Origin of the sequence: Klebsiella sp. AqSCr (genome assembly GCF_008452795.1) — a bacterium.
GTDB lineage: Bacteria > Pseudomonadota > Gammaproteobacteria > Enterobacterales > Enterobacteriaceae > Klebsiella > Klebsiella pneumoniae.
In genome coordinates this window covers 1,756,965-1,814,028 of the sequence record NZ_MJDM01000005.1, presented here as the reverse complement: position 1 = coordinate 1,814,028, position 57,064 = coordinate 1,756,965, and the positions used below count along the sequence as shown (strand labels likewise).

At 58.4% G+C, this 57,064-nt stretch carries 52 protein-coding genes (1 of these 52 running past the window's edge); 41 read left to right on the top strand and 11 right to left on the bottom strand.

From position 1 onward, the window contains the following. Positions 1–403: the 3' portion of a tRNA(1)(Val) (adenine(37)-N(6))-methyltransferase TrmN gene (gene trmN, locus BHE81_RS12775; protein WP_002914079.1), read on the top strand. It extends 335 nt beyond the left edge of the window; only the last 403 of its 738 coding nucleotides appear in the window; the start codon falls outside the window, past its left edge; its stop codon occupies positions 401–403. On the opposite strand, the gene nadB is transcribed toward trmN, so the two are convergent. Beyond that, the gene (gene nadB, locus BHE81_RS12770; protein ID WP_004144357.1) at positions 388–2,007 is read right to left on the bottom strand and encodes an L-aspartate oxidase; all 1,620 of its coding nucleotides are present in this window, start codon (positions 2,005–2,007) and stop codon (positions 388–390) included. The genes trmN and nadB overlap by 16 nt on opposite strands. Positions 2,008–2,335: 328 nt before the next feature. Between nadB and rseD the strand changes: the two genes are divergently transcribed. The 12 genes from rseD to acpS all read left to right on the top strand — a co-directional run bounded on the left by rseD (position 2,336) and on the right by acpS (position 11,797). Next, on the top strand, positions 2,336–2,431 hold the full coding sequence (gene rseD / locus BHE81_RS29135; RefSeq protein ID WP_121980491.1) for a rpoE leader peptide RseD: 96 nt from the start codon (positions 2,336–2,338) through the stop codon (positions 2,429–2,431). Continuing rightward, complete coding sequence (rpoE, locus tag BHE81_RS12760) at positions 2,428–3,003, top strand: RNA polymerase sigma factor RpoE (RefSeq protein WP_002914074.1); 576 nt, start codon at positions 2,428–2,430, stop codon at positions 3,001–3,003. Before rseD ends, rpoE begins: the two co-directional genes overlap by 4 nt. A gap of 32 nt (positions 3,004–3,035) precedes the next feature. Then, positions 3,036–3,686 (top strand): anti-sigma-E factor RseA, encoded by a 651-nt coding sequence (gene rseA, locus BHE81_RS12755; RefSeq protein WP_002914072.1) that lies wholly within the window; start codon positions 3,036–3,038, stop codon positions 3,684–3,686. Further along, positions 3,686–4,642, top strand: coding sequence for a sigma-E factor regulatory protein RseB (gene rseB, locus BHE81_RS12750; RefSeq protein ID WP_002914070.1), 957 nt, complete (start codon positions 3,686–3,688; stop codon positions 4,640–4,642). Before rseA ends, rseB begins: the two co-directional genes overlap by 1 nt. Next, positions 4,639–5,118 carry a SoxR-reducing system protein RseC gene (rseC, locus tag BHE81_RS12745; RefSeq protein ID WP_004144354.1) on the top strand — a complete coding sequence of 160 codons (480 nt, stop codon included), beginning with the start codon at positions 4,639–4,641 and terminating at the stop codon, positions 5,116–5,118. The genes rseB and rseC overlap by 4 nt, the downstream gene beginning before the upstream one ends. 185 nt (positions 5,119–5,303) lie before the next feature. Then, positions 5,304–7,103, top strand: coding sequence for a translation elongation factor 4 (gene lepA / locus BHE81_RS12740; protein WP_002914069.1), 1,800 nt, complete (start codon positions 5,304–5,306; stop codon positions 7,101–7,103). A gap of 15 nt (positions 7,104–7,118) precedes the next feature. Next, entirely contained in the window at positions 7,119–8,093 is a 975-nt protein-coding gene (gene lepB, locus BHE81_RS12735) for a signal peptidase I (RefSeq protein WP_002914067.1), read from the top strand. Between the two features lie 249 nt (positions 8,094–8,342). Further along, positions 8,343–9,023: a ribonuclease III gene (gene rnc / locus BHE81_RS12730; protein ID WP_002914065.1), complete on the top strand. Its 681-nt coding sequence runs from the start codon at positions 8,343–8,345 to the stop codon at positions 9,021–9,023. After that, entirely contained in the window at positions 9,020–9,925 is a 906-nt protein-coding gene (era, locus tag BHE81_RS12725) for a GTPase Era (protein ID WP_002914063.1), read from the top strand. The genes rnc and era overlap by 4 nt, the downstream gene beginning before the upstream one ends. A gap of 11 nt (positions 9,926–9,936) precedes the next feature. Further along, positions 9,937–10,674: a DNA repair protein RecO gene (gene recO / locus BHE81_RS12720; RefSeq protein WP_002914062.1), complete on the top strand. Its 738-nt coding sequence runs from the start codon at positions 9,937–9,939 to the stop codon at positions 10,672–10,674. 11 nt (positions 10,675–10,685) lie between these two features. Continuing rightward, on the top strand, positions 10,686–11,417 hold the full coding sequence (gene pdxJ, locus BHE81_RS12715) for a pyridoxine 5'-phosphate synthase (RefSeq protein ID WP_004144352.1): 732 nt from the start codon (positions 10,686–10,688) through the stop codon (positions 11,415–11,417). After that, on the top strand, positions 11,417–11,797 hold the full coding sequence (acpS, locus tag BHE81_RS12710) for a holo-ACP synthase (protein WP_004144351.1): 381 nt from the start codon (positions 11,417–11,419) through the stop codon (positions 11,795–11,797). Before pdxJ ends, acpS begins: the two co-directional genes overlap by 1 nt. 12 nt (positions 11,798–11,809) lie before the next feature. Here acpS and BHE81_RS12705 read toward each other — a convergent pair whose 3' ends face one another. Both BHE81_RS12705 and BHE81_RS12700 read right to left on the bottom strand, forming a co-directional pair. Beyond that, positions 11,810–12,070: a YfhL family 4Fe-4S dicluster ferredoxin gene (locus BHE81_RS12705; RefSeq protein WP_004144350.1), complete on the bottom strand. Its 261-nt coding sequence runs from the start codon at positions 12,068–12,070 to the stop codon at positions 11,810–11,812. Positions 12,071–12,126: 56 nt separating this feature from the next. Then, a complete protein-coding gene (locus tag BHE81_RS12700; RefSeq protein WP_004144349.1) occupies positions 12,127–12,975 on the bottom strand; it encodes a MurR/RpiR family transcriptional regulator in 849 nt (282 codons plus the stop codon). Between the two features lie 213 nt (positions 12,976–13,188). Between BHE81_RS12700 and yfhb the strand changes: the two genes are divergently transcribed. Both yfhb and tadA read left to right on the top strand, forming a co-directional pair. After that, the gene (gene yfhb, locus BHE81_RS12695; protein WP_002914050.1) at positions 13,189–13,824 is read left to right on the top strand and encodes a phosphatidylglycerophosphatase C; all 636 of its coding nucleotides are present in this window, start codon (positions 13,189–13,191) and stop codon (positions 13,822–13,824) included. A gap of 62 nt (positions 13,825–13,886) precedes the next feature. Next, positions 13,887–14,396: a tRNA adenosine(34) deaminase TadA gene (tadA, locus tag BHE81_RS12690; protein ID WP_023342648.1), complete on the top strand. Its 510-nt coding sequence runs from the start codon at positions 13,887–13,889 to the stop codon at positions 14,394–14,396. Here the strand turns inward: tadA and mltF are convergent. Next, positions 14,393–16,009, bottom strand: coding sequence for a membrane-bound lytic murein transglycosylase MltF (gene mltF, locus BHE81_RS12685; protein ID WP_004144346.1), 1,617 nt, complete (start codon positions 16,007–16,009; stop codon positions 14,393–14,395). The genes tadA and mltF overlap by 4 nt on opposite strands. Before the next feature lie 175 nt (positions 16,010–16,184). On the opposite strand from mltF, the gene purL reads away from it, so the two are divergent. The 5 genes from purL (at position 16,185) to glnB (ending at position 24,528) form a co-directional block, all read left to right on the top strand. Next, positions 16,185–20,072 carry a phosphoribosylformylglycinamidine synthase gene (gene purL / locus BHE81_RS12680; protein WP_023301576.1) on the top strand — a complete coding sequence of 1,296 codons (3,888 nt, stop codon included), beginning with the start codon at positions 16,185–16,187 and terminating at the stop codon, positions 20,070–20,072. Positions 20,073–20,662: 590 nt separating this feature from the next. Then, positions 20,663–22,084, top strand: coding sequence for a sensor histidine kinase (locus BHE81_RS12670; RefSeq protein WP_004174816.1), 1,422 nt, complete (start codon positions 20,663–20,665; stop codon positions 22,082–22,084). Positions 22,085–22,113: 29 nt separating this feature from the next. After that, positions 22,114–22,800 carry a two-component system QseEF-associated lipoprotein QseG gene (gene qseG, locus BHE81_RS12665; RefSeq protein ID WP_002914033.1) on the top strand — a complete coding sequence of 229 codons (687 nt, stop codon included), beginning with the start codon at positions 22,114–22,116 and terminating at the stop codon, positions 22,798–22,800. Next, the gene (gene glrR / locus BHE81_RS12660; protein WP_014907106.1) at positions 22,787–24,124 is read left to right on the top strand and encodes a two-component system response regulator GlrR; all 1,338 of its coding nucleotides are present in this window, start codon (positions 22,787–22,789) and stop codon (positions 24,122–24,124) included. Before qseG ends, glrR begins: the two co-directional genes overlap by 14 nt. A gap of 65 nt (positions 24,125–24,189) precedes the next feature. Further along, positions 24,190–24,528 carry a nitrogen regulatory protein P-II gene (gene glnB, locus BHE81_RS12655; protein WP_002914032.1) on the top strand — a complete coding sequence of 113 codons (339 nt, stop codon included), beginning with the start codon at positions 24,190–24,192 and terminating at the stop codon, positions 24,526–24,528. 74 nt (positions 24,529–24,602) lie between these two features. On the opposite strand, the gene hmpA is transcribed toward glnB, so the two are convergent. After that, positions 24,603–25,793 carry an NO-inducible flavohemoprotein gene (gene hmpA / locus BHE81_RS12650; protein ID WP_004185137.1) on the bottom strand — a complete coding sequence of 397 codons (1,191 nt, stop codon included), beginning with the start codon at positions 25,791–25,793 and terminating at the stop codon, positions 24,603–24,605. 325 nt (positions 25,794–26,118) lie between these two features. Between hmpA and glyA the strand changes: the two genes are divergently transcribed. Continuing rightward, entirely contained in the window at positions 26,119–27,372 is a 1,254-nt protein-coding gene (gene glyA, locus BHE81_RS12645; RefSeq protein WP_002914027.1) for a serine hydroxymethyltransferase, read from the top strand. A 55-nt stretch (positions 27,373–27,427) separates the two neighbouring features. Here glyA and BHE81_RS12640 read toward each other — a convergent pair whose 3' ends face one another. Next, positions 27,428–27,850, bottom strand: a complete 423-nt coding sequence (locus BHE81_RS12640) for a DoxX family protein (protein WP_020801883.1) — start codon at positions 27,848–27,850, stop codon at positions 27,428–27,430. Positions 27,851–27,923: 73 nt separating this feature from the next. Continuing rightward, entirely contained in the window at positions 27,924–29,120 is a 1,197-nt protein-coding gene (locus BHE81_RS12635) for an ROK family transcriptional regulator (protein WP_004174823.1), read from the bottom strand. Between the two features lie 112 nt (positions 29,121–29,232). On the opposite strand from BHE81_RS12635, the gene BHE81_RS12630 reads away from it, so the two are divergent. The 4 genes from BHE81_RS12630 to BHE81_RS12615 all read left to right on the top strand — a co-directional run bounded on the left by BHE81_RS12630 (position 29,233) and on the right by BHE81_RS12615 (position 36,066). After that, on the top strand, positions 29,233–32,508 hold the full coding sequence (locus tag BHE81_RS12630; RefSeq protein ID WP_110246591.1) for a DUF5107 domain-containing protein: 3,276 nt from the start codon (positions 29,233–29,235) through the stop codon (positions 32,506–32,508). 69 nt (positions 32,509–32,577) lie between these two features. After that, positions 32,578–34,014 carry a sugar porter family MFS transporter gene (locus tag BHE81_RS12625; protein ID WP_002914018.1) on the top strand — a complete coding sequence of 479 codons (1,437 nt, stop codon included), beginning with the start codon at positions 32,578–32,580 and terminating at the stop codon, positions 34,012–34,014. Further along, positions 34,014–34,847 carry an aldose 1-epimerase gene (locus tag BHE81_RS12620; RefSeq protein ID WP_023301578.1) on the top strand — a complete coding sequence of 278 codons (834 nt, stop codon included), beginning with the start codon at positions 34,014–34,016 and terminating at the stop codon, positions 34,845–34,847. Before BHE81_RS12625 ends, BHE81_RS12620 begins: the two co-directional genes overlap by 1 nt. An 82-nt stretch (positions 34,848–34,929) precedes the next feature. Then, positions 34,930–36,066, top strand: a complete 1,137-nt coding sequence (locus BHE81_RS12615; protein ID WP_023301579.1) for a 3-phenylpropionate MFS transporter — start codon at positions 34,930–34,932, stop codon at positions 36,064–36,066. Here the strand turns inward: BHE81_RS12615 and csiE are convergent. Further along, entirely contained in the window at positions 36,063–37,340 is a 1,278-nt protein-coding gene (gene csiE, locus BHE81_RS12610) for a stationary phase inducible protein CsiE (RefSeq protein WP_002914002.1), read from the bottom strand. The two genes, BHE81_RS12615 and csiE, sit on opposite strands and share 4 nt — an antisense overlap. 124 nt (positions 37,341–37,464) lie before the next feature. Between csiE and BHE81_RS12605 the strand changes: the two genes are divergently transcribed. From BHE81_RS12605 to BHE81_RS12595, 3 genes are all read left to right on the top strand, one after another. Next, positions 37,465–38,103: a DUF1007 family protein gene (locus BHE81_RS12605; protein WP_023301580.1), complete on the top strand. Its 639-nt coding sequence runs from the start codon at positions 37,465–37,467 to the stop codon at positions 38,101–38,103. Next, positions 38,094–39,074, top strand: a complete 981-nt coding sequence (locus tag BHE81_RS12600) for a nickel/cobalt transporter (RefSeq protein WP_021440565.1) — start codon at positions 38,094–38,096, stop codon at positions 39,072–39,074. The genes BHE81_RS12605 and BHE81_RS12600 overlap by 10 nt, the downstream gene beginning before the upstream one ends. Positions 39,075–39,173: 99 nt before the next feature. Further along, positions 39,174–40,010 carry a hypothetical protein gene (locus BHE81_RS12595; protein WP_021440564.1) on the top strand — a complete coding sequence of 279 codons (837 nt, stop codon included), beginning with the start codon at positions 39,174–39,176 and terminating at the stop codon, positions 40,008–40,010. Positions 40,011–40,056: 46 nt separating this feature from the next. Here BHE81_RS12595 and suhB read toward each other — a convergent pair whose 3' ends face one another. Continuing rightward, the gene (suhB, locus tag BHE81_RS12590; RefSeq protein WP_002913995.1) at positions 40,057–40,860 is read right to left on the bottom strand and encodes an inositol-1-monophosphatase; all 804 of its coding nucleotides are present in this window, start codon (positions 40,858–40,860) and stop codon (positions 40,057–40,059) included. 120 nt (positions 40,861–40,980) lie between these two features. Here suhB and trmJ point away from each other — a divergent pair, with 120 nt between their 5' ends. The 11 genes from trmJ to sseB all read left to right on the top strand — a co-directional run bounded on the left by trmJ (position 40,981) and on the right by sseB (position 49,816). After that, on the top strand, positions 40,981–41,715 hold the full coding sequence (trmJ, locus tag BHE81_RS12585; RefSeq protein ID WP_004185116.1) for a tRNA (cytosine(32)/uridine(32)-2'-O)-methyltransferase TrmJ: 735 nt from the start codon (positions 40,981–40,983) through the stop codon (positions 41,713–41,715). 234 nt (positions 41,716–41,949) lie between these two features. Beyond that, positions 41,950–42,441: a Fe-S cluster assembly transcriptional regulator IscR gene (gene iscR, locus BHE81_RS12580; protein WP_002913993.1), complete on the top strand. Its 492-nt coding sequence runs from the start codon at positions 41,950–41,952 to the stop codon at positions 42,439–42,441. Positions 42,442–42,619: 178 nt separating this feature from the next. Continuing rightward, positions 42,620–43,834 (top strand): cysteine desulfurase, encoded by a 1,215-nt coding sequence (iscS, locus tag BHE81_RS12575; RefSeq protein WP_002913992.1) that lies wholly within the window; start codon positions 42,620–42,622, stop codon positions 43,832–43,834. Positions 43,835–43,860: 26 nt separating this feature from the next. Next, a complete protein-coding gene (iscU, locus tag BHE81_RS12570) occupies positions 43,861–44,247 on the top strand; it encodes a Fe-S cluster assembly scaffold IscU (RefSeq protein WP_002913991.1) in 387 nt (128 codons plus the stop codon). 17 nt (positions 44,248–44,264) lie between these two features. After that, positions 44,265–44,588 (top strand): iron-sulfur cluster assembly protein IscA, encoded by a 324-nt coding sequence (iscA, locus tag BHE81_RS12565; protein WP_002913979.1) that lies wholly within the window; start codon positions 44,265–44,267, stop codon positions 44,586–44,588. Between the two features lie 74 nt (positions 44,589–44,662). Then, positions 44,663–45,178, top strand: a complete 516-nt coding sequence (gene hscB, locus BHE81_RS12560; protein ID WP_023342652.1) for a co-chaperone HscB — start codon at positions 44,663–44,665, stop codon at positions 45,176–45,178. A gap of 15 nt (positions 45,179–45,193) precedes the next feature. Then, positions 45,194–47,044, top strand: coding sequence for a Fe-S protein assembly chaperone HscA (gene hscA, locus BHE81_RS12555; RefSeq protein ID WP_023342653.1), 1,851 nt, complete (start codon positions 45,194–45,196; stop codon positions 47,042–47,044). A 1-nt stretch (position 47,045) separates the two neighbouring features. Next, a complete protein-coding gene (gene fdx, locus BHE81_RS12550; RefSeq protein WP_002913956.1) occupies positions 47,046–47,381 on the top strand; it encodes an ISC system 2Fe-2S type ferredoxin in 336 nt (111 codons plus the stop codon). Position 47,382: 1 nt separating this feature from the next. Next, positions 47,383–47,583 carry a Fe-S cluster assembly protein IscX gene (iscX, locus tag BHE81_RS12545; protein WP_002913954.1) on the top strand — a complete coding sequence of 67 codons (201 nt, stop codon included), beginning with the start codon at positions 47,383–47,385 and terminating at the stop codon, positions 47,581–47,583. A 70-nt stretch (positions 47,584–47,653) separates the two neighbouring features. Further along, a complete protein-coding gene (pepB, locus tag BHE81_RS12540) occupies positions 47,654–48,940 on the top strand; it encodes an aminopeptidase PepB (RefSeq protein ID WP_004185110.1) in 1,287 nt (428 codons plus the stop codon). Positions 48,941–49,039: 99 nt separating this feature from the next. Beyond that, the gene (gene sseB / locus BHE81_RS12535; RefSeq protein ID WP_002913952.1) at positions 49,040–49,816 is read left to right on the top strand and encodes an enhanced serine sensitivity protein SseB; all 777 of its coding nucleotides are present in this window, start codon (positions 49,040–49,042) and stop codon (positions 49,814–49,816) included. Between the two features lie 70 nt (positions 49,817–49,886). On the opposite strand, the gene BHE81_RS12530 is transcribed toward sseB, so the two are convergent. Further along, positions 49,887–50,729 carry a hypothetical protein gene (locus BHE81_RS12530; RefSeq protein WP_004174837.1) on the bottom strand — a complete coding sequence of 281 codons (843 nt, stop codon included), beginning with the start codon at positions 50,727–50,729 and terminating at the stop codon, positions 49,887–49,889. A 226-nt stretch (positions 50,730–50,955) separates the two neighbouring features. After that, positions 50,956–51,813, bottom strand: coding sequence for a 3-mercaptopyruvate sulfurtransferase (gene sseA, locus BHE81_RS12525; RefSeq protein WP_002913950.1), 858 nt, complete (start codon positions 51,811–51,813; stop codon positions 50,956–50,958). A 205-nt stretch (positions 51,814–52,018) separates the two neighbouring features. On the opposite strand from sseA, the gene BHE81_RS12520 reads away from it, so the two are divergent. Both BHE81_RS12520 and BHE81_RS28740 read left to right on the top strand, forming a co-directional pair. Beyond that, a complete protein-coding gene (locus BHE81_RS12520) occupies positions 52,019–56,968 on the top strand; it encodes an alpha-2-macroglobulin family protein (protein ID WP_023342654.1) in 4,950 nt (1,649 codons plus the stop codon). Beyond that, positions 56,969–57,064 (top strand): hypothetical protein (locus BHE81_RS28740; protein ID WP_228268727.1); only part of this gene is annotated, 96 nt, incomplete at its 3' end.

Here is a 57,064-nt window from a genome sequence, read left to right as displayed (position 1 = left end):
AACTCGACGCTATGAACTGATAATCAGTAATCCGCCCTTTTTTGCCGAAGGCGTGCCATGCGCGACCTCGCAGCGAGAGCAGGCGCGGTACACCACGACGCTCGATCACGCCTCCCTGCTGACCTGTGCCGCAGAGCATATTACCGAAGAAGGTTTTTTTTGCGTGGTGTTGCCGGTGGATATTGGTAATGCGTTCATCGAACGGGCAAGGGCGATGGGCTGGCATCTGCGACTGCGTACTGACGTGGCGGAGACCGAGCTGCGACCGCCGCATCGGGTGCTGCTGGCTTTCTCCCCGACGGCAGGGGAGTGTTTCAGCGACAGGCTGGCGATCCGCGGGCCAGAGCAGCAATATTCGGAAGGCTTTACCGCTCTGACCGAGGACTTTTATCTCTTTATGTGAGCCAGGGGCGAGAGTATCGACGGGCCGCTGTCAGGCAGCGGCTGCGGATAGTCGAGGGTATAATGCAGACCGCGGCTCTCCTTACGCAACATCGCGCAGCGTACGATAAGCTCCGCCACCTGCACCAGATTGCGCAGTTCCAGCAAATTATTCGAGACGCGGAAGCGGGCGTAATACTCATCCAGCTCCTGTTGGAGCATGGTAATGCGCCGCAGGGCGCGCTCCAGCCTGCGGGTGGTGCGCACAATCCCCACGTAATCCCACATCAGCAGGCGCAGTTCGTGCCAGTTGTGCTGGATAACCACCAGTTCATCCGGGATCTCCACCTGACTTTCATCCCATGCTGGCAGCGTGGCGACCTTCTGGGCGAGCGGCAGGCGCCGGGTAATATCCTCCGCGGCGGACCAGCCATAGACCAGGCACTCCAGCAACGAGTTCGACGCCATACGATTCGCGCCGTGCAGCCCGGTGTAGCTAACTTCGCCGATGGCGTATAAACCATCGACGTCGGTGCGGCCATTATCATCCACCATCACGCCGCCGCAGGTGTAATGCGCGGCGGGGACGACCGGCACCGGATCTTTGGTTAAATCAATTCCCAGGCCGAGCAGCTTTTCATAAATCATCGGGAAATGCTGGCGAACAAACGCCTCGGGTTTATGGCTGATATCAAGGAACATGCAGTCCACGCCCAGGCGCTTCATTTCATGGTCGATGGCGCGGGCGACGATATCGCGCGGGGCCAGCTCGCCGCGCTCGTCAAAGTCCGGCATAAAGCGGGTGCCATCCGGGCGTTTAAGGTGGGCGCCTTCGCCGCGCAGCGCTTCAGTAAGCAGGAAATTACGCGCCTGGGGGTGATATAGCGCGGTGGGGTGGAACTGGTTAAACTCCAGATTCGCCACCCGACATCCCGCCCGCCAGGCCATTGCAATCCCGTCTCCGGAAGAAACGTCGGGGTTAGTGGTATATTGATAAACCTTCGCGGCCCCGCCGGTAGCGAGTACTACGGCTTTCGCGCTGCAGGTTTCCACCCGCTCTTTATTACGATTCCAGATCCATGCCCCGACCACCCGGCGGGTGCCCGGCAGGCCAATCTTATCCGATACGATCAAATCGACGGCATTGCTGCGCTCAAGGATGCGGATATTAGGATGGGCAAGCGCTTTATCGACCAGCGTCGTCTCTACCGCTTTGCCGGTGGCGTCGGCGGCGTGAAGAATGCGCCGATGGCTGTGCCCCCCTTCGCGCGTGAGATGATAGCTCTCTTCGCCATTGGCCTGGACCTGGGTGTCAAACAGCACTCCCTGATCGATAAGCCACTGGACGCATGATCGGGCATTGCTGGCGACGAAAGTGACCGCATGACGATCGCAGAGTCCCGCGCCGGCGATGAGGGTATCTTCGACATGGGATTCAATACTGTCCGTCTCATCGAAGACGGCGGCAATCCCACCCTGGGCGTAGAACGTCGAACCTTCGCTGATCGGCCCTTTACTCAGCACGGTCACCGAACTGTGCTCAGCCAGGCGCAGGGCAAGGGAAAGACCGGCAGCGCCGCTGCCGATAATCAACACATCACAAGAGAAGTCAGGAGTGGTATTCATTGTCTTTGTTTAATTTACTAAACACATTTAGCTCACAATAGCACCGGTCCGTGAGGAATCGTACAATTTTTTTGTCTGCTGTTGTGACGGCTAAACAAAAGGCGAACGGAAACGGCGTCTTGCGCGCTGAAAATGAGACGCGGGGCAGGTTGATGGCATTGGATTTTATAGTGAAATAAACGGCGTGTTACGATACCCTTCAGACGGGCCTGCGCTTTTTCTTATTGACTTACCTATCGTTTAGCAACCTGGGCATATAATGATTGATAACGATCTGCCGCCGTTGCCAGACAAAAAACAAAAAGCGTAACGGAACTTTATTGTTTTCATGCACTCCAACAGTCAGCTTGCTCATAATGCAGATTTTGGGTGGTGTTTTGAAGACGCATGGGAATTGGGTTTGGGGAGACATTACCTCGGATGAGCGAGCAGTTAACGGATCAGGTCCTTGTTGAACGGGTCCAGAAAGGAGATCAGAAAGCGTTTAATTTGCTGGTAGTGCGCTATCAGCATAAGGTCGCGAGCCTGGTTTCCCGCTATGTACCGCCGGGCGATATCGCTGACGTTGTTCAGGAATCGTTCGTTAAGGCATGGCGTGCGCTGGACTCTTTCCGGGGAGATAGCGCTTTTTACACCTGGTTATACCGTATCGCCGTCAACACGGCGAAGAATTATCTGGTTGCTCAGGGGCGCCGTCCGCCGTCCAGCGATGTTGACGCCAACGAGGCGGAAAACTTCGAAAGCGGCGGGGCGTTGAAAGAAATTTCGAACCCTGAGAACTTAATGTTGTCAGAAGAACTGAGACAAATAGTTTTTCGTACCATTGAATCGCTCCCGGAAGATTTACGCATGGCAATTACGTTACGGGAGCTGGATGGCCTGAGCTATGAAGAGATAGCCGCTATCATGGATTGTCCGGTTGGGACGGTGCGTTCGCGTATCTTCCGGGCGCGAGAAGCTATTGATAATAAAGTTCAACCGCTTATCAGGCGTTGACGATAGCGGAATACTGGAAAAGGGTATCGGGCATGCAGAAAGAAAAACTTTCGGCTTTAATGGATGGTGAAACGCTGGATAACGAACTGCTCAACGAGCTGAGTCGTTCTTCTGAGATGCAAAAAACCTGGGAGAGTTATCACCTTATCCGCGATACGCTGCGTGGCGATACCGCTGAGGTGCTGCAATTTGATATCTCCGCCCGGGTGATGGCCGCCATTGAAAATGAGCCCGTTCGTCAGACGGCGCCGCTTATTCCTGAATCTCAGCCCGCACCGCATCAGTGGCGGCAGATGCCGTTCTGGAACAAGGTGCGTCCGTGGGCCAGTTCCCTGACTCAAATGGGCGTTGCCGCCTGCGTATCGCTTGCGGTTATCGTCGGCGTCCAGCACTATAATGGTCAGTCTGATTCCGCTCAGCAGCCCGAAGCGCCGGTGTTCAATACGCTGCCCATGATGGGTAAAGCAAGCCCGGTAAGTCTTGGCGTGCCGGCTGACGCGTCAGCGGGAAGCGGCCAGCAGGCGCAGGTCCAGGAACAGCGCCGCCGAATTAACGCCATGCTGCAGGACTACGAACTGCAGCGCCGCCTGCACGCTGAGCAGCTTCAGTTTGGCCAGGCCCAGACTCAGCAGGCCGCAGTCCAGGTACCGGGCTATCAAACTTTAGGAACACAATCGCAGTAATGAAGCAACTTTGGTGTGCCATGTCGCTCATGGCAGGCAGCCTGTTGTTCTCTGTCAACGCCTCGGCTGATACATCGTCCGGGGCGTTGTTGCAGCAGATGAACCTGGCCAGCCAGTCTCTCAATTATGAGCTGTCTTTTGTTAGCATCAGCAAACAAGGCGTTGAGTCGCTGCGCTATCGTCACGCGCGACTGAACAACCAACCGCTGGCGCAGTTGCTGCAGCTGGACGGTCCGCGCCGGGAAGTGGTCCTGCGCGGCACGGAAATCAGCTATTTTGAACCCGGTCTCGATCCGTTCACCCTGAACGGCGACTATATCGTCGATTCGCTGCCATCGCTGGTATATAGCGATTTCAAACGCCTCTCCGCGGCGTATGATTTTATTTCCGTGGGCCGTACCCGTATCGCTGACCGCCTCTGCGACGTGATCCGCGTCGTGGCTCGCGACGGCACGCGCTACAGCTTTATCGCCTGGCTGGATGCTGAAACTAAGCTGCCGCTGCGCGTCGATTTGCTCGACCGCGACGGGGAAACGCTGGAGCAGTTCCGGGTTGTCTCCTTCAACGTTGGCGATAACGTCAGCGCCAGCATGGAGACGCTGGCAAAAGCGAATTTGCCGCCGCAGCTGTCGGTGCCTGAAGGAGGCGACAAAGCCAACTTCAACTGGGCGCCGACGTGGCTCCCGCAGGGCGTGACTGAGGTTTCCAGCAGTCAGCGCCGTCTTCCCACCTTTGACGGTCCGGTAGAATCACGTCTCTATTCCGACGGCTTGTTCAGCTTCTCGATCAATATCAACCGCGCCACGGCGGCCAGCAGCGACCAGCTGTTGCGCACCGGCCGACGCACCGTCAGCACGACGGTGCGCGATAACGCGGAGATAACCGTAGTGGGCGAGCTGCCGCCGCAGACGGCGAAGCGTATCTCTGACAGTATTAAATTCAAGGCAGTACAATGATTAAAGAGTGGGCTACCGTGGTTTCCTGGCATAACGGCGTGGCGCAGGTGCACTGCGACGTTAAAGCCTCCTGCAGCAGCTGCGCCTCCCGTGCCGGCTGTGGTAGCCGGGTGCTAAACAAGCTGGGGCCGCAGACCAGCCATACCATTAGCGTGCCCTGCGAGCAGCCGTTGGCCGCGGGGCAAAAAGTGGAGCTGGGGATCGCTGAAAGCAGCCTGCTGGGCTCAGCGATGCTGGTGTATATGGCGCCGCTGGCGGGGCTGTTTGTAATGGCGTCTATTTTTCAGGTGCTGTTTGCCAGTGATATTGCGTCACTTTGCGGCGCGCTGCTGGGCGGCGTCGGCGGCTTCCTGGTGGCGCGCGGTCTGTCGCCGCGACTGGCGGCACGTCAGTCCTGGCAGCCGGTGATTTTGAACGTCGCACTGCCGCCGGATCTGCTGCGTGTTGATACGCCTTCCTCCGACATGGGCCAGTGATTTCACTGGCCCTTATCTTTATTTACCTTTCCTGTTACAACGCCACAATTTCTGCGGGTATGCTGGATCTAACAGCATTTCCTGGTTTCGCGGATGTAGTGTAGAATGCGGCGTTTTCGGATTAAAAAACGTCAGGCACAGTACAGCGGCCTCATGATACTCGTAAGGCATAATTAACTCTAAATATGAAGAATATACGTAACTTTTCGATCATCGCTCACATCGACCACGGTAAGTCGACGCTGTCTGACCGTATCATCCAGATTTGCGGTGGCCTTTCTGATCGTGAAATGGAAGCCCAGGTTCTGGACTCCATGGATCTTGAGCGCGAACGCGGGATCACCATCAAGGCGCAGAGCGTCACCCTGGACTATAAGGCCAGCGACGGTGAGACCTACCAGCTGAACTTTATCGACACCCCGGGCCACGTGGACTTCTCTTATGAAGTTTCCCGTTCTCTTGCCGCGTGCGAAGGCGCGCTGCTGGTGGTAGACGCCGGGCAGGGGGTAGAAGCCCAGACCCTGGCCAACTGCTACACCGCCATGGAGATGGATCTCGAAGTGGTTCCGGTACTCAACAAGATCGACCTGCCTGCGGCCGACCCTGAGCGCGTAGCGGACGAGATTGAAGATATCGTCGGGATCGACGCCCACGACGCGGTGCGCTGCTCAGCGAAAACCGGCGTCGGCGTGACCGACGTGCTGGAGCGTCTGGTGCGCGATATCCCACCGCCGGAAGGCGATCCGGACGCGCCGCTGCAGGCGCTGATTATCGACTCCTGGTTCGATAACTACCTCGGCGTGGTGTCGCTGGTGCGGATTAAAAACGGCACCATGCGCAAGGGCGACAAGATCAAGGTCATGAGCACCGGCCAGGTGTATAACGCTGATCGTCTGGGCATCTTCACCCCGAAACAGGTTGACCGTACCGAGCTGAAATGCGGCGAGGTAGGCTGGCTGGTCTGCGCGATCAAAGACATCCTCGGCGCGCCGGTGGGCGATACCCTGACCGCCGCCCGCAACCCGGCAGACAAAGCGCTGCCTGGCTTTAAGAAGGTGAAACCGCAGGTGTATGCCGGCCTGTTCCCGGTGAGCTCCGATGATTATGAAGCCTTCCGCGACGCGCTGGGCAAACTGAGCCTTAACGATGCCTCTCTGTTCTACGAGCCGGAAAGCTCTACCGCGCTGGGCTTCGGCTTCCGCTGCGGCTTCCTCGGCCTGCTGCACATGGAGATCATTCAGGAGCGTCTGGAGCGTGAATACGATCTCGACCTGATCACCACCGCGCCGACGGTAGTCTACGAAGTAGAGACCACCTCCAAAGAAGTTATCTACGTCGACAGCCCGTCCAAGCTGCCGCCGCTGAATAATATTCAGGAGCTGCGCGAGCCGATCGCCGAGTGTCACATGCTGCTGCCGCAGGAGTTCCTCGGCAACGTGATTACCTTGTGTGTCGAGAAGCGTGGGGTGCAGACCAACATGGTTTACCACGGTAAACAGGTGGCGCTGACCTATGAAATTCCGATGGCGGAAGTGGTTCTCGACTTCTTTGACCGCCTGAAGTCCACCTCCCGCGGCTATGCGTCGCTGGACTACAACTTCAAACGCTTCCAGGCGTCGAACATGGTACGCGTCGATGTGCTGATCAACGGTGAGCGCGTCGATGCGCTGGCGCTGATCACCCACAACGATAACGCGCCGTATCGCGGCCGCGAGCTGGTGGAAAAAATGAAAGATCTGATTCCGCGTCAGCAGTTCGATATCGCGATTCAGGCGGCCATCGGTAACCACATTATCGCGCGCTCTACGGTGAAACAGCTGCGTAAAAACGTCCTGGCGAAATGCTACGGCGGCGACGTCAGCCGTAAGAAAAAGCTGCTGCAGAAGCAGAAAGAAGGTAAGAAGCGTATGAAGCAGGTCGGTAACGTTGAGCTGCCGCAGGAAGCGTTCCTCGCCATTCTGCACGTTGGTAAAGACGGCAAATAACCCTAAGGAGTTGGCATGGCGAACATGTTTGCCCTGATCCTGGTGATTGCAACCCTGGTGACGGGCGTTTTATGGTGCCTGGACAAGTTCATTTTTGCACCGAAACGTCGTGAACGTCAGGCCGCTGCTCAGGCAGCGACCGGCGAGCAACTGGACAAGAAGACGCTGAAGAAAGTCGGCCCGAAACCGGGCTGGCTGGAAACCGGCGCATCGGTTTTCCCGGTGCTGGCGATCGTTCTGGTGGTACGTTCATTTATTTATGAGCCTTTCCAGATCCCTTCAGGTTCGATGATGCCAACGCTGCTCATCGGCGATTTTATTCTGGTGGAGAAATTTGCCTACGGCATTAAAGATCCTATCTACCAGAAAACGCTGATCGAGACCGGCCATCCGAAGCGCGGCGACATCGTGGTGTTTAAATATCCGGAAGACCCGCGTCTGGACTACATTAAGCGCGCGGTGGGGTTACCGGGTGATAAGGTCACCTACGATCCGGTTGCCAAACAGGTCACTATTCAGCCGGGCTGCAGTTCCGGACAGGCCTGCGGCAACGCGCTGCCGGTGACCTATTCCAACGTGGAGCCGAGCGATTTTGTTCAGACCTTCTCCCGCAGCAACGGCGGCGAAGCGAGCAGCGGTTTCTGGCAGTTGCCGAAGGGCGAAACCAAAGCCGACGGCATTCGTCTTACCGAGCGTCAGGAGACATTGGGCGACGTGACGCACCGAATTCTGATGGTGCCGATTGCCCAGGATCAGGTTGGGATGTACTACCATCAGTCCGGTCTGCCGCTGGCCACCTGGATTGTGCCGCCCGGTCAGTACTTCATGATGGGCGACAACCGGGATAACAGCGCCGACAGCCGGTACTGGGGCTTTGTGCCGGAAGCCAACCTGGTCGGAAAAGCAACCGCTATCTGGATGAGTTTTGAAAAGCAGGAAGGTGAATGGCCGACCGGCGTGCGGTTATCGCGCATTGGTGGAATTCATTAATTTCCTCTGCTGAATTCACGTCGCTGCTGTTATCGCAGCGGCGTGAATTATTTAGTATTTAAATCCATTCAAACTAACGACATCCCGTGTCGTTGCGTATAGAATATCCCCCCGAAGTTTTTGGTTGTCGCTCTGCCGGGTGACACTGCACACGAAAGCGTATTGGTCTGTTTCAAATTACTGTTTGAAGCGAATGCTCAGGTCGGTTTCGTGTGCTGCATCTTTGACGCATTCATTTATTGGTAACGCATGAACCCCATCGTAATTAATCGGCTTCAACGAAAGCTGGGCTACACTTTTCATCATCAGGAGCTGTTGCAACAGGCATTAACTCACCGCAGTGCCAGCAGCAAACATAATGAGCGCCTGGAATTTTTAGGTGACTCCATTTTAAGTTTCGTGATCGCGAATGCGCTGTATCATCGCTTTCCTCGTGTCGATGAAGGCGATATGAGCCGTATGCGCGCGACGCTGGTGCGTGGCAACACGCTGGCGGAGATCGCCCGCGAGTTTGAGCTGGGCGAGTGTCTGCGCCTCGGGCCGGGAGAGCTGAAAAGCGGCGGTTTCCGTCGCGAATCGATTCTCGCGGATACCGTTGAAGCGTTAATTGGCGGGGTTTTCCTCGACAGTGATATTCAGAACGTTGAACGCTTAATCCTCTCCTGGTACCAGACCCGTCTGGACGAAATCAGTCCGGGCGATAAGCAAAAGGATCCGAAGACGCGTCTGCAGGAGTATCTGCAGGGACGTCATCTGCCGCTGCCGTCTTACCTGGTGGTCCAGGTTCGCGGCGAAGCGCACGATCAGGAATTTACTATCCACTGCCAGGTCAGTGGCCTGAGTGAACCGGTGGTTGGCACAGGTTCCAGCCGTCGTAAGGCGGAGCAGGCTGCCGCCGAACAGGCGCTGAAAAAGCTGGAGCTGGAATGAGCGAAGAAAAAAGTTATTGTGGGTTTGTCGCCATCGTGGGTCGTCCAAACGTTGGTAAATCCACGCTGTTGAATAAGCTGCTTGGGCAGAAGATCTCGATCACCTCCCGTAAAGCGCAGACCACCCGTCACCGCATCGTCGGTATCCATACCGAAGGGCCGTATCAGGCGATTTACGTTGATACTCCGGGCCTGCATATGGAAGAGAAGCGTGCCATTAACCGCTTAATGAACAAAGCGGCCAGCAGTTCGATTGGCGACGTGGAACTGGTCATCTTCGTGGTGGAAGGCACTCGCTGGACGCAGGACGACGAGATGGTGCTCAACAAGCTGCGCGACGCGAAAGCGCCGGTGATCCTCGCGGTCAACAAGGTGGATAACGTGCAGGAAAAAGCGGATCTGTTACCGCACCTGCAGTTCCTCGCCAGCCAGATGAATTTCCTCGATATCGTACCGATCTCAGCGGAAACCGGCACCAACGTTGATACCATCGCGGCGATCGTGCGTAAGCATCTGCCGGAAGCGATCCATCACTTCCCGGAAGATTATATTACCGATCGCTCACAACGCTTTATGGCCTCCGAAATCATCCGTGAAAAACTGATGCGTTTCCTCGGCGCTGAGCTGCCGTACTCCGTCACCGTGGAAATCGAACGTTTCGTCAGCAACGAGCGCGGCGGTTACGATATCAACGGCCTGATCCTCGTCGAGCGCGAAGGGCAGAAAAAGATGGTGATTGGCAACAAAGGCGCCAAAATTAAAACCATCGGTATCGAAGCGCGTAAGGACATGCAGGAGATGTTTGAAGCGCCGGTGCACCTCGAGCTGTGGGTGAAAGTGAAATCCGGCTGGGCCGATGACGAGCGCGCCCTGCGCAGTCTCGGTTACGTTGACGACCTCTGAGTTAACGCAACGTGGATGGATGGCAGCGCGCCTTTGTCCTGCATAGCCGTCCGTGGAGCGAAACCAGCCTGATGCTGGACGTCTTCACGGAAGAATCCGGTCGTGTGCGCCTGGTTGCCAAGGGCGCACGCTCCAAACGCTCTAATCTCAAAGGCGCTTTACAGCCCTTTACCCCCTTGCTGGTTCGCTTCGGCGGTCGCGGCGAAGTCAAAACCCTGCGCAGCGCGGAAGCCGTTTCGCTGGCGCTGCCGCTCAGCGGCATCACCCTCTACAGCGGTCTCTACGTTAACGAGCTTATCTCCCGCGTGCTGGAGCACGAAACACGCTTCTCCGAACTCTTTTTCGACTACCTGCACTGCATTCAGGCGCTCGCCGGGGCCAGCGGCTCGCCGGAGCCCGCGCTGCGGCGTTTTGAGCTGGCGCTGCTCGGGCACCTGGGCTATGGCGTGGATTTTCTCCACTGCGCCGGGAGCGGCGAGCCGGTAGACGACACCATGACCTACCGCTATCGTGAAGAAAAAGGCTTTATTGCCAGCCTGGTGATTGATAACAACACGTTTACCGGGCACCATTTGAAAGCATTGGCGAGTCGCGAGTTTCCTGATGTTGATACGCTGCGCGCCGCGAAGCGCTTTACCCGTATCGCCCTGAAGCCCTATCTCGGCGGCAAACCGCTCAAGAGCCGGGAGTTGTTTCGCCAGTTTATGCCCGCGCGAAAGGCGCGAGCCGATAATACGAATAATGATTAACGAGGATTGTCATGGCTGAATTATTGTTAGGGGTCAATATTGACCATATCGCGACCTTGCGTAACGCCCGCGGCACTGCTTACCCGGATCCGGTTCAGGCGGCTTTCATTGCCGAACAGGCCGGCGCCGACGGCATTACCGTGCATCTGCGCGAAGACCGTCGCCATATTACCGATCGCGATGTGCGTATCCTGCGCCAGACGCTGCACACCCGCATGAATCTTGAAATGGCGGTCACTGAAGAGATGCTGACGATCGCCTGCGAAACCAAACCGCACTTCTGCTGCCTGGTGCCGGAGAAGCGTCAGGAAGTGACCACCGAAGGCGGGCTGGACGTCGCCGGCCAGCGCGACAAGATGCGCGATGCCTGTCAACGCCTGGCGGATGCCGGCATCCTGGTCTCCCTGTTTATCGATGCGGATCAAGCGCAGATCAAAGCGGCGGCAGACGTTGGCGCGCCCTATATCGAAATCCACACCGGCTGCTATGCCGATGCCAAAACCGACGCCGAGCAGGCCAGGGAGCTGGAACGTATTGCCAAAGCGGCCACCTACGCCGCCAGCCTCGGCCTGAAGGTGAATGCCGGCCACGGTCTGACCTACCACAACGTGAAAGCGATTGCTGCGCTGCCGGAAATGCATGAGCTGAATATCGGTCACGCGATTATTGGCCGTGCGGTGATGAGCGGCCTGAAGGAGGCGGTGGCGGAAATGAAGCGTCTGATGCTGGAAGCGCGCGGCTAATGGCCATTCTCGGGTTGGGTACCGACATCGTCGAGATCGCCCGCATCGAAGCGGTGATCGCCCGCAGCGGCGATCGCCTTGCCCGCCGGGTGCTGAGCGACCATGAATGGAGCATCTGGGAGCAGCACCAGCAGCCGGTGCGTTTCCTGGCGAAACGCTTTGCGGTCAAGGAAGCGGCGGCGAAAGCGCTGGGAACTGGGATCCGTAACGGGCTGGCGTTTAACCAGTTCGAGGTTTACAACGACGAGCTGGGCAAGCCGAAGCTGCGGCTATGGGGTGAAGCAAACCTTTTAGCTGAACGCATGGGAGTAAGCGCTATTCACGTTACTCTCGCTGATGAACGCCACTACGCCTGCGCCACGGTGATTGTCGAAAGCTAGCCAGGAGGGCGGTTAAATTTTATCCGCGTGGTGCATCAGCACGAATTTATCCCACAGCTGTTCTTCACTCTCGACGTGTGCCGGATCTTTCAGGATCGTATTCGGGATCGGGCACACTTTCTGGCAGGTTGGCGTGTCGTAATGACCCACGCACTCGGTGCAGCGGTCGCTGTTAATCTCATAAATGCTGTCACCCATCGAAATGGCCTCATTCGGGCACTCCGGCTCGCACATATCGCAGTTGATGCATTTTTTGGTAATTAACAGCGCCATCAGGAAAGTCTCAGAAACAACACAAACAGGGCGGGCATTATACGCCCATTTTCTGCTCAGACCAGCTTTTTCACCAGCGCTTCGCTATGGCGAATGCGCTCCGGCGCCCGCTCCAGATCCTGCTGCACCAGCCCCATAAACAGCAGATCGGTGAGCATCATTTGCGCGCTGGTGGAGGAGATGGCGGCGCTGCGCGTCGCCTGCTCTTCGGCGATAGTATACAGGCAGTGGGTCGCCTGCTGTTGCAGGGCGTTCGGGCTAAACCCGGTGATCGCCAGGATCTTACAGCCGACGCGCAGCGCTTCACCGGCCGCCATATTGATCTCCCGGCGCTCGCCGGAGTAAGAGATCGCCAGCAGAAGATCGTCGCTGGACATGGCCTGCACCGTCGCCAGCAGGGCATGCATATCCTGCTCAGAAACAGCGTTGATGCCGATCTTCATCAGCTTCCAGCTAAAGTTACGCGCCACCAGGCCGGAGGCGCCAATCCCGGTGACGATCACTCGCCGGGCGTTGCGCAGCAGCGTGACGGCTTCCCGTAGCGTCTCTTCAGTGTTGACGTCCAGCGAGGCATGCATGGCGGCGACATTGTCTTTAATGAGTTTCTCGCCGACCAGACGCAGCGGATCGTCACCGCGAATGTGGTTATGCACCGGGACGGAGTGCGGATCCGGGCTACTCGCCAGCGCTTCACTAAGGGCCAGCTTCAGCGCCGGAAAGCCTTTGAATCCCAGCTTCTGGGCAAACTTAACCACGCTGGACTGACTCACACCGGCTTCCGCTGCCAGCTGCTGCGAGCTGAGGTGCCGGGTCTCATCGGGCTGGCTCAGAATATAATCGGCCAACTTTTTGTCGCTCGCCGCCAGGGTGGGATAGCGCTGACGAATACGCGTTAAACAGTTCATTGGAGCTCCGCTGGAGCCGTCCGGCTCGTGACTGACAGAATTTTTATTCGATTATAAGGGGTATACCATGAATTAAAAATTCTTAAGCCACAATTTTTCCTTCGCCTGCTACTTTAATTCTTTCTTAACGGCAGGGGATGTTTTCCCTCGACATGGCGTCAGGCTGTTAAGCTTACCCTAACGAGAAGCGAGTTCTGAGATAAAGGAGGCAGTTTGCAGCACACTGAACGGAGAGTGGTGTTTTTCGATCTGGACGGAACCTTACACCAACAGGATATGTTCGGCAGTTTTCTGCGCTATCTGCTGCGCCATTTGCCGCTGAACCTGTTGCTGGTGGTGCCGATGGGGCCGGTGATCCTTGCCGGACTGGCAGTGAGCGGACGGGCGGCGCGCTGGCCGATGAGCCTCCTGCTGTGGGCGACAACCTTTGGCCGCCGCGAGGCGGTGCTGAAGCGGCTGGAAGCGGAGTTTGTCGGCTGGTTTCGCCATCATGTGACGGCGTTTCCGGTAGTTCATGCGCGGCTTACCGCCTACCTGACCAGCACCGATGCCGACGTCTGGTTGATCACCGGCTCGCCGCAGTCGCTGGTGGAGCAGGTCTATCGCGATACCCTCTGGTTGCCGCGGGTGAATCTGATAGCCAGCCGCACCGCGCGCCGCTGGGGCGGCTGGGTATTGACCCTGCGCTGCCTGGGGCATGAAAAGGTGGTACAGCTGGAGAAAAAGATTGGCGCCCCGCTGCGGCTGTATAGCGGCTATAGCGATAGTGAGCAGGATAATCCATTGCTCGGCTTTTGCCAGCATCGCTGGCGGGTAACCCCTCAGGGAGAGCTTCAGCAGTTGGAGTAATAGTGTGTAATTGATAGCGCCCATGTATAATGCGCCCCGCTTTTTCTGCTGGAGTGGCCGCTGTGTCTGACCTCGAACTCAATGATGAATACTGGATGCGTCATGCCCTGACGCTGGCGAAACGCGCCTGGGAAGAGGGCGAGGTGCCGGTGGGCGCGGTGCTGGTGCATAACAATCAGGTCATTGGCGAGGGCTGGAACCGGCCGATAGGCCGTCACGACCCCACCGCCCATGCGGAGATCATGGCCTTACGCCAGGGCGGACTGGTGCTGCAAAACTACCGCCTGATCGACGCCACGCTGTACGTGACCCTCGAGCCCTGCGTCATGTGCGCGGGCGCGATGGTGCACAGCCGTATCGCCCGCCTGGTGTTTGGCGCCAGGGATGCCAAGACCGGCGCCGCCGGCTCGCTGATGGATGTTCTGCACCACCCGGGAATGAACCATCGGGTTGAGATTAGCGAAGGCGTGCTGGCAGAGTCCTGCTCTGCCATGCTGAGCGACTTCTTCCGCTGGCGGCGGGAAGAGAAAAAAGCGCAGAAGAAAGCCCGGGAGCAGACCGGGGAAAGTTAATACAGGTGGCCGGGGAGTTTCATCCGGGCATTATCCATCTGCTTATCGGCGCGAAACTTGAAAAAAGGCAGTGTGGTCTCCTGCGGCTGTTCGAGCTCATTGGGGAGCACGGCCGGGTAATCCTCCGCCAGGGCCAGCGTTTGCTGCTGCTGGCGCTCCTTCTCTGACAAATAGCCGACAAGGCTTATCTGATATTTGCGGATGTTTTCCACATAGGCGTAGGCCTCATGGCCGCGGGCATAGCCGTATTTTAGTTTGCTGTAATAGGGTTTCTGGCTCAGCAACGGTAAACGCAGCTTAACGTCCGCCCAGCTGTTAGGATTGCCTTTCTGTTTGCGGGTGAGCGCCATGGCGTCCAGCATATGGGCATAGCCCATATTATAAGCGGCCAGCGCAAACCAGATGCGTTCATCTTTCGGGATCGAATCCGGCACTTTATCCATCATATCCTGCAGGTAGCGCATGCCGCCGTCGATACTCTGCGCCGCATCGGTGCGGTCGGTTAGACCCAGGCTTTGCGCCGTATTGCGTGTGAGCATCATCATACCGCGCACGCCGGTGGGGGAGGTGGCCTGCGGATCCCAGTGGGATTCCTGCCAGGCGATGGCGGCCAGCAGGCGCCAGTCAATCTCGCGGGCGTATTTTTCAAACAGCGGCTGCACCTCCGGAAGAATATTTTCCACCGCGCGCAGGAAGGTGCGGGTATCGACATAATCGAAATCGTTGCCGTGGCCGAGGTATTTCTCCTCGAGGCGCGCCAGCGTCCCGTCTTCATTGATGTTGTTGAAGAAATCAAGCATTGCCGCCGACAGCGAATTATCGTCGTCCCGGGCGCTAAACCAGGTGACCGGCTGTTCGTCGGTGATATCGAGGGCCACCGCCAGCTCCGGATGGACGCGCTGAAACAGGCTGACGGCCACCGAGTCAGCGATGGTGTAATCAAGTTTACCGTCAATCACCGCCTGCATCAGCGCCGTGGTACCGCGTTTTTCGTCCACGCGCCAGGCAAGATCCGGGTATTTCTCGGCTTTTAAGGTCTGCAGGTCGTTGATCGCCACGTGGCCCGGAGCGATAGTGAGCTGCTCGGCGGTCAGCGCCGCGAGGGTGCGCGGCCGGGTATTGCCGACGCGGTAGACCAGCTGTTGCGAAACAGAATAGTAGGTGGGGCCGGCCTGATAGTTTTTCACTCGCTCCTGGTTATAGACCAGTCCGGCGGCCAGCATATCGGCCTGACCGTCGTCGAGGTCGTCAAACAGCTGGCTGATGTTTTGCCGGACGGTTATCTTAAGCGTTACGCCAAGGTAGTCGGCAAACTGCTTCGCCAGTTCATAATCCAGACCGAACGCTTTATTGTTCATGGTGGCGAAGGTCATTGGCGAGTTGATAGTGCTGATGCGCAGCTCGCCGCGAGCGATAATGCCCGCCACCCGGTTCTCGGGTTTACCAGACCAGGGGATCGACGGCCACAGGGCCGCCGCCAGCAAAAGGGTGACAATGCCGATCAGCAGATAATTAATCTTTAATTTTTTCAGAGAGTTAATCTTCTGCAGCTTCAGGTTCCTCAGCAGGCGATGTCCGGAAAAAACGCAAGGTTGTCGTCGAATGTGCGGCATTCTGCTTAATAATGCGCCAGTTGGCAACTTATTCGCGATGGTCGTCACATTTATTGATAAACAGCATCAATGATTTTATTTCTACGCAAACGGTTTCGTCGGGGCGCAGGATTCACTATAATGACGCCCGTTTCCCCCCCTGGCTCACCCTGAAAGCTTCGAAGACGAGAGACTTATGATGGAAATTTTGCGTGGTTCACCTGCACTGTCGGCATTCCGTATTAATAAACTGCTGGCACGATTTCAGGCGGCCAACCTTCCGGTAAGCGCCATATATGCCGAATATATTCATTTTGCCGATCTGAATGCCCCGCTGAGCGCTGACGATCGCGAGCGCCTGGCGCGACTGCTTCAGTATGGCCCGAGCTTAAGCAGCCATACCCCGACCGGTAAATTACTGCTCGTGACCCCTCGCCCTGGCACCATCTCTCCCTGGTCTTCTAAAGCTACCGATATCGCTCACAACTGCGGTCTGGCGCAGGTTGTGCGTCTTGAGCGCGGCGTGGCGTATTACGTTGAAGCCTCAACCCTGACCGAAGCGCAGTGGGCCGCGGTGGCGGCGGAGCTGCACGACCGCATGATGGAGAGCGTCTTCGACGCGCTGGAAGCGGGCGAAAAGCTGTTCGCTCACCATCAGCCGACGCCGGTGACCAGCGTTGACCTGCTGGGCGAAGGGCGTCAGGCGCTGATTGACGCCAACCTCCGTCTGGGTCTGGCGCTGGCCGACGACGAAATTGACTACCTGCAGGACGCGTTTACCCGCCTGGGACGCAACCCGAACGATATCGAGCTGTATATGTTCGCCCAGGCGAACTCAGAGCACTGTCGCCACAAGATTTTCAACGCCGACTGGATCATCGACGGCGAACAGCAGCCGAAGTCGCTGTTCAAAATGATCAAAAACACCTTTGAAAAAACGCCGGACTACGTGCTGTCGGCCTATAAAGATAATGCCGCGGTGATGGAAGGGTCTGAAGTCGGGCGCTATTTCGCCGACCATCAGACCGGGCGCTACGACTTCCATCAGGAGCCGGCGCACATTCTGATGAAGGTGGAAACCCATAACCACCCGACGGCCATCTCTCCATGGCCGGGCGCGGCAACCGGCTCCGGCGGCGAAATCCGCGATGAAGGCGCCACCGGCCGCGGCGCGAAGCCGAAAGCGGGCCTGGTGGGCTTCTCGGTTTCCAACCTGCGTATCCCGGGCTTCGAACAGCCGTGGGAAGAAGATTTCGGTAAACCGGATCGCATTGTCACCGCCCTGGACATCATGACCGAAGGCCCGCTGGGCGGCGCGGCGTTTAACAACGAATTTGGTCGTCCGGCGCTGAACGGCTACTTCCGCACCTATGAAGAGAAAGTCACCAGCCACAATGGCGAAGAGCTGCGTGGCTACCACAAACCGATCATGCTGGCCGGCGGTATCGGCAACATCCGCGGTGAGCACGTGCAGAAGGGCGAGATTACCGTTGGCGCGAAGCTGATCGTGCTGGGCGGCCCGGCGATGAACATCGGCCTCGGCGGCGGCGCAGCGTCTTCTATGGCCTCCGGCCAGTCCGATGCCGATCTCGATTTCGCCTCCGTACAGCGTGACAACCCGGAAATGGAGCGCCGCTGTCAGGAAGTGATCGACCGCTGCTGGCAGTTGGGCGACGCCAACCCGATCCTCTTTATCCACGACGTTGGCGCCGGCGGTCTCTCCAACGCTATGCCGGAGCTGGTGAGCGACGGCGGCCGCGGCGGTAAATTCCAGCTGCGCGATATTCTCAGCGATGAGCCAGGGATGAGTCCGCTGGAGATCTGGTGTAACGAATCGCAGGAACGTTATGTTCTGGCGGTCGCCCCGGAGCAGCTGCCGCTGTTCGACGAACTGTGCCGCCGCGAGCGCGCGCCTTATGCCGTTATCGGCGAAGCTACCGCTGAGCAGCATCTGAGCCTGAGCGACAGCCACTTTAACGATCAGCCGATCGACCTGCCGCTGGACGTCCTGCTCGGCAAAACGCCGAAAATGACCCGCGACGTGCAGACTCTGAAAGCTCAGGGTAGCGCGCTGGATCGCCAACCGATTATCCTTGCCGATGCGGTTAACCGCGTTCTGCATCTGCCGACGGTGGCCGAGAAAACCTTCCTCGTCACCATCGGCGACCGCACCGTGACCGGTATGGTCGCCCGCGACCAGATGGTTGGCCCGTGGCAGATCCCGGTGGCCAACTGTGCGGTGACCACCGCCAGCCTCGACAGCTACTATGGCGAAGCGATGGCGATGGGCGAGCGCGCCCCGGTCGCCCTGCTGGACTTCGCGGCCTCTGGCCGTCTGGCGGTCGGTGAAGCGCTGACCAACATCGCCGCCACGCAGATTGGCGAGCTGAACCGCGTGAAGCTGTCGGCTAACTGGATGGCCGCCGCCGGCCACCCGGGTGAAGACGCTGGCCTGTATGAGGCGGTGAAAGCGGTAGGCGAAGAGCTGTGCCCGGCGCTGGGCCTGACCATTCCGGTCGGTAAAGACTCGATGTCGATGAAAACCCGCTGGCAGGAAGGCAGCGAGCAGCGCGAGATGACCTCCCCGCTGTCGCTGGTCATCTCTGCCTTCGCCCGTGTCGAAGATGTCCGTCATACCGTCACGCCGCAGCTTTCGACGGAAGATAACGCCCTGCTGCTGATCGACCTCGGTAAAGGGCACAACGCGCTGGGCGCGACGGCGCTGGCGCAGGTCTATCGCCAGCTCGGCGACAAGCCGGCTGACGTGCGCGATGTCGCGCAACTGAAAGGCTTCTGGAATGCGATGCAGGCCCTGGTGGCGCAGCGTAAACTGCTGGCCTACCACGACCGCTCCGACGGCGGTCTGCTGGTCACGCTGGCGGAAATGGCCTTTACCGGCCACTGCGGCGTGGAAGCGGATATCGCCGCGCTGGGCGACGACCATCTGGCCGCGCTGTTCAACGAAGAGCTGGGGGCGGTGATTCAGGTCCGCGCCGCAGACCGTGAGGCGGTGGAAGCCATTCTGGCGGTTAACGGCCTGGCGGACTGCGTGCATTACCTCGGTAAAGCGGTTGAGGGCGATCGCTTCGTGCTGACCGCCGGCGGTCAGACGGTGTTCAGCGAAAGCCGCACCACGCTGCGCATGTGGTGGGCGGAAACCACCTGGCAGATGCAGCGTCTGCGCGACAACCCGGCCTGCGCCGATCAGGAGCATGAGGCGAAAGCCAATGATGCCGACCCGGGCCTCAATGTGAAGCTCTCGTTTGATATTAACGACGACGTCGCCGCCCCGTACATTGCCACCGGCGCGCGGCCGAAAGTGGCCGTCCTGCGCGAGCAGGGGGTGAACTCCCACGTTGAAATGGCGGCCGCCTTCCATCGTGCCGGCTTTGACGCCATCGACGTGCATATGAGCGACCTGCTGGCCGGCCGGACCGGTCTGGGCGATTTCCATGCCCTGGTAGCCTGCGGCGGCTTCTCCTACGGCGACGTGTTGGGCGCGGGCGAGGGCTGGGCGAAGTCGATTCTGTTCAACGAGCGCGTGCGCGATGAGTTCGCGACCTTCTTCCATCGTCCGCAGACGCTGGCGCTCGGCGTGTGCAACGGCTGTCAGATGATGTCCAACCTGCGCGAGCTGATCCCGGGCAGCGACCTGTGGCCGCGCTTTGTGCGCAACCAGTCTGACCGCTTTGAAGCGCGCTTTAGCCTGGTGGAAGTGACGCAAAGCCCATCCCTGCTGCTGGAAGGCATGGTTGGCTCACGGATGCCGATTGCGGTCTCCCACGGCGAAGGTCAGGTGGAAGTGCGCGACAGCGCGCATCTGGCCCAGCTGGAGAGCAAAGGTCTGGTGGCGCTGCGCTTCGTGGATAACTTCGGCAAAGTGACCGAAACCTATCCGGCGAACCCGAACGGTTCCCCGAACGGTATCACCGCGGTGACCAGCGAAAGCGGGCGCGCGACCATCATGATGCCTCACCCGGAACGCGTCTTCCGCACCGTAAGCAACTCCTGGCACCCGGAGAACTGGGGCGAGGATAGCCCGTGGATGCGTATCTTCCGTAACGCGCGTAAACAGCTGGGTTAATCTTCCCGCCGCGCTTCACGCGAACGTATCAGCCCCCTGCCTGACAGGGGGCTTTTTTTTATCTGTGATGGTCGGCACGCCGGGGTGTCGGGAATTGCCGACAACTGCGATATTGCAGTGTCGCCAATAGGCGACACTTAAGTTATTGATTTAAATGATGAGTAATCGGTAGCCTATTTGGTGTCGCTAAATAGCGACAATGCGGGTGAAAAATAAACAGTGGTAGTACGACTGTTCCTGCGGTTAAAGCCATATATATCAATATGTTAATAAAATGTTTTGAGGGCTGGCATAGTTCATGCATAATATTAACCAGTGGCTCATTCACCTTCTTATGTCAGCCCCTTCGGGACGCGCTACATAAACTTCGAATGACGCACAAACAGGTGCCTGCCGTCCAACTCCTGATAACAGCCTGGCTTTATCAGACATCGGGCGAAACGTCGAGTAAGGCACCGCCTCATTCCTGAACAAAGCCAGGCCTTGCGCCTGGCTTTGTTGTTTCTGCGGCGCAGTAACCAGCGGTAGCGCTTTTCTCCGGCGCGCTCCTCAGTTAGCATCGACCAGAGCTAATGATTGAGACAACATCCTTGAAGCGACTCTCTCTTTTCCCCCGTTCGCTGCGTCAGCTGGTGACGCTCTCCTTTGTGCTGATCCTGCTGCCATTGCTGGTGCTGGCCTGGCAGGCCTGGCAGAGCCTGAACGCCCTCAGCGCCCAGGCGGCGCATATTAACCGTACCACCCTGGTCGACGCCCGACGCAGCGAGGCGATGATCAATGCCGCACTGGAGATGGAGCGCAGCTATCGCCAGTACTGCGTGCTGGACGATCCGACGCTGGCGCGCGTCTATCAAAACCAGCGGCAGCGCTACAGCCAGATGCTGGACGCCCACGCCGGCGTGCTGCCGGACGAGAAGCTCTGGCAGGCGCTGCGTCAGGATGTCAGCGATCTGGCGCAGCTGCAGTGTAAAAATAGCGGCCCCGATGCCCAGGCAGCCGCCAGACTGGAAGTTTTCGCCAGTAATAACAGCGATATGGTGCAGGCGACCCGGGCGGTCGTCTATTCTCGTGGCCAACAGCTGCAGCAGGAGATAGCCGAACGCGGCCAGTTTTTTGGCTGGCAGGCGCTGGTGCTGTTTCTGCTGAGCCTGGCGCTGGTGCTACTCTTCACCCGCATGATTATCGGCCCGGTTAAAGGCATCGAAAGAATGATCAATCAGCTGGGGGCAGGGAAGTCGCTGGACGACGCCGCATTGTTTACCGGCCCGCGCGAGCTGCGATCGGTGGGCAAGCGCATCATCTGGCTCAGCGAGCGCCTGGCGTGGCTGGAGTCGCAGCGGCATCAATTTCTTCGCCATCTGTCGCATGAGCTGAAAACCCCGTTGGCCAGTATGCGTGAAGGTACCGAGCTGTTGGCCGACCGGGTCGCGGGGCCCCTGACCCCTGAGCAGCAGGAGATTGTCGAGATCCTCGACAGCAGTAGCCGTAACCTGCAAAAGCTGATTGAACAGCTGCTGGACTATAACCGAAAACAGGCCGACGGCCCGGTGGCTCGCGAAGCGGTGGACCTGGTGGAACTGGTGGAAAACGTCGTGGCGGCGCACAGCCTGCCCGCGCGGGCTAAACTGATGCATACCGAACTGACGCTGCAGGCGCGGCGTTGCCTGGCAGAGCCTGCGCTATTGATAAGCGTAATGGATAATCTCTACTCCAATGCGGTGCACTATGGCGCTGAATCCGGTAACATCCGTATCCATAGCTACCGGCACGGAGAGCAGGTGCGTATTGATGTCGCCAACAGCGGCGAACCGATCCCGGCCGCGGAAAAAAATATGATATTCGAGCCTTTTTACCAGGGGAGTCACCAGCGTAAAGGGGCCGTTAAGGGCAGTGGACTGGGGTTGAGTATCGCCCGCGACTGCGTCCGGCAGATGCAAGGGGAGCTCAGCTTAGTTGATGCGCCCGCCGGGCAGGTCTGTTTTCGCATTACGCTTCCCTCAGCGCCGGAATAATCCAACTTATGAATCGATATCGGGGAACTATGTCCCAATTCCTGGCCTGGCGCCGTTCCCTCAGCGGATGGCTGCTTTCAGGCATTGCTTGTCTGACGCTGGCGGGGTGTTCCGCCGGCTTTTCACCGCATACCGCGGAAGGTACCGCCGCCCCCGGGCAGGCGCAGCATCAGGTGGCCGATTTTGTCGCGGTAGACTGCGCGGATATCTGGGCGCACAGCAGCGATGCCAGCGACAAAAATCCCCTCTACTGGCTGCGGGGCATTGACTGTGCCGATCGCCTCGCGCCGGCGCAGGCGCGGGCGGAGGCGAAACGCCATACCGACGACAGCTGGCAGGACGCGTTCCGTCGCGGCATCCTGCTTGCTGATGCTAAAATTACCCCTGAGGAGCGCCGCGACCTGGTGGCGCGTCTCGATACCTTCAGCCCGCAAATCGCCGTTCAGGTCCGCCCGCTGTATCAGCTCTGGCGCGACGGTCAGACCCGTCAGCTGCAGCTGGTGGAAGAGCGTGCCCGTTACGCTAAGCTTCAGCAGTCCAGCGATAGCGAACTGGAGACACTGCGGCAGCAGGAGCTGGCGCTGCGCGAGCAGCTGGAGCTGACCACCCGCAAGCTGGAGAACCTGACGGATATCGAACGCCAGCTCTCCAGCCGCAAGCCGGGCGGCAATTTCGGCAGCGAAAAAGTGCCGGAGGTGATCCATGACGATCCGTAAACCGGCGCGTTTACTGCTGGTGGATGACGATCCGGGACTGTTGAAGCTACTGGGCATGCGCCTGATCAGCGAAGGCTACAGCGTGGTCACCGCCGAGAGCGGGCCGGAAGCGCTGCGCGTGCTGGGGCGTGAGAAAGTGGATCTGGTGATTAGCGATCTGCGGATGGATGAAATGGACGGCCTGCAGCTGTTTAGCGAGATCCAGAAGGGCCACCCCGGCATGCCGGTGATCATTCTCACCGCTCACGGTTCGATTCCCGACGCCGTGGCGGCTACCCAGCAGGGGGTGTTCAGCTTCCTGACCAAGCCGGTCGATAAAGATGCCTTATATAAAGCCATTGATGAGGCGCTGGAGCAGCGCTCGCCGGCCACCGACGAAGCCTGGCGCCAGGCGATTGTAACCCGCAGCCCGCTGATGCTGCGCCTGCTTGAGCAGGCCGGGATGGTGGCGCAATCGGATGTCAGCGTACTGATTAATGGCCAGAGCGGGACCGGGAAGGAGATCGTCGCCCAGGCGATCCACAACGCCAGCCCGCGTCATGATAAGCCGTTCGTGGCGATCAACTGCGGCGCGCTGCCGGAACAGCTGCTCGAATCCGAACTGTTTGGCCATGCGCGGGGCGCTTTTACCGGCGCGGTCAGTAACCGTGAAGGATTATTCCAGGCCGCTGAGGGTGGTACGCTGTTTCTCGACGAGATCGGTGATATGCCGGTTGCGTTGCAGGTGAAGCTGCTGCGCGTCCTGCAGGAGCGCAAGGTGCGCCCGCTGGGCAGCAACCGCGATATCGAAATCAACGTGCGGATTATCTCCGCCACCCACCGCGACCTGCCGAAGGCGATGGCCCGCGGCGAGTTTCGTGAAGACCTGTTCTACCGCCTCAACGTAGTGAACCTGAAAATACCGCCGCTCTCCGAACGTACGGAAGACATCCCGCTGTTGGCCAACCATCTGCTGCGTCAGTCTGCCGATCGCCATAAGCCGTTCGTGCGGGCGTTTTCCAGCGATGCGATGAAGCGGCTGATGGCCGCCAAATGGCCGGGCAACGTGCGACAGCTGGTGAACGTGATCGAGCAGTGCGTGGCCCTGACTTCGTCGCCAGTGATCGGCGACGCGCTGGTTGAGCAAGCGCTGGAGGGCGAGAACACGGCGCTGCCGACCTTCGTGGAGGCGCGCAATCAGTTTGAGCTGAACTACCTGCGCAAGCTGCTGCAAATTACCAAGGGCAACGTCACTCACGCCGCGCGGATGGCAGGGCGCAACCGCACCGAATTCTATAAGCTGCTGTCGCGCCATGAGCTCGACGCCAACGACTTTAAAGAGTAGCTCCGCACTATAGCGCAAGTTATGATACGGTAAGCAACCGGTTACGCGATTAAGACAGGAACCCCATGAAAAAGATTGATGCGATTATTAAACCTTTCAAACTGGATGACGTGCGTGAAGCGCTGGCCGAAGTCGGCATCACCGGGATGACGGTAACGGAAGTGAAAGGCTTTGGCCGCCAGAAAGGGCACACCGAACTGTACCGTGGTGCCGAGTATATGGTCGATTTTCTGCCGAAAGTAAAAATTGAAATTGTGGTGACCGACGATATCGTCGATACCTGTGTGGATACCATCATCCGTACCGCACAGACCGGTAAAATCGGCGACGGTAAAATCTTTGTCTTCGACGTGGCGCGGGTCATTCGTATTCGTACCGGCGAAGAAGACGACGCGGCGATTTAACGCTCGCCGCTCGCTGCAGTATTGCCGGGTGGCGCTGCGCTTACCCGGCCTACAGATCCCCGCGTCGTCGGGGCTTACAGCACCTTATGCGGGCCGAAGCATTCGTAATGAATGTTGTCTTTGTTGACCCCTAATTCGACCAGCTGCTTCGCTGCAAACTGCATAAACGCTACCGGGCCGCAGAGATAATACTGCATCTGCGGGTCGCGAATATTGTCCGCCACTGCTGCTAAATCCATCAAACCTTCGCTATCAAAACGTCCAGCCTGACGGTCGGCCTCAGTCGGGGTGCGATACCAGACGTGAGAGGTAAACGCCGGCAGCGCCGCGCCGAGCGCCTTCACTTCATCGGCAAAGGCGTGAACGTCGCCATTTTCCGCCGCATGGAACCAGTTCACCTGACCCTGATGACCGCTCTTCGCCAGCGCATCCAGCATCGCCAGCATCGGCGTTTGCCCGACGCCGCCAGAGAGCAGGGTGACCGGCGTCTGTGGCTTAACGTTAAGGAAGAAATCTCCCGCCGGGGCGGCCAGATAGACCACATCGCCTTCGCTGGCATGGTTATGCAGCCAGCTGGAAACCTGACCGCCTTCCTCGCGTTTAACCGCAATGCGGTAGCCTTTGCCGTCCGCTTTGCGGGTCAGGGAATACTGGCGGATTTCCTGATATTCGAAGCCTTCCGGTTTCAGCCAGATGGCCAGGTACTGGCCAGGCTGGTAATCGGCGACCGGCTGGCCATCAACCGGTTCGAGCTCAAAGCTGGTGATAAGCTGGCTGCGCGGGGTTTTCTTCACGATGCGAAACGCGCGGGTCCCTTCCCAGCCGCCGGTTTTACTGGCGTTTTGCTGATAGATCTCGGCTTCACGGCCGATAAAGACGTTCGCCAGCACGCCGTAGGCTTTACCCCAGGCATCGAGCACTTCCTGGCCCGGACTGAACATTTCATCGAGGGTCGCCAGCAGATGGCTGCCAACAATATTGTACTGCTCCGGTTTGATCTGGAAGCTGGTGTGTTTCTGGGCGATCTTTTCCACCGCCGGCAGCAGGGCAGGCAGGTTATCGATATTGCTGGCGTAGGCGGCAATAGCGTTGAATAACGCTTCACGCTGATCGCCGTTGCGCTGGTTGCTCATGTTGAAGATCTCTTTGAGCTCCGGATTATGCGCGAACATACGATCGTAGAAATGGGCGGTTAATTTCGGGCCGGTCTCTACCAGCAGGGGAATGGTGGCTTTTACCGTGGCGATGGTTTGAGCGTCAAGCATAGCGTGCTTCCTTATGTGTTATCTTAATGATGCATTTTAAATGCATCTTAAAGAAATAACCCTGCGTTGTAAATGGTTCTTTAACACATTCCCCCGATCCAGTTACAACATGAAGAATTTGCATCACAAACCTGAAAAGAAATCCGTTGATACTGAGAGAGGCGTTATTGCTCAAAGCCTTGTGTCATGCGGAGCCAATCGTTTGCGTAAAATCCTTTGTCAAGACCTGTTATCACAGAATGATTCGGTTATACTGTGGGCCGTTGTCCAATCGGACCGCCTTTTTAGGCCGAAATTTTATTGTTAGCTGAGTCAGGAGATGCGGATGTTAAAGCGTGAAATGAACATTGCCGATTATGATGCCGAACTGTGGCAGGCTATGGAGCAGGAAAAAGTACGTCAGGAAGAGCACATCGAACTGATCGCCTCCGAAAACTACACCAGTCCGCGCGTTATGCAGGCGCAGGGCTCTCAGCTGACCAACAAATATGCTGAAGGGTATCCGGGCAAGCGTTACTACGGCGGCTGTGAATACGTCGACGTGGTTGAACAGCTGGCAATCGACCGCGCGAAAGAACTGTTCGGCGCTGACTATGCTAACGTCCAGCCGCACTCCGGCTCCCAGGCTAACTTTGCCGTCTACACCGCGCTGCTGCAGCCGGGCGACACCGTGCTCGGTATGAACCTGGCGCAGGGCGGCCACCTGACTCACGGCTCTCCGGTTAACTTCTCCGGCAAACTGTACAACATCATCCCTTACGGTATCGATGAGTCCGGTAAAATTGACTATGACGACATGGCGAAGCAGGCTCAGGAACACAAACCGAAGATGATCATCGGTGGTTTCTCCGCTTACTCCGGTATCGTTGACTGGGCGAAAATGCGTGAAATCGCTGACAGCATCGGCGCTTACCTGTTCGTCGATATGGCGCACGTGGCAGGCCTGATTGCCGCTGGCGTGTACCCGAACCCGGTTCCGCATGCTCACGTTGTGACCACCACCACCCACAAAACCCTGGCGGGTCCGCGCGGCGGCCTGATTCTGGCGAAAGGCGGTAGCGAAGAGCTGTACAAAAAACTGAACTCTGCCGTGTTCCCAAGCGCGCAGGGCGGCCCGCTGATGCACGTTATCGCGGCGAAAGCGGTGGCGCTGAAAGAAGCGATGGAGCCAGAGTTTAAAGTTTACCAGCAGCAGGTTGCGAAAAACGCTAAAGCGATGGTGGAAGTGTTCCTGAACCGCGGCTACAAAGTGGTGTCTGGCGGTACTGAGAACCACCTGTTCCTGCTGGACCTGGTGGATAAAAACCTGACCGGTAAAGAAGCTGACGCTGCCCTGGGCCGCGCCAACATCACCGTCAACAAAAACAGCGTGCCGAACGATCCGAAGAGCCCGTTCGTAACCTCCGGTATCCGTATCGGTTCTCCGGCAGTGACTCGCCGCGGCTTTAAAGAAGCGGAAGTCAAAGAGCTGGCTGGCTGGATGTGTGACGTGCTGGACAATATCAATGACGACGCGGTCATTGAGCGCGTGAAAGGTAAAGTGCTGGATATCTGCGCCCGCTTCCCGGTATATGCGTAAGCGTTAGCGTTGACATCAAAAAGGCCGCGTATGCGGCCTTTTTTGCGTCTGGAGATTAGCGGCGGTCGAGGGAGATCGCCCCGGGGCCGGTTACCGCCAGCAGCAGGAAAGCGCCGGCGATGCTGACGTTTTTCCAGAAGTTAATCATGTTCGGCAATACCGCATCGCCAGTCATATCCCAGTAGTGATGGCCAATCACCGCCGTGCCCAGGGTGTAGAAAATAAAGATGACCGCCAGCGGGCGGGTGAAAAAGCCGAGCACAATCAGAATCGCGGCAGGCACTTCCATAATGACGGCGATAATCGCCGCCAGGGTCGGCATCGGCGCGCCGGAGGCGGCCATGTACTGCACCGTACCGTCAAAGCCCAGCAGTTTGGGGTAGCCAAAAAGAATAAACAGAATCACCACGGCGATGCGGGCGATAAGCAGCAACAGAGAGCGGGAAGCGCCAAAATCAAAATAGCGGAGTGAGTTCATAATCAGCTCGTTATGAGAGACGTGTGATTTAAACGTAATACACAAATTTGCGCTCCGCCACGTTCGTTTATGACTAAACCAGCGTCTGCAATTGCTCCTCAACGTACAGATAACCTATCCCCATCAGCTGCTGGGCGCGTGTCAGCTGGCCAAAGCCAATTTGGGTGGCGTGCGCTCGCGGCGTATCCCGGTGGTCAAAGGGGTTGAAACCCGTTTGTTTAACGATACTTTCCAGCCACTGCTCACCGAAGGCGCAACTGCGCCCGTAAAGCCAGATTTGATTAATGTTTAATATATTCAGGAAATTATAGAGGCTTAAGCCAATCGCGTTGGCAGCGTTATCAACCCATGCGCGAATTTGCACATCTCCCTCTTTCCAGGCCTCAATGAGCGACGCCGTGGTTAACTGCTCGGGGGCGAGCGTTGCTTCAGGCTGCGTTTTGAGCCACATTCGGGCCTGTTTTTTCAGCGCGCTGAGAGAGGCGACGGTTTCGAGGCAACCGTATCTTCCGCAGTCGCAGGCGTTGCCGTCAGGATTGACAATCGTATGCCCAATCTGCCCGCTGCCGTACAGACTGCCGCGATAAATATGATCGTTAATCACAAATGACGAGCCGATACCGTAGTCGACGTTGATCACGCAAAAATCCTGCTGTGTACCCTGATGCTGCCACTTCTCCGCCAGCGCCAGCATCACGCAGTCGTTATCCACCCGAACCTGCACGCCAAGCCGCTCCTCAAGCAGATACTTTATTTCGATCGGTGTTTTCCAGCGTGCCTGGGGCATGGTTTGTGAAACGCCGGTAATCGGATCAACCTGTCCATGCACGCCAAGGGCGAGATTGATGCTGTGCTGCGGGTAGCGGCGGTGGATATGCCGCCAGCATTCAACGATGGCCTCAAGCAGGGCCTGAGGAGTGGGCGCGTTGACCGGCAAATGCTGATGGCCATCCACTGCCAGCAGGCGGGCGTCGGCAAGCTGATATTCAATGCTGGTCGGGGTGATATTCATGCACAGTGTCCAGGCGCCGTGCTCGGGGATCTGGTAGCTGCCGCTGTTCACGCCCCGTTTGCTCAAGTGTTCCGTTGAGTGACCGATCAATCCCTCGCTAAGCAGCTCGGCCAGAATATTGCTCACCGCCGGAATGGAGAGACCGGTGAGTTGAGAGAGCTGTGATTTACTGAGCTGCTTTTCCCGCCACAGATGGGAAAGAAAAATCGACTTATTGGCCTGCCGGACCCGGGCGTTATTAAAGCCAGTACGCTGCATACACTTAACTCCCTTAACTATATTGCGTGAGCATTGCGCATTTTAACAGCGAATTGGCGATATAGACTCCTGTTATTGCAACTTTTACTTCGTTTTGTTTAGTGGAGGCATCATGTACGGTTCGGTTAAGGTCTGGCAGGAAATCATTTCATTACCAACGTGGACAACGGGAGCGGAAGATCCGAACCCTATGTTTCTGGAAAAACGTGTTTATCAAGGATCTTCCGGCAGCGTCTATCCCTACGGCGTGATTGATACCCTGACCGGCGAACGCGAAATGCGCGATTATCAGGCAGTGTGGATGGAGAATGATTTCCTTCGGGTCATGCTGCTACCGGAGCTTGGCGGCCGTATTCACCGGGCATATGACAAAGTCAAACAACGTGATTTCGTCTATTACAATGAGGTGGTTAAGCCAGCCCTGGTAGGGCTGCTCGGGCCCTGGATCTCCGGCGGAATCGAATTTAACTGGCCGCAACATCACCGGCCGACGACCTTTAAGCCGGTCGATTTTTCTATTCAGCAGGGAGAAAACGGCGCGCAGACCGTATGGATGGGGGAAGCGGAGCCCATGCGCGGTTTGCAGGTTATGGCCGGGTTTACGCTCTATCCTGACCGCGCGCTGATTGAAATCACTGGCAAGATCTTCAATGGTAACGCCACGCCGCGCCATTTCCTGTGGTGGGCCAACCCTGCAGTAAAAGGCGGCGATGCCCACCAGAGTGTATTCCCACCCGATGTCACCGCTGTATTCGACCATGGTAAGCGTGATGTTTCCGCTTTCCCGATTGCCACCGGTACCTACTACAAAGTGGACTATTCTGCGGGGGTTGATATCTCCCGTTATAAAAACGTCCCGGTACCCACTTCGTATATGGCGGAGAAGTCGGATTACGATTTTGTCGGCGCTTATCATCATGACGAGCGAGGCGGGTTACTGCATGTTGCCGATCACCATGTCTCTCCTGGCAAGAAACAGTGGAGCTGGGGGTACGGGGATTTTGGCCAGGCCTGGGATCGAAATCTGACTGATGAAAATGGCACTTATATTGAGCTGATGACCGGCGTCTTCACCGATAACCAGCCTGACTTTACGTGGCTTGCGCCTTATGAAGAGAAGGTGTTTGTACAAAATTTCCTTCCCTACAGCGAGTTAGGGATGGTGCAAAATGCCAATACACAGCTGGCACTGAAGCTGGTTCGCGAGTCTGGGCAACTGCAGCTTGGCGTATATGCCATTGCTCCGCTAAATCATATCGTGGTTGAACTCAGCGCTGACCATCAGCCATTGTACGAAACTCAGCTGACGCTGAAGCCCGGTGAGAGCTGGCAGCAGACGCTGCCGGAAAATGGCGTCGGGCGCTTAACCCTCAAAGTGAAAACCGCCGAGAACCAGCCGCTGCTGGATTATCAGGAACATATTACCCAACAGACGCCGCTGCCCGAACCAGCTATAGCGCCCGCGTTACCGGAAGCGATCCACAATGGCGACGAGCTCTATTTTATCGGCCAGCACCTTGAACAATACAACCACGCAAGCCGCTACGCCGGGGATTACTATCGTCGGGCGGTTGAGCTCGATCCGCAGGATTATCGCAATAATGTTGCCCTCGGTACCCTGGCGTTCAACAGTGCCGACTGGGCGCTGGCGGAACAGTGTGCCCGTGCTGCGCTACAGCGCGCGCATCGTTTGAATAAGAACCCGCGAGATGGCGAAGCCAGTATGCTGCTTGCCAGCGTGCTGGAAAGGATGGGGGATGATGCAGGCGCCTGGGATCACTATTACAAAGCCTCCTGGAGCGGTAACTGCCGTGACGCCGCCTGGTGGTCGCTGGCGCGGCTGGCGATGAAGCGCGGTGATGTTGCCGATGCGCTGGAAAAAGTAAACACCAGTCTGCGGTTCAACGCCAGCAATCCTCTGGCGATGGGGTTGAAAGCGCTGGCATTAGCCAACAGTGGGCAGAAGAAAGCAGCGCTGGAGTTTATTTTCGCCTCTCTTGAGCAATACCCATTGAGCTATCCGCTGCACTGCGCGCGCTGGATGATTGAGCGGAGCGACGACGCGCGAGAAACCCTGCTGCGCATCACGGGGCGCAGAGGGGTCAACGCCAGCCTGCTGGCGGGTTGGCTGCTCTCTATCGGACAGACGTCGGCGGTGAAAGAGGTTCTTGCGGTTCTGGACAGTCAGGAAGCGCTGCCGATGCTCTGGCGTGCGTCGCTAAGTGATGATGCCAATGAACGCCAACAGTTTATTGCCGCCGCCGAGCACTGCCATGCGCACAATGTTCGTTTCCCTAACTCGCTCGATGAAGTTCAGATGCTGCAGTCGCTGGGCGACAGCGCTTTTGCCCGCTATCTACTCGGTTGCTTCTGGTACAGCAAACGTCGCTATGACGAGGCGGTGAGCTGCTGGCGCGAGACACTCGAAAAATCTCCCGATTATGCGCCCGCTCATCGTCTGCTGGGCGTTTACTCCTGGAATAAACAGCAGGATGCAACGCAGGCGCTGGCTTATCTGCAGCGCGCCGTAGCGCTGGAGCCGGAAAATGCGCGCTTCCTGTTTGAACTCGATTTTTTGCAAAAATTACTGGCCAGGCCGGTACATGAGCGACTGACGACGCTGGTGGAACGTAAAGCCGTGGTGCTGAAGCGGGACGACCTGACCGCTGAGCTGCTAAGCCTGTGGAACGCGTCCGGTCATTATGCCGATGCCGCCGCGATTCTGGATACGCGCGTATTCCATCCCTGGGAAGGAGGAGAAGGGAAAATCACCGGCCAGTATTTGCTCAATCAGCTCCATCGGGCATTACAGTTCATCGAGCGTGGGGCGTTTAAACAGGCCACGGACTGTCTGAAAGCCGCATTACGCTATCCCGACAATCTGGGGGAGGGGCGACTGCCTGGGCAAACGGATAACGATATCTGGTATTTGCTGGGCTACTGCGCAGAACAGGCTGGGGATGCGCAGCAGGCGGCGGAATATTACCAGCTTGCCCGGCAAGGGGGCTCAACGCTGGACGCCGGGCGGTACTACAACGATCAACCCGCCGATTATCTTTTCTGGCAGGGCATTGCGCTGCGTAAGAGCGGTAACCCAGCGCAGGCCGAGCAGCACTTCCGCCATTTTATCGACTGGGCCGCGCAGCATCGGGATGACGTTCCGCAAGTCGATTTTTTTGCCGTCTCTCTTCCGGACCTGGTGGTTCTCGATGTATCAGCGCAGCAGAGACATCAGCAGCACTGCTTGTTTATTGAAGCGTTGGGCCATCTGGGGCTGGGCAACGTATCCGCCTGCCAGCAGAGGATGCAGCAGCTTCTGCAAATAAATCCGGCTCATGATAAGGCGCATCTGATTCGCCATGCCCTGCAAAGCGGCATTTTTTCCTGAACCTCAATGGGCGGGCTCGGCCCGCCTGAACCCTACTGTTCCCTGCGTTTCCCTTATAGAGGAATCATTATGAACAACGCGCAGACACATCTCAAAATGGGCTACGTCTGGACGATTTGTCTGGTCGCCGCCTGCGGTGGTTTACTGTTTGGCTATGACTGGGTGGTGATTGGCGGCGCTAAGCCATTTTATGAAGCCTGGTTTTCAATTACGGACCCGGCGCAGTCCGGCTGGGCGATGAGCTCAGCGCTGTTGGGCTGTATTTTCGGCGCATTAATTTCGGGATGGTGCGCAGACAAACTGGGGCGCAAGCTGCCATTAATTCTTTCCGCCGTGCTGTTCAGCGCGTCGGCCTGGGGGACGGCGGTCGCCAGTCATTTCGATATGTTTGTGGTTTACCGCATTGTGGGCGGCGTAGGGATTGGTCTGGCTTCCGCTCTCAGCCCGCTTTACATTGCCGAAGTCAGCCCGGCAGAGAAAAGAGGACGTTTTGTCGCGGTCAATCAGCTCACCATCGTGATTGGCGTGCTGGCCGCTCAGTTAATCAATCTGATGATTGCTGAACCGGTGGAGCCGGGGGCGACGCAGCAGATGATTGTGGACAGCTGGAATGGGCAGATGGGCTGGCGCTGGATGTTCGGTGCGGAACTGGTGCCGGCGCTGGCGTTTCTGGTCCTGATGTTTTTTGTCCCCGAGTCGCCGCGCTGGCTCATGAAGGCCGGTAAACCGGAGCGCGCCCGGGCTGCGCTGGAACGCATTGGTTCTGCCGACTATGCCGACAGGATCCTGCGTGAAATCGCGCATACCCTGGAAAAGGATAACAATAAAGTCTCCTACGGCGCGCTGTTGGCTCCCCAGGTGAAACCGATTGTGATCATTGGCATGGTGCTCGCCATATTCCAGCAGTGGTGTGGGATTAACGTCATCTTTAACTACGCGCAGGAGATTTTTGCCTCGGCGGGGTTCGATATTAACAGCACGCTGAAATCGATCGTCGCGACGGGCGTCGTTAATCTGGTCTTTACCATTGCGGCGCTGCCGCTGGTGGATAAAATCGGTCGCCGTAAATTAATGCTGCTTGGCGCTTCGGGATTGACGCTGATCTATGTGCTGATCGCCGGCGCTTACGCCATGGGCATTATGGGGTGGCCGGTACTGTTGCTGGTGCTGGCGGCGATTGCTATTTATGCGTTGACCCTGGCGCCGGTGACCTGGGTGCTGCTGGCGGAGATTTTTCCCAACCGCGTACGTGGACTCGCGATGTCTTTAGGTACCCTGGCGCTGTGGATCGCCTGTTTCCTGTTAACCTATACTTTCCCGCTGCTTAATGCCGGTCTGGGCGCGGCAGGAAGCTTCCTGCTGTATGGTGTCATTTGCGCTGCCGGCTACCTCTATATCCTGCGCAACGTCCCGGAAACGAAAGGTATCACCCTCGAAGCGCTGGAAGAGCAGCTGGCGCAGCGTCATACGGGCGTGAATGCGGCGAAGCAGGAGCAGATGCGCTAATGGCGGAAGAGTGGATTCTGGAGAACGCGCATCTGCGGATGTGCGTCTCTTCTCTGGGCGGCAAAGTGCAAAGTTTATTCTCGCGGCAATATCAAGCGCCGGTGCTATATGAAAATCCCGCCGGCGGCATGTTTCCGATGCTGCCATTGGCCAATCGCGTCGCCGGCAACCGTTTTATTTTTCATGGGCAGGAGATTGTCCTGCCTCGCCACCATGCCGACGAGTATTTCTTTCTTCACGGTGACGGCTGGTTACAGCGCTGGGATATTATTGAGTACGGCGCCGAGTATTGTGTATTACAGCTGCGTCGGCAGCATGCCTGCGGTTTCGATTATCTGGCGCAGCTCCGCTACCAGTTGCTGCGTAACCAGCTGATAGCGGAGCTAACGCTTACCCACTATGGGGAGGTCCCTGCGCTTTACGGCTGCGGCTTTCATCCCTTTTTCCCTTTCGATGAACGCAGCAAGGTTCAGTCCCAGGTCAGCGGTTACTGGCCGGAAGGGGAGAATCACTTACCTCTCAACTGGCAAGGAAACTTGCCCGACTATGCCAATTTCAGCGTGGCTCAGTTCGGTGAAGATCGTTGGCTGAACGTGGGTTATTCCGGCTGGGGCGGGCGGGCGAGGGTAAGCAATGATGTGATGAATATCACAATTCTATCGCAAACTCCGTGGTTGATGCTGTTCAGAATGCAAGGTGAATCATTCCTTTGCCTCGAGCCGCAAAGCCATCCGGTAAACGCCCACAACATGGACGGGCAGCCGGGGCTGCGAGTTTTAGGCGCGGGAGATAAGCTGAATTTTTCGCTGAAAATCATCATCGAGGGGGCATAAATAACGAGCTATCAGCAGACAAGAGCATCTTGCGCCCGCCGGGGTTTATCGCCAGACTATCGCCACCATTCGGGAGGAAATCATGGTCTTGCACTCCACGCGCTGGCTGGCGCTCAGTTATTTCACCTACTTTTTTAGCTACGGTATTTTTCTGCCCTTCTGGAGCGTCTGGCTGGCCGGAAACGGGCTGACTCCGGAAACCATCGGCATTTTGCTTGGCGCCGGTCTGGTGGCCCGTTTTCTCGGCAGTCTGCTGATTGCCCCGCGGGTGAGCGATCCCTCCCGGCTGATCGCCGCGCTGCGCGTGCTGGCGCTGTTAACCTTGCTCTTCGCGCTGGCCTTCTGGGCCGGCAGCCACGTAGCATGGCTGCTGGCGATCATCATCGGCTTCAACCTGTTCTTTTCGCCGCTGGTGCCGCTGACGGATGCTCTGGCCAATACCTGGCAAAAGCAGATCACCATGGACTATGGCCGGGTGCGGCTGTGGGGCTCTATTGCCTTTGTGATTGGTTCAGCGCTGACCGGCAAGCTGGTGAGCCTGTTCGATTACCGGGCGATCCTGCTGATGCTAAGCCTGGGGATCGCCTCGATGCTGCTCGGCATGCTGCTTAAGCCGTCGGTGATGCCCCAGGGGGAGTCGCGCCAGCAGCAGGGGGCCGGAATGGCGGCCTGGCTGACGCTGGTGCGCCAAAGCTGGCGCTTTCTCGCCTGCGTTTGTCTGCTGCAGGGAGCGCATGCCGCCTACTATGGCTTTAGCGCCATCTACTGGCAGCAGGCCGGCTATTCCGCCTCGGCGGTCGGTTATCTATGGTCGTTAGGCGTGGTGGCGGAAGTGGTGATCTTCGCGTTGAGTAAAAAGGTGTTCCGCCGCTTCAGCGCCCGCGACCTGCTGTTGCTCTCCGCCGTTTGCGGGCTGATTCGCTGGGGACTGATGGGCTGGACCACGGCGCTGCCGGGACTCATCCTTGCGCAGATCCTTCACTGTGGCACCTTCACGGTGTGTCATCTGGCGGCGATGCGCTATATCGCCGCCCGTCAGGGTAGCGAAGTGATCCGTCTGCAGGCCGTCTACTCCGCGGTGGCGATGGGCGGCAGTATTGCCATCATGACCGTCTTCGCCGGTTTCCTCTATCAGCACCTGCACCAGGGCGTATTCTGGGTGATGGCCCTGCTGACGCTCCCGGCGATGGCTATACGGCCAAAAGCGGTGGCGGCCTAGTCCTCGAGCATGGCGCAGATATGCTGCTGCTGGCGTTCAGTGAAGTAGTTCTCCGCGTGGATCAGCGGCGGCGAAAACAGCGGCAGCGCCGTCGCATAGGGGGTGACGATAAGCGTCACCCCTTTGGGCGCACCTTCCTTCTGAAAGCGCTCTACGCTCTGGTATTTGATATTCAGCGGCAGCAGCGTTAGTTCGCGCAGCTGTTGTTCCAGGGCCTCTTCAATAGCTGGGTTGTCATCGGTTAGCAACAGCACCTGTTTCTCGTGCAGGTCGCTTTTCTGCATCAGCCAGGCGCCAAAGATCACCGCGATTAAACCGGTCTCTTCCTCATTAAAACGGATGTGCCAGGCCTCCTCGAATTCGCTCAATGCCGCCTGGGTGGTACGCAGTAAGCGAGGGTAGAGCCGGGTCACTTCCTCTGTGAGCGTGCTGTCGATGCCGATAGCAAACACGCTGCGGATCAACGCCTGCGACAAATGAATATAGAGTTGATCGCTGAGCCCCTGCTCATCACTGAACGCTCTGCCAGCGAGGATCTGAAAGCGGTGAATCAGGCCGGAGATAGCCAGCCGCAGGCGGCGATCGTGCGGGTGACCGTCGCGGACCGGGTCGGGGGTTTTGAGCAACATAAACAGCAGCGAGAGGAAAAAAGGTTCTCCGACATGGGGCGGAGCGCCGACCCGACGCTGCCAGTGGCGGACAATCTCCTGCGCCAGGGTGAACTCGGCGGCGGTTTGAGCCCAGCGTTGCTGTTCCTCATTGAAGTCCGGAGAGTATCCCCGGTGATGTTCGAGCAGACAGTACTGCAGGTACAAGCGCAGAAACTGCACGTCGCGGCAGTCAAACTGGCGATTGAGCGCCCGCGCGCAGCGGTTCACCAGCGCCTGCAGATTGGTATCATCGTATAAGGTGCGGGCAATGCCTTCCTGTTTAAGCTGCGTTTTCAGCGCCGGGGTAAAATGATGATTAACGAACTGTGGGCAGAGGCGCAGCCCCCGCCGCAGCGCATGCAGCAGACATAAACGTTGGTCGAGCGCGGCGCCTTCAATCCGATAGCTGCCGTCCACCTGTGACTGGAGGGTCAAACGGTGGTAACGCTGAATTTCGCGTCCGGTCTCCTCAATATCCTGCCGGGCCGTGGTCTCATCAACGAGGTTGATCCTGCCAAGCCGTTCAGTCGTCACCGACTGTCCGGGCAGATAAAACATCAGGAGCACCTGGCTACGGCGCTGTGGACTGGAAAGCGCAGATGGTGGTTCAATGACGGTCATCATCTGGTAAGTTCCAGTTAGGGTTTCCGCTAAGGATAGACAATGACCGCGGCGTGGGCAGGGAAGAGCGTCCGCTTTTACTCAGGATTGCTGGCGAAGTTCACAGAATTTTTCACGTGAGGAACAGATGAACAGAGTGAAACAATGCACAAGCGCGGCGTTTTTCATGGTTTTATCATGGTCGGCCGCTGCGCATCCGCATAGCTTCATCAGCCTGCAAAGCGAGCCGGTGGTCAAGGACGGTCTGCTGAGCGCCTTTAAAATGCGCTGGACGATGGATGAAATTACCTCATCGGATCTGCTCTATGATGCCGGAAACGCCAAACCGGGCAGCGAAGTCTGGAAAAAGCTGGCGGCGGAGGTGATGGCCAACGTGCTCGGTCAGCACTATTTCAGCGAGCTGTGGCATAACGGTCAGCGGGTTAAATTTGACAATCGTCCCGACGGTTACGGCCTCGAACGTGACGGACTGCAGGCGGTACTCACCTTTACTCTGCCGCTGGCGACGCCGCAACCCATTGCCGGGCAGACGTTTACCTTTTCCACCTTCGACCCGGCCTACTACGTCGATATGTTTTATGACAAGGATAGCGATTTTTCCCTGCCCGCAGGGCTGCGGGCCGCCTGTAAGGCAACGGTGATGACGCCAAAACCGAACGACAAAATGCTCTCATACGCCCAGTCGCTGGATAAAGCGGATGCGCCGCCGGAAGATATGGCGCTGGGCAGCTATTTTGCCCAGAAGGTGACCCTGACATGTCAGTAATTTTTACTCCGCGCGCGCGATCTTCGCGCTGGAAAGCGCTGTGGCCGCTGGCGCTGTTGCTGGCTGTGAGCATCATCGGCGGCGTCTGGCTGTGGCGGGCGTGGCCGCAGGTGCTGATGCAGAGCGCAGTCTGGCAGCGTTCGCTCAACCTGGAACTCAGCCGCCTGCTGCAGGCGGTGGCGGAGAACCCGGCGGCGGCAGGGCTGTCGCTGCTGGGGTTTAGCTTTGTTTACGGGGTGCTCCATGCCTTAGGGCCCGGCCACGGTAAAATTGTCATTACGACCTGGCTTGCCACCCATCCCGCGAAGCTGAAATCAAGCATTGGCCTGACGCTGGCCGCTTCTTTACTGCAGGGGCTGGTGGCCATCGCGCTGGTGGTCGTGGTGCTGGCGCTGCTGCAGCTGCCGGCGCGCCAGCTGCACCTCAGCAGTTTCTGGCTGGAGAAGGGGAGCTATTTGCTGGTGGGTGCGTTAGGGCTGCTGCTGTGCTGGCGGGCGTTAAAAAAGCTGCGTCTGCTGCTGCGCCGGCCAACGTTTACCGCTTTTACCCCGCATCATGTTCATAACGAACACTGCGGCTGCGGGCATCAGCATCTCCCGGCCCCGGAGCAGCTGCAGGCCGGCGACGACTGGCGGGCTCGCGCCGCGATCGTCCTGTCGATGGGTATGCGTCCCTGCTCGGGGGCGATCATGGTTCTGCTGTTCAGCAAGGTAATCGGCGTTTTTGGCTGGGGGATGGCGGCGGCGCTGGCGATGGCGGCGGGAACCTCGTTGACTATCACGGCGCTGGCGCTGTTGGTGCATGGGTTCCGCCAACTGGCGATCCGCCTCAGTCGCCATCAGGCGCCAGCGTTATGGAAGCAGGTTAGTTGGGCGACGCTGGCGTTGGCCGGCGGCGTCATATTGCTGGCGGCGGCAGGGGTGATGTGGCTCAGCGCCGTCCCTGCCGGCGGTGGGATCCGTCCGTTTTAGACAGACGCCGGGCGCAAATCCTAAAGTGGGCGCCAGCGCTTGCCGCTGGCGAAGCGATGCTCTAGTTTTCCGCTTTTCGGCGGATGACAAGGAGTCGCTATGGCCGCAAATATCGTTTCTCCCGCGCAGAGCGGGCGGTTCTATTATGGCTGCGCCGGCGCCGCCGGGCTGCTGGCGGGCCTGGCGATCATATTCTGGTTTCCAGCCCTGGCCAGCTGGTGGCCGTCAGATCTGGTGCGTGTCTACCACGCCATGCCGTATGTTATGCGATTCGGGGTGGCGAGTGTCGCGGATATTCCGCTGGTGGCCTACGCCACCCTAACGCTGTCGGGCTTCGTGCTGGCCTTTTGTCATCCCGGTCACAGTAAACTGCCCATTGTTGCCTGGGCTGTGCATAACCAGCCCTCGCCGCGGGAGATGGTCGACTGGATCCTGCGCAGCTGGGTGTTGCAGTTCGGTTTTCTGGTGATCATTTTCTGGCGTTTCGCGTTTATGGGTAAGCTAAGCAGCGACAGGCTAATGCAGATCGTGGGCATCTTTAACGACGTATGCTATCTGGCCACGCTGGTGCTGGCTGGAATACTGCTGCGCGACGGCTGGCGCGACTTTCAGGGCGTTGCCGCACCGGCAGGGAATATTCGCATTCCGCTGATCTTTGCCCTGAGCTTTTATCTGCCGTTTCAGCTGGTATGGATTTTACTCAGTGCGCAGCAGTATGAGCTGCCGCTGTGGGGATGGCTGCTGCTGGTTCCGGCGATGGTCGGCGTGCTGTTAGCCCGCCTGGCGACGGTAGGGATAGCGCTGTGTTTCCGGCGCTGGCTGGGGACGCAGGGCTGTCTGCGCTGGCGCGGACCGCTGGCCTTATTTAGCGGCCTGACGGTGCTCTGTATTGGCGGCAATGCGGTGATTCGCCAGATCCTCAACATGATAAAATGACATAAAAAAAGGAAGCCGCGGCTTCCTTTTTGACATCAGTAAGAGATTAACGCTTCAGCGCGTCGCTCAGCTGCTCGCGCATGTTCGCCAGCATCGCTTTCACCACGCGCGGGTTACCGGCAACGATGTTGCCCGTCAGCATATAGTTATGACCGCCGGTGAAGTCGCAGACAATCGCGCCAGCTTCACGGGCGATCAGCTCGCCTGCGGCGAAATCCCATGGTTTCAGGGCGATCTCAAAGTAACCGTCAACGCGGCCGGCGGCCACATAGGCCAGATCCAGCGCGGCAGAGCCGGTGCGACGGAAGTCGGCACATTCGGTAAACATGTTGCCGAGAATATTCATGTAGGTGGTGGCGTGCTGCTTCGCTTTGAACGGGAAGCCGGTCGCGATAATGGTGCCGTCGAGGTCGCGAGCGTTGCTGCCGCGCAGACGGTAGCCGTTCAGCTGCGCGCCCTGGCCGCGGGTCGCGGTAAACAGTTCGTTACGCATCGGATCGTAGACCACCGCGACTTCAGTACGACCTTTGATGCGTACGGCGATGGAAACAGAGAAGTGCGGCAGACGTTTAACGAAGTTGGTGGTGCCATCCAGTGGATCGATAACCCATTGAACATCCTGCTCTTCGCCAGCGTGTTCACCGCTTTCTTCGGTGATAATGGTGTGCTGCGGGTAAGATTTGCGAATGGTTTCGATAATAATCGCTTCGGCGGCTTTATCGACGTTGGTCACAAAATCATTGCTGCCTTTCTGGCTGGTTTCTACGGTGTCTGGCGTTTCGTAGTGTTTGGCAATTAAATTACCCGCCTTGCGCGCGGCGCGCACGGCGATGTTCAGCATCGGATGCATCGGTCTCTCTCACTGGATGTTAAAGAACGGGAAAAAACGGCGCATATAATAGCAGCCAAATCTGCTTATGTCTCCGTTTTATGGTAGCATGCACGAATAATCTTTAGCCGAAGAACCATAATGCTGCAAAATATTCGAATCGTACTGGTAGAAACCTCCCATACCGGCAACATGGGCTCCGTAGCCCGCGCGATGAAAACCATGGGCTTAACTAACCTGTGGCTGGTCAATCCGCTGGTCAAACCCGATTCGCAGGCGATAGCCCTGGCCGCGGGCGCCAGCGACGTGATCGGCAACGCGCAGATTGTCGATACCCTTGATGAAGCGCTGGCAGGCTGTAGCCTGGTGGTTGGCACCAGCGCGCGCTCCCGCACGCTGCCGTGGCCGATGCTCGACCCGCGCGAATGCGGTCTGAAAAGCGTCGCCGAAGGTCAGCATGCGCCGGTGGCGCTGGTCTTTGGCCGCGAGCGCGTTGGTCTGACCAACGATGAACTGCAGAAGTGCCACTATCACGTGGCGATCGCCGCCAACCCGGAGTACAGCTCGCTGAACCTGGCGATGGCGGTGCAGGTTATCGCCTATGAAGTGCGGATGGCCTGGCTGGCGGCGCAGGAGCAAGCGCAGCCGGCGGTTGAGCATGAAGAGGCGCCGTACCCGCTGGTGGACGATCTGGAGCGATTCTACGACCATCTTGAGCAGACGCTGCTGGCGACGGGCTTTATCCGCCTGAATCATCCGGGGCAGGTGATGAACAAGCTGCGTCGTCTGTTCACCCGCGCGCGTCCGGAAAGCCAGGAGTTGAACATCCTGCGCGGCATGCTGGCGTCTATTGAGCAGCAGAATAAAGGTAAGTAACCGCGTTAACGCCGGATGGCGCTTCGCTTATCCGGGCTACGAATCGGGCTCGCCTGGCGGGATGAAGGTATCAGGCTATGCGGAAGTAAAACGGCACGGAAAGCCAAATACCTGACTAAAACAGTCAAGTAAATAGTTGACCAAATTACTCGGGAATGTCAGACTTGGCCCTGCTATGCAATACCCATATTAATAAAAAGCCCGGCCAGGGGCGAGTTTGAGGTTAAGTAAGACATGAGACTGACATCTAAAGGGCGTTATGCCGTGACCGCGATGCTTGACGTTGCGCTCAACTCTGAAACGGGCCCGGTGCCGTTGGCAGATATTTCAGAGCGTCAGGGAATTTCGCTTTCCTATCTGGAACAGCTGTTCTCTCGCCTGCGTAAAAATGGCCTGGTTTCCAGCGTTCGTGGCCCAGGTGGTGGTTATCTGTTAGGTAAAGATGCCGGCAGTATCGCCGTCGGCGAAGTCATTAGCGCCGTGGACGAATCCGTTGACGCCACCCGTTGCCAGGGCAAGGGCGGCTGTCAGGGCGGCGATAAATGCCTGACTCACGCGCTGTGGCGCGACCTGAGCGAGCGCCTGACCGGCTTCCTGAACAATATCACCCTCGGGGAACTGGTGAATAACCAGGAGATCCTCGATGTTTCCGGTCGTCAGCATCAGCACGAAACCCAGCGCAATGCGCGCACCCAGGACGCGATTGACGTTAAACTGCGCGCCTGAGTGACCCGTCCCGTTTCGGGCTGCGGCTGACAGGGCAAGGCGGCGCGAAACGGCGGGACAACGATTATAAAGAGCTTTCAGAATCAGGCCGGGATGCTCCGACATTCCGTGTACTCGGTCGTACATCAAGCCGGTTGCCTGATTCCTTGCATTGAGTGATGTACGGAGTTTAAGAGCAATGAAATTACCGATTTACCTCGATTACTCCGCAACCACGCCGGTGGACCCGCGTGTTGCCGAGAAAATGATGCAGTTCCTGACCATGGACGGGACCTTTGGTAACCCGGCCTCCCGTTCCCACCGTTTTGGCTGGCAGGCTGAAGAGGCGGTTGATATCGCCCGCAATCAGATTGCCGAGCTGGTCGGCGCCGACCCGCGCGAAATCGTCTTTACCTCTGGTGCGACTGAATCCGACAACCTGGCGATCAAGGGTGCAGCCAACTTTTATCAGAAAAAAGGCAAGCACATCATCACCAGCAAAACCGAGCATAAAGCGGTTCTGGATACCTGCCGTCAGCTGGAGCGCGAAGGCTTCGAAGTGACCTACCTGGCGCCGCAGAGCAACGGGATTATCGATCTGAAAGAGCTGGAAGCGGCGATGCGTGACGACACCATCCTGGTTTCCATCATGCATGTGAATAACGAAATCGGCGTGGTGCAGGATATCGCTACCATCGGCGAGATGTGTCGCGCCCGCGGTATCATTTACCACGTAGACGCCACCCAGAGCGTGGGCAAGCTGCCTATCGATCTGAGCCAGCTGAAAGTTGACCTGATGTCCTTCTCCGGTCACAAAATCTACGGTCCGAAAGGCATCGGCGCGCTGTACGTGCGCCGTAAGCCGCGTATTCGTATCGAAGCGCAAATCCACGGCGGCGGCCACGAGCGCGGTATGCGTTCCGGTACTCTGCCTGTTCACCAGATCGTCGGCATGGGTGAAGCTTACCGTATCGCCAAAGAAGAGATGGAAAGCGAGATGGCGCGTCTGCGCACGCTGCGCAACCGTCTGTGGAACGGCGTGAAGGATATGGAAGAAGTGTACCTCAACGGCGACCTCGAGCAGGGCGCGCCGAACATTCTCAACGTCAGCTTCAACTATGTTGAAGGCGAGTCGCTGATTATGGCGCTGAAAGACCTGGCGGTTTCCTCCGGTTCAGCCTGTACTTCCGCGAGCCTTGAGCCATCCTACGTGCTGCGCGCGTTAGGCATGACTGATGAACTGGCGCACAGTTCTATTCGTTTCTCTTTAGGTCGTTTCACTACCGAGGAAGAGATTGACTATGCCATCGATCTGATTCGCAAATCCATTGGCCGTCTGCGCGAGCTTTCTCCGCTGTGGGAAATGTTCAAACAGGGCGTGGATCTGAACAGCATTGAATGGTCACATCACTAATTCGGCACCAATAAGGAGAATTCATCATGGCTTACAGCGAAAAAGTTATCGATCATTACGAGAATCCGCGCAACGTCGGCTCTTTTGACAACAGCGACGAGAACGTCGGCAGCGGCATGGTCGGCGCGCCGGCCTGCGGCGACGTGATGAAGCTGCAGATTAAAGTCAACAATGAAGGTATCATTGAAGACGCGCGCTTCAAGACCTACGGCTGCGGTTCCGCTATCGCTTCCAGCTCCCTTGTTACCGAGTGGGTGAAGGGCAAATCGCTGGACGAAGCGCAGGCGATCAAGAACACCGATATCGCCGATGAACTGGAACTGCCGCCGGTGAAAATCCACTGCTCGATCCTGGCGGAAGACGCGATTAAAGCCGCGATTGCGGATTACAAAAGCAAACGTGAAGCAAAATAATTAGTTGAGGTTTTGTTATGTCGATTACTCTTAGCGACAGTGCAGCAGCGCGAGTCAATGCCTTCCTGGCGAACCGCGGTAAAGGGTTTGGCCTGCGCCTGGGCGTAAGAACCTCCGGCTGCTCGGGTATGGCCTATGTACTGGAGTTTGTTGACGAGCCGGCGGCTGAAGACACCGTGTTTGAAGACAAAGGCGTGAAGGTCGTGATCGACGGCAAAAGTCTGCAATTCCTCGACGGCACTCAGCTGGACTTCGTCAAAGAAGGCCTCAACGAAGGGTTCAAATTCACTAACCCTAACGTCAAAGATGAGTGCGGCTGCGGCGAAAGCTTTAACGTATAATCGGTACTCCTCAACCCCACCGCGGTCACGCCGCGCGTGGGGTTTTAATTTAGATGCATGACCCTGAGGTTACTATGGACTATTTCACCCTCTTCGGGTTACCAGCCAGCTATACCCTCTCGCTTGAACAACTGGCTGTCCGGTATCAGGATCTGCAGCGCCAGTACCATCCGGATAAATTTGCCAGCGCGCCTGCGGCGGAACAGCTTGCGGCGGTTCAGCATTCCGCCACTATAAACCAGGCCTGGCAGACGCTGCGCCATCCGCTGACTCGCGCAGAATATCTCCTTTCGCTGCATGGCTTCGATCTGGCCAGCGAGCAGCATACCGTTCGCGATACCGCGTTCCTGATGGAACAGCTGGAATTGCGCGAAGAGCTGGATGAGATCGGCCAGGCGAAAGACGACGCGCGGCTGGGAGGTTTTATCAAACGGGTGAAAGCGCTGTTTGATACCCGTCAGCAGCTGATGGTTGACCAATTGCATAATGAGAGCTGGGAGGCGGCGGCGGACACGGTTCGTAAGCTCCGTTTCCTCGATAAACTGCGCAGCAGTGCTGAAGAACTCGAAGAAAAACTGCTCGATTTTTAATTTTCGGAAGCAATTATGGCCTTATTACAAATTAGTGAGCCCGGCCTGAGCGCCGCGCCGCACCAGCGTCGTCTGGCGGCCGGTATCGACCTGGGCACCACCAATTCTCTGGTGGCTACCGTGCGTAGCGGCCAGGCCGAGACTCTGCCCGATCATCAAGGCCGCTATCTGCTGCCGTCGGTGGTGAACTACCACGCTTCGGGGCTGACCGTCGGCCATGACGCCCGGCTTAACGCCGCTCAGGATCCTGCCAATACCATCAGCTCCGTGAAGCGGATGATGGGGCGCTCCCTCGCCGATATTCAAAACCGTTACCCGCATCTGCCGTATCAGCTGCAGGCCAGTGAAAACGGCCTGCCGATGATCCAGACGGCCGGCGGCCTGCTGAACCCGATTCGCGTCTCCGCCGATATCCTCAAAGCGCTGGCCGCCCGGGCGACCGAAGCGCTGGCCGGCGAACTCGACGGCGTGGTCATTACCGTTCCCGCTTACTTCGATGACGCTCAGCGCCAGGGAACCAAAGACGCGGCGCGTCTGGCGGGCCTGCACGTGCTGCGCCTCCTCAATGAGCCGACCGCGGCGGCTATTGCCTACGGCCTCGACTCCGGCCAGGAAGGGGTGATTGCGGTCTACGATCTCGGCGGCGGCACCTTTGATATCTCCATTCTGCGTTTAAGCCGCGGGGTGTTTGAAGTGCTGGCCACCGGCGGCGACTCGGCTCTCGGCGGCGATGATTTCGATCACCTGCTGGCTGACTACCTGCGCGAGCAGGCGGGCTTCAGCGACCGCAGCGATAACCGTCTGCAGCGTGAGCTGCTGGATGCCGCCATCGCGGCGAAAATCGCCTTGAGCGATGCCGAGGCAGCGCACGTCGAGGTCGGCGGCTGGCAGGGCGATATCACCCGCAGCCAGTTTAACGATCTGATTGCCCCGCTGGTAAAACGTACCCTGATGGCCTGCCGTCGGGCGCTAAAAGACGCTGGCGTTGAAGCGCAAGAAGTGCTGGAAGTGGTGATGGTCGGCGGTTCGACCCGCGTGCCGCTGGTGCGTGAGCGCGTTGGCGAGTTCTTCGGTCGCACTCCGCTGACCTCCATTGACCCGGACAAAGTTGTCGCCATCGGCGCGGCGATCCAGGCCGATATCCTGGTGGGCAACAAGCCGGACAGCGAACTGCTGCTGCTCGACGTTATCCCGCTGTCGTTAGGCCTGGAAACCATGGGCGGCCTGGTGGAGAAAGTGATCCCGCGTAATACCACCATTCCGGTGGCCCGCGCGCAGGAGTTTACCACCTTCAAAGATGGCCAGACGGCGATGTCCATTCACGTGATGCAGGGCGAGCGTGAGCTGGTCCAGGATTGCCGTTCGCTGGCGCGCTTTGCGCTGCGCGGTATCCCGGCGCTGCCGGCGGGCGGGGCGCATATTCGCGTTACCTTCCAGGTGGATGCCGATGGCCTGCTGAGCGTTACGGCGATGGAAAAATCGACCGGCGTAGAAGCCTCCATCCAGGTGAAACCGTCTTACGGTCTGACCGATGGCGAAATCGCCACCATGATTAAAGATTCGATGAGCTACGCCGAACAGGATATTCAGGCGCGCATGCTGGCTGAACAGAAAGTGGAAGCCGCGCGCGTACTGGAGAGCCTGACAAGCGCGCTGGCCGCCGACGCCGCGCTGTTAAGCGCCGCGGAGCGTCAGGCCATCGATGCCGCTGCGGAGCAGGTACGCGCCGCCGCGGCAGGCGACGACGCTGACGCGATTAAAGAAGCGATTAAAAATATCGACACACAAACCCAGGAATTCGCCGCTCGCCGTATGGATCAGTCGGTCCGTATCGCGCTGAAAGGCCAATCCGTGGACGAGGTTTAAAATGCCAAAAATTGTATTTCTGCCCCACCAGGACCTGTGTCCGGATGGCATCGTTGTGGAAGCTGAGACCGGTGAAACCATTCTCGATGCCGCGCTGCGTAGCGGTATCGAAATTGAACACGCCTGCGAAAAATCCTGTGCCTGCACCACCTGCCACTGCATCGTGCGTGAAGGCTTTGACTCGCTGGCGGAAAGTAGCGAAGATGAAGACGATATGCTGGATAAAGCCTGGGGGCTGGAACCTGACAGCCGTCTGAGCTGCCAGGCGCGCGTCACCGACGAAGATCTGGTCGTTGAGATCCCGCGTTACACCATCAACCACGCACGCGAGCACTAATATGGCACTGAAATGGACCGACAGTCGCGAAATCGGCGAGGCCTTGTATGACGCTTACCCGGATCTCGACCCGAAAACCGTTCGCTTTACCGACATGCATCAGTGGATTTGCGATTTGGAAGAGTTTGATGATGATCCAAACGCATCCAATGAAAAAATTCTCGAGGCGATTCTGCTAGTCTGGCTAGACGAGGCCGAATAATTTCGCGTTAAGCGAAAACATTTTAACGGGCTGCCATAGGGTGGCCCGTTTGCTAAGAAGGATAATGATAATGACCGAAGCTATGAAGATTACGCTTTCTACTCAGCCAGCCGATGGACGCTGGGGAGAAAAAGCGACCTGGAGCATCAATAACGACGGCATCGCTCTACATCTCAACGGTAAAGACGACCTCGGGCTTATCCAGCGCGCGGCGCGCAAAATTGACGGCATGGGCATCAAGCACGTCGCCCTGAGCGGCGAAGGCTGGAACACCGATCGCGCCTGGGCCTTTTGGGCCGGCTATAAAGGGCCGAAAGGTCAGCGTCAGGTCGAATGGCCATCCCTTGACGACGCGCAGCGCAGCGAGCTGGATAACCGCCTGACGATCATCGACTGGGTGCGCGACACCATCAATGCGCCGGCTGAAGAGCTGGGTCCGGAGCAGCTGGCGCAGCGCGCTGTCGACCTGCTGTGCGGCGTGGCGGGTGAGAAGATAAGCTATCGCATCACCAAAGGCGAAGATCTGCGCGAGCAGGGCTATCTTGGTCTGCATACCGTGGGCCGCGGCTCCGAGCGCCCGCCGGTTCTGCTGGCGCTGGACTATAACCCGACCGGCGATAAAGAGGCGCCGGTATACGCCTGCCTGGTGGGCAAAGGCATCACCTTTGATTCCGGCGGCTACAGCATCAAGCAAAGCGCCTTTATGGATTCGATGAAATCCGATATGGGCGGTGCGGCGACTATCACCGGCGCGCTGGCTTTTGCCATTACCCGTGGGCTGAACAAACGCGTGAAGCTGTTCCTGTGCTGCGCCGACAACCTGATCAGCGGTAACGCCTTCAAACTGGGCGATATTATTCATTATCGCAACGGCAAAACCGTTGAAGTTATGAACACTGACGCGGAAGGCCGCCTGGTGCTGGCGGATGGCCTGATTGACGCCTCGGCGCAGAAGCCAGAGCTGATCATCGACGCCGCCACCCTGACCGGCGCGGCGAAAACCGCGTTGGGCAATGATTACCACGCGCTGTTCAGCTTTGACGATGCGCTGGCGAATCGCCTGCTGGCGAGCGCTCAGGCGGAAAACGAAGCCTTCTGGCGTCTGCCGCTGGCCGAGTTCCACCGCAACCAGCTGCCGTCCAACTTTGCTGACCTGAACAACACCGGTAGCGCGGCCTATCCGGCCGGCGCCAGCACCGCGGCGGGCTTCCTGTCCCACTTCGTGGAAAACTACCATCAGGGTTGGCTGCATATCGACTGTTCGGCAACCTACCGCAAATCTGCCGTTGAGCAGTGGTCGGCGGGCGCCACCGGGCTTGGCGTGCGTACCATTGCTAACCTGCTGACAGCTGAGTAATGGCCTTGCCGGGTGGCTCCCGCGCTTACCCGGCCAGGAAAACCATATGCCCGCGTGGACGAATGGCCGCCGGGCAATTCATTGTGAAGTAGCCAAACTATGTCAGATACAAAAAATGAATTAGAAACCCTGCTGGAAAAAGCGGCGACTGAGCCCGCCCATCGTCCGGCATTTTTCAGCGCGCTGCTGGAGGCCACCGTCTGGGTGCCGGGCAGGGCAGCCGATGGCGAGCAGATTGTCGAAGATAGCGCGCTGGATCTGCAGCATTGGGAAAAAGACGACGGTACCTCGGTGATCCCATTCTTTACCTCGCTGGAGGCGCTGCAGCAGGCGGTGGCGGATGAACAGGCCTTCGTGATGATGCCGGCCCGCACGCTGATGGCGATGACGCTGGGCGAATCGTTATTCCTCAACCCGAAGCTGCCGAGCGGCAAAGAGTTCACCCCACGGGAAATCAGCCATCTGTTAGGCGAAGAAGGCAGCCCACTGAGCACCCAGACGGTACTGGAAGGCGGCGAAGCGCTGCTGCTGTCTGAAGTCGCCGAACCGCCGGCGCAGATGGTCGATTCGCTGACCACGTTGTTCAAAACGCTGAAGACCGTCAAGCGGGCGTTTCTGTGCTCGATTAAAGAGCGCGCCGACGCGCCGGCAAACTTATTGATCGGGATTGAAGCGGAAGGAGATATTGAAGCCATTATCCAGACCACCGGCAGCGTGGCCACCGATACCTTGCCAGGCGACGAACCGATCGATATTTGCCAGGTGGTGGAAGGCGAGAAGGGCATCAGCCACTTTATGATTGCCCATATCACGCCGTTCTATGAAAAGCGCTGGGGCAGCTTCCTGCGCGATTTTAAGCAGAACCGCATCATCTGACAGCGGGGGCGGCAGCCCCCGCTGTTTCTTTCTGCTTCCAGTTCGAGGCACAAAAGCGGGGTGGCAAAAGCTAATGCAGGGCGGCAAAGATTCGCGGATAGGCAGACACCATGTGATAGAGGAGAAATCCCGTCACGCACAGTGTGACAATGCCGTTGAAGAGCGCCATATCCCCGCGCCAGGCCCGGCACCTCTCTTCGCCCAGCAGAGAACGTAGCGCTGCCACCAGCCCGCCGACCAGCATAAACGCCAGTAACACCCCTGCCATTTGCGCGATAACAATGTACCAGCCCAGCGGCGTATTCACGCCCCGGGCGCTCATCAGCGCGATCTGCGCCGGCAAAATCGTCTGGAACCCGAGGGTAAGTATCATGAGAAGACGCAGGTCCGCCAGCTGAGCGTCGAACGTGCGGGCCAGGCGCCGGGCGTCACGCAGGAGCAGCACCCCTGACGCCACCGCCGCGGCAACGCTGATGTGCTGGAGAATAAAAATGTATAACGCCAGGGTTCCGGATGGGACCCGGGACAAAAAGAACAGATTGCAAAAGACCATGACCAGCAGGCCAAATTTTGTGACCCAGGCACGGAATACCTCGCCGGGCCAGCGTCGGCTTGACGCTGGGTTATGCATCATCCACGCGGCAAGGGTCGACTTACCGTAACCGGGCGCGAGCAGCACCATCAGAAAACCCAGCAGCGCCTGATGGCAATAGGTGACTAACGGAACGTCTTCGAGAGTGACCCCGAGAAAGCGGGTATACACGGAGACTGGCGCAGGCACCAGGCTTAGCCATGTCCGGTTCCATTGCGGCCAAAAATAAAGGATCGCGCCGCCTGCCAGCAGGCCAGCTATACCTCCCAGCCAGGGAAGGCGCGGTGAATAAGCCGAATGTGGGTTAGAGACTAATGCCATTTTCACTCCTTGTGGTGACATCAGATTGGGATGGACTGGATGCGCTATCAGCCCTGAGGAATTCTGTACCAGTGCTCTGCCTCCTCATCAGGCAAAGCGAACTCGACAGGTACAAGCCCTGCGGCAGCACAGAGTAACCGGTTTAGCGAGAAGCAGAAGAAAGTGGGAGAGAAAATCAGAAATTATTTAGTGACCGCGGAACGGGAGGCCCGCGGTCACGCCGTGTTTACGGAGCGGCAGGGGCCGGTTCAATCGGCAGATCGCTCCGCGCGCCCCATTCGCTCCAGGAGCCGTCATACAGGCAGACGCCGTTCACGCCAAGCGTGGTGAGCGCCAGCACGACCACCGCCGCCGTCACCCCCGAGCCGCAGCTGGCGATGATCGGCCGTTCAAAATCGACACCCTGACGTAAAAAGATGTCGTTCAGCTCGTCAACGGTTTTCAGTTCGCCGTTAATCACCAGATCCGTCCACGGTACGTTCAGCGCGCCGGGGATATGCCCGCGGCGCAGGCCCGGGCGCGGTTCGTCGGCCTGGCCGTTAAACCGGGCCGCCGGACGGGCATCGACAATCTGCGCCGATCCTTCATGGCTGACCAACAGGACGTCGGTCAGACGCTTAATTTGCTGAGGATCGAACCGCACGTCGAATTCCCCTTCGGCCACCTCCGGCATCCCTTGTTCCAGCGGCAGTTCGTCGCGCCGCCAGCCCTCCAGTCCGCCGGCCAGAATTGACACCTTCTCTACGCCAAAGGTGCGTAGCATCCACCACGCGCGCGGGGCGGAAAACAGATTGCCTTCGTCATAGACCACCAGATGCTTATCGCTGCAGACGCCCAGTTCGCGCATGGCGACGGCAAACGCTTCGGCCCGCGGCATCATATGCGGCAGCGGACTGGTGTGGTCGGATAGCGCCTCGATATCGAAAAACAGCGCGTTCGGCACATGGCCGGCGCGGTATTCCGCGGCCATATCCCGCAGGGCCTCCTGCCCGGCGGGCGCCATGCGGGCGTCGATAATCTGAATTTCCGGGTCATCAATATGTTCTGCCAGCCAGTCGGCAGCGACAAAAAACGAGGTGGACATAGGTGCCTCCGTTTTATTATTCATGACTGAATTGTCGGCGTTTTAGCTGGCGCTGACAAGTTAAGGACGCCAGAGTGGGGACGGCGTCACGGCACTTTTCTGATTAATCGGCAGAAACCCGCTTCGTCACTGTTGAGAAGCGCCGCCATAACGCATAATAAATGTGACAAATTGCATCAGGCTCATCGGCCGAGGGGTTAGAAGGATGAAACCATTTCGTTTAGCGGCGCTATCACTAGCGCTCCTTACCGCATTTTCATTAACCGGGTGTGATGACAGCGGTACACCGCAGGCCTCGGCCCCGGCGCCAGCCGCGGATAGCAACCCAGGCGCGACGGCAAAACCGGACCGCGCCCAGCTGGCGGCGCTGGCGGAAAAAAGCCAGGGTAAAGCGCTGACGCTCCTCGACGCCTCGGAGGTGCAACTGGATGGCGCCGCGACCCTGGTGCTGACGTTTTCCGTCCCGCTGCAGCCGGACCAGGATTTCTCCCGCAGCGTGCATCTGGTCGACAAGAAAAGCGGTAAGGTGGACGGTGCCTGGGAGCTGGCGCCGAATCTGAAAGAGCTGCGTCTGCGTCACCTTGAGCCAAAGCGCGAGCTGATTGTCTCGGTCGACCCGACGCTGACCGCCCTGAACAAGGCGACGCTCGATAAACCGTTTGAGAAGACCCTGACCACTCGCGATATCGCACCGAGCGTTGGGTTTGCCAGCCGCGGCTCGCTGCTGCCGGGCAACGTGGTCGCCGGGCTGCCGGTGATGGCGCTTAACGTCGATAATGTCGACGTTAATTTCTTCCGCATTAAGCCGGAATCGCTCTCCGCCTTTGTCAGTCAGTGGGAATACCGTAACTCGTTAAGCAACTGGGAATCTGATGAACTGCTGAAGATGGCGGATCTGGTCTATACCGGCCGCTTCGATCTCAACCCGGCGCGTAATACTCGCGAAAAGCTGCTGCTGCCGCTGAGCGATATCAAGCCGCTCCAGCAGCCTGGCGTCTACGTGGCGGTCATGAACCCGGCGGGCCGTTATAGCTACAGCAACGCGGCGACGCTGTTTACCCTCAGCGATATCGGCGTCTCGGCGCATCGCTACCATAACCGGCTGGACGTTTTTACCCAGAGTCTGGAAAACGGCGCCGCCCAGTCGGGCATTGAGGTGCAGTTGCTCAATGCCAAAGGGCAGACCCTGGCGGAAGCGAAAAGCGACAGCCAGGGCCACGTCACCCTGCAAACCGATAAAGAAGCCGCGCTGCTGCTGGCGCGCAAAGAGGGGCAGACCACGCTCCTCGACCTCAAGCTGCCGGCGCTGGATCTGGCGGAATTCTCTATCGCAGGCGCGCCCGGCTTTAGCAAACAGTTCTTTATGTTTGGCCCGCGCGATCTCTATCGTCCCGGCGAAACGGTGATCCTTAATGCGCTGTTGCGCGATAGCGACGGCAAGCCGCTGGCGGAGCAGCCGGTGAAACTGGAGGTGGTTCAGCCAGACGGCCAGGTGATCCGCTCGGTGATGAGCAAACCAGTGAATGGCCTGTATCAGTTTACTTATCCGCTCGACAGCGGCGCGGCTACCGGCATGTGGCACATTCGCGCCAGCGCCGGCGACAATCAACCGCGCGAATGGGATTTCCACGTTGAAGACTTTATGCCGGAACGCATGGCCCTGAACCTGACGCCGCAGGCCGCGCCAGTCGCGCCGGATGCCGACGTCACCTTTGGCGTTAGCGGCGCTTATCTCTACGGCGCGCCGGCCAGCGGCAACCAGCTGCAGGGCAAGCTGTTCCTGCGCCCGCTGCGCGACGCCGTCGCTGCGCTGCCGGGCTTCCAGTTCGGCGATATTGCGGAAGAAAACCTCTCCCGTAGTCTGGATGAAGTCCAGCTGACGCTGGACGAAAAAGGCCATGGCGAAGTGACCACCTCAAGCCAGTGGCAGGATAGCCATTCGCCGCTGCAGGTGGTGCTGCAGGCCAGCCTGCTGGAATCCGGCGGTCGCCCGGTGACCCGTACGGTTAAGCAGCCGATCTGGCCCGCCGAGGCGCTGCCGGGGATCCGCCCGCAATTTACGCTGAAGGACGTTTACGATTACCGCACCGATACCACCGTCAAACAGCCGGTGGTGGATGAAAACAGTAACGCCGCGTTTGATATCGTCTATGCCGACGTCAAAGGCGAGAAAAAAGCGATCTCCGGTCTCCAGGTGCGGCTGATCCGCGAGCGGCGCGACTACTACTGGAACTGGTCCGACAGCGAAGGCTGGCAGTCGCAGTTCGATCAAAAAGATCTGCAGGAGGGCGAGGAGTCGCTGGACCTGCAGGCCGGCCAGATCGGCAAAGTGAGCTTCCCGGTGGAGTGGGGATCCTATCGCCTGGAGGTGAAAGGACCGGACGACGTGGTCAGCAGCGTGCGCTTCTGGGCGGGCTACAGCTGGCAGGATAACAGCGAAGGCGCCGGCGCGGCGCGTCCTGACCGGGTCACCATGAAGCTGGATAAACCGAGCTATAAACCGGGCGACACCATCAGGCTGCACATCGCCGCCCCGGCGGCGGGTAAAGGCTACGCAATGGTGGAATCCAGCGAAGGGCCGCTGTGGTGGCAGGAAATTGACGTCCCGGCGGAGGGGATGGACCTGTCGATCCCGGTGGATAAAACCTGGAATCGCCACGACCTCTACCTCAGCACGCTGGTGGTTCGTCCCGGCGATAAATCCCGCTCGGCGACGCCGAAACGCGCGGTGGGCCTGCTGCATCTGCCGCTGGGCGATGAAAACCGTCGCCTGACGCTGGCGCTGGAGGCCCCGGACAAAATACGCCCCAACCAGCCGCTGACGGTGAAAGTGAAAGCCAGCGTCAAAGAGGGCGAGGCGCCGAAACAGGTCAATGTCCTGCTCTCGGCGGTGGATAGCGGGGTACTGAATATCACCGATTACGCTACCCCGGATCCGTGGAACGCCTTCTTTGGCCAGAAGCGTTACGGCGCAGATATCTATGACATCTACGGCCAGGTGATCGAAGGGCAGGGGCGGGTGGCCAGCCTGCGCTTCGGCGGCGATGGCGACGAGTTAAAACGCGGCGGCAAACCGCCGGTCAACCACGTGACGATCGTCGCCCAGCAGGCGCAGCCGGTGGTATTGAACGATCAGGGCGAAGGCACGGTGACGTTACCCATTGGCGATTTTAACGGCGAGCTGCGGGTGATGGCCCAGGCGTGGACGGCGGATGACTTCGGCAGCAGCGAAGATAAAGTGGTGGTGGCCGCCCCGGTCATCGCCGAACTGAACACCCCGCGCTTCCTCGCCAGCGGCGATACCACACGGCTGGCGCTGGATCTCAGCAATCTGACCGATAAACCGCAAACCCTGCAGGTTCATCTTACCGCCAGCGGGCTGGTGACCTTGACCGAGGGTCAACTGCCGCCGGTACAGCTGGCGCCGGGGGCGCGCAGCACGCTGTTTATACCAGTGAGCGCGCTGACGGGCTTCGGCGATGGTCAGGTTAATGCCACCATCAGCGGCCTGAGCCTGCCGGGCGAAACCTTCGCCCCGCTGCAAAAACAGTGGAAAATCGGCGTGCGTCCGGCGTACCCGGCACAGACCGTCAACAGCGGTGCAGTGCTGCAGCCAGGTGAAAGCTGGCAGCCGCCGGCGGCGCAGAGCCAGGGCTTTGCCCCGCAAACGCTGCAGGGCCAACTGCTGCTCAGCGGTAAACCACCGTTGAATCTCGCCCGCTATATCCGCGAGCTGAAAGCCTATCCTTACGGCTGCCTTGAGCAGACCGCCAGCGGCCTGTTCCCGTCCCTGTATACCAGCGCGGCGCAGCTAAAGGCGCTGGGCATTAGCGGGGACAGCGACGAAAAACGCCGCGCGGCCATCGATGTCGGTATTTCACGCCTGCTGCAGATGCAGCTGGAAAACGGCGGCTTTGCGCTATGGGATAGAGAGGGGCCGGAAGAGTACTGGCTGACCGCCTACGCCATGGACTTCCTCGTGCGCGCCAGCGAGCAGGGCTATAGCGTACCGGTCAACGCCATTAATAAAGGCAACGAGCGCCTGCTGCGCTATCTGCAGGAGCCGGGCCTGATGACCGTGCGCTACAGCGACGACGCCCAGGCCAGCCGCTTTGCCGCTCAGGCCTATGCCGCGCTGGTGCTGGCGCGTCAGCAAAAAGCGCCGCTCGGCGCCTTGCGTGAAATCTGGAGCCGTCACGACCAGGCGCGATCTGGCTTGCCGCTGCTGCAGCTCGGCATTGCGCTGAAAACCATGGGCGATGCGCCGCGCGGCGACGCCGCCCTGAAGCTGGCGGTTGCCACCCCGCGCCAGGATGAGAATCGTTGGCTGGGCGATTACGGTAGCCCGCTGCGCGATAACGCCCTGAAGCTGGCGCTGCTGGAAGAGAATAAGCTGCTGCCGGAGGTGCAAACTCAGCTGTTGAGCACGCTGTCGGAAGAGGCCTATGGCCAGCGCTGGCTGTCGACCCAGGAAACCAACGCCTTGTTCCTTGCCGGACGTACGCTGGCGGACCTGCCGGGCAGCTGGCAGGCGCAAACCTCGCTGCAGGCGGAGCCGCTGGCCGGCGACAAAGCGCAAACCCGCAACCTCGACGGCGATCGGCTGGCGGCGCTGCAGGTGAGTAATACCGGCAGTCAGCCGCTGTGGCTGCGTCTCGACAGCAGCGGCTATCCGCAAAGCGCGCCGCAGCCGGGCGGTAACGTCCTGGGGATTGAACGCACTATTTTCGATACCCAGGGGCAGCAGAAATCGCTGTCTTCACTGCGCAGCGGCGAACTGGTGCTCGTCAAGCTGGAGGTGACCGCCAAACGCAACGTGCCTGACGCGCTGGTGGTTGATCTGTTGCCAGCCGGTCTGGAGCTGGAAAACCAGAATCTGGCCAACAGCAGCGCCAGCCTGCAGGAGAATGGCGACGCGGTGCAAAACCTGCTTAACCAGATGCAGCAGGCGGATATTCAGCATATCGAGTTCCGCGATGACCGTTTCGTCGCCGCCGTCGCTGTCAATGAAGGCCAGCCGGTGACGCTGGTCTATCTGGCGCGGGCGGTGACGCCGGGCACTTATCAGGTCCCGCAGCCGCAGGTGGAATCGATGTATGCGCCGCAGTGGCGGGCGACAGGAGCGGCCAGCGGTCCGCTCACCGTGACGCCGTAAATGCGCGTATTGCCTCGGGTAAAACGCCGCTGGCGCTGGCTGGCGGCGTTTATTTTTCTGTTGTGGCTGGCGGTGCTGGCGGCCGATCGCCTGTGG

What these genes read in the sequence shown, in the direction of transcription:
- purL (WP_023301576.1), top strand. Translation starts at nt 16,185, where the DNA reads ATGATGGAAATTTTGCGTGGTTCACCTGCACTGTCGGCATTCCGTATT.
- csiE (WP_002914002.1), bottom strand. Translation starts at nt 37,340, where the DNA reads ATGATGACCGTCATTGAACCACCATCTGCGCTTTCCAGTCCACAGCGC.
- sseB (WP_002913952.1), top strand. Translation starts at nt 49,040, where the DNA reads ATGTCAGATACAAAAAATGAATTAGAAACCCTGCTGGAAAAAGCGGCG.
- iscU (WP_002913991.1), top strand. Translation starts at nt 43,861, where the DNA reads ATGGCTTACAGCGAAAAAGTTATCGATCATTACGAGAATCCGCGCAAC.
- qseG (WP_002914033.1), top strand. Translation starts at nt 22,114, where the DNA reads ATGTCCCAATTCCTGGCCTGGCGCCGTTCCCTCAGCGGATGGCTGCTT.
- BHE81_RS12600 (WP_021440565.1), top strand. Translation starts at nt 38,094, where the DNA reads ATGTCAGTAATTTTTACTCCGCGCGCGCGATCTTCGCGCTGGAAAGCG.
- fdx (WP_002913956.1), top strand. Translation starts at nt 47,046, where the DNA reads ATGCCAAAAATTGTATTTCTGCCCCACCAGGACCTGTGTCCGGATGGC.
- pepB (WP_004185110.1), top strand. Translation starts at nt 47,654, where the DNA reads ATGACCGAAGCTATGAAGATTACGCTTTCTACTCAGCCAGCCGATGGA.
- BHE81_RS12605 (WP_023301580.1), top strand. Translation starts at nt 37,465, where the DNA reads ATGAACAGAGTGAAACAATGCACAAGCGCGGCGTTTTTCATGGTTTTA.
- rseC (WP_004144354.1), top strand. Translation starts at nt 4,639, where the DNA reads ATGATTAAAGAGTGGGCTACCGTGGTTTCCTGGCATAACGGCGTGGCG.
- lepA (WP_002914069.1), top strand. Translation starts at nt 5,304, where the DNA reads ATGAAGAATATACGTAACTTTTCGATCATCGCTCACATCGACCACGGT.
- BHE81_RS12635 (WP_004174823.1), bottom strand. Translation starts at nt 29,120, where the DNA reads ATGCAGCGTACTGGCTTTAATAACGCCCGGGTCCGGCAGGCCAATAAG.
- glrR (WP_014907106.1), top strand. Translation starts at nt 22,787, where the DNA reads ATGACGATCCGTAAACCGGCGCGTTTACTGCTGGTGGATGACGATCCG.
- mltF (WP_004144346.1), bottom strand. Translation starts at nt 16,009, where the DNA reads ATGCCGCACATTCGACGACAACCTTGCGTTTTTTCCGGACATCGCCTG.
- BHE81_RS12700 (WP_004144349.1), bottom strand. Translation starts at nt 12,975, where the DNA reads ATGAACTGTTTAACGCGTATTCGTCAGCGCTATCCCACCCTGGCGGCG.
- nadB (WP_004144357.1), bottom strand. Translation starts at nt 2,007, where the DNA reads ATGAATACCACTCCTGACTTCTCTTGTGATGTGTTGATTATCGGCAGC.
- rseD (WP_121980491.1), top strand. Translation starts at nt 2,336, where the DNA reads ATGCACTCCAACAGTCAGCTTGCTCATAATGCAGATTTTGGGTGGTGT.
- iscA (WP_002913979.1), top strand. Translation starts at nt 44,265, where the DNA reads ATGTCGATTACTCTTAGCGACAGTGCAGCAGCGCGAGTCAATGCCTTC.
- pdxJ (WP_004144352.1), top strand. Translation starts at nt 10,686, where the DNA reads ATGGCTGAATTATTGTTAGGGGTCAATATTGACCATATCGCGACCTTG.
- BHE81_RS12595 (WP_021440564.1), top strand. Translation starts at nt 39,174, where the DNA reads ATGGCCGCAAATATCGTTTCTCCCGCGCAGAGCGGGCGGTTCTATTAT.
- rseB (WP_002914070.1), top strand. Translation starts at nt 3,686, where the DNA reads ATGAAGCAACTTTGGTGTGCCATGTCGCTCATGGCAGGCAGCCTGTTG.
- rseA (WP_002914072.1), top strand. Translation starts at nt 3,036, where the DNA reads ATGCAGAAAGAAAAACTTTCGGCTTTAATGGATGGTGAAACGCTGGAT.
- suhB (WP_002913995.1), bottom strand. Translation starts at nt 40,860, where the DNA reads ATGCATCCGATGCTGAACATCGCCGTGCGCGCCGCGCGCAAGGCGGGT.
- iscS (WP_002913992.1), top strand. Translation starts at nt 42,620, where the DNA reads ATGAAATTACCGATTTACCTCGATTACTCCGCAACCACGCCGGTGGAC.
- glyA (WP_002914027.1), top strand. Translation starts at nt 26,119, where the DNA reads ATGTTAAAGCGTGAAATGAACATTGCCGATTATGATGCCGAACTGTGG.
- BHE81_RS12615 (WP_023301579.1), top strand. Translation starts at nt 34,930, where the DNA reads ATGGTCTTGCACTCCACGCGCTGGCTGGCGCTCAGTTATTTCACCTAC.
- BHE81_RS12640 (WP_020801883.1), bottom strand. Translation starts at nt 27,850, where the DNA reads ATGAACTCACTCCGCTATTTTGATTTTGGCGCTTCCCGCTCTCTGTTG.
- lepB (WP_002914067.1), top strand. Translation starts at nt 7,119, where the DNA reads ATGGCGAACATGTTTGCCCTGATCCTGGTGATTGCAACCCTGGTGACG.
- BHE81_RS12625 (WP_002914018.1), top strand. Translation starts at nt 32,578, where the DNA reads ATGAACAACGCGCAGACACATCTCAAAATGGGCTACGTCTGGACGATT.
- hmpA (WP_004185137.1), bottom strand. Translation starts at nt 25,793, where the DNA reads ATGCTTGACGCTCAAACCATCGCCACGGTAAAAGCCACCATTCCCCTG.
- hscA (WP_023342653.1), top strand. Translation starts at nt 45,194, where the DNA reads ATGGCCTTATTACAAATTAGTGAGCCCGGCCTGAGCGCCGCGCCGCAC.
- BHE81_RS12620 (WP_023301578.1), top strand. Translation starts at nt 34,014, where the DNA reads ATGGCGGAAGAGTGGATTCTGGAGAACGCGCATCTGCGGATGTGCGTC.
- rpoE (WP_002914074.1), top strand. Translation starts at nt 2,428, where the DNA reads ATGAGCGAGCAGTTAACGGATCAGGTCCTTGTTGAACGGGTCCAGAAA.
- sseA (WP_002913950.1), bottom strand. Translation starts at nt 51,813, where the DNA reads ATGTCCACCTCGTTTTTTGTCGCTGCCGACTGGCTGGCAGAACATATT.
- BHE81_RS12520 (WP_023342654.1), top strand. Translation starts at nt 52,019, where the DNA reads ATGAAACCATTTCGTTTAGCGGCGCTATCACTAGCGCTCCTTACCGCA.
- acpS (WP_004144351.1), top strand. Translation starts at nt 11,417, where the DNA reads ATGGCCATTCTCGGGTTGGGTACCGACATCGTCGAGATCGCCCGCATC.
- BHE81_RS12705 (WP_004144350.1), bottom strand. Translation starts at nt 12,070, where the DNA reads ATGGCGCTGTTAATTACCAAAAAATGCATCAACTGCGATATGTGCGAG.
- glnB (WP_002914032.1), top strand. Translation starts at nt 24,190, where the DNA reads ATGAAAAAGATTGATGCGATTATTAAACCTTTCAAACTGGATGACGTG.
- iscR (WP_002913993.1), top strand. Translation starts at nt 41,950, where the DNA reads ATGAGACTGACATCTAAAGGGCGTTATGCCGTGACCGCGATGCTTGAC.
- hscB (WP_023342652.1), top strand. Translation starts at nt 44,663, where the DNA reads ATGGACTATTTCACCCTCTTCGGGTTACCAGCCAGCTATACCCTCTCG.
- BHE81_RS12630 (WP_110246591.1), top strand. Translation starts at nt 29,233, where the DNA reads ATGTACGGTTCGGTTAAGGTCTGGCAGGAAATCATTTCATTACCAACG.
- era (WP_002914063.1), top strand. Translation starts at nt 9,020, where the DNA reads ATGAGCGAAGAAAAAAGTTATTGTGGGTTTGTCGCCATCGTGGGTCGT.
- rnc (WP_002914065.1), top strand. Translation starts at nt 8,343, where the DNA reads ATGAACCCCATCGTAATTAATCGGCTTCAACGAAAGCTGGGCTACACT.
- iscX (WP_002913954.1), top strand. Translation starts at nt 47,383, where the DNA reads ATGGCACTGAAATGGACCGACAGTCGCGAAATCGGCGAGGCCTTGTAT.
- BHE81_RS12530 (WP_004174837.1), bottom strand. Translation starts at nt 50,729, where the DNA reads ATGGCATTAGTCTCTAACCCACATTCGGCTTATTCACCGCGCCTTCCC.
- trmJ (WP_004185116.1), top strand. Translation starts at nt 40,981, where the DNA reads ATGCTGCAAAATATTCGAATCGTACTGGTAGAAACCTCCCATACCGGC.